This window comes from Mycolicibacterium sp. XJ1819 (genome assembly GCF_053483675.1).
On sequence record NZ_JBEFST010000027.1, the window covers coordinates 1 to 57,671 of the forward strand.

Here is a 57,671-nt window from a genome sequence, read left to right on the forward strand (position 1 = left end):
ATCAGGACCGATGACGATGCCGCCGTCGACCTTGGGCGCGTTCGCCAGAAGCGACCCCGCGCTGGCCAGCCCTGATCTGGAGTGGCATGTGCAGCCGTTGTCGCTGTCGAAGTTCGGCGAACCTCTGCACCCCTTCGGAGCCATCACTCCCTCGGTCTGCAATCTGCGGCCCACCTCGCGTGGCCATGTCCGAATCGCCGATGCGGATCCGCTGACCCACCCGAGGATCTTCTGCAATTACCTGTCCACCGACGCCGACCGCGAAATTGCCGTGCGCGGCCTCCGGATGACCCGGCAGATCATGTCCGCGCCGGCGCTGGCCCGCTACCGCCCGGAAGAAATGCTCCCCGGACCGCAACTGGTGAGCGATAACGACCTCCAGACGGCAGCCCGTGAACTGGGAACCACCATCTTCCACCCGGTAGGCACCTGCGCGATGGGTGCCTTCGACACCCGCGGTCTGCCGCGGTCGGCGGCCACGGTACTCGACACCGACTGCCGGGTATTCGGCGTTGCGGGCCTTCGAGTGGCGGATGCTTCGGCGATGCCCACCATCACTTCGGGCAACACCAACGCGCCGGTCATGCTGATCGCCGAGCGCGCAGCACGCGCAATCCTGGTCGACGGCGCCTAGGCGATTTGTAAATTCATCTCGCCGGCCAGTCGTCCTCGTCCTCGTCCTGGTCATCGTCGCGGTGCGCAGCCTCGATGACTTCAGGCGGTACTGGCCTCTGCAACCACGCCCGCATTCGCAACAGTCCACCGGCGACCGTACCGACGGCGAGCACGGCGACGATGATCCAGAGCGCGGTCGACATGTAGCAATTCTCCCCTTGTCCCAAGCGGCGTGAAGAACTTTCTCAGTTATCGTCTCCCCCACCCGCCGGCGTCAATGGTGCCTGCGCGAGCATCTAGACCGTTTAGCCGCCGTCCCTTCGCATGCACAGCGTGTCTGCTGGGCACAAACCACAACTGCCCACCAGCGCAGTCCAACATTGGCCCCGTGGGGATGTTCGTCGCTGTCGAATCGCGATATGTCACAACGAGCATGACTCCCCCTCGGGCGGCAGGGTCAGGTCGATCAAATAATCGGCAGCGATCTCGTTGACGCACGCGTTGGTGCCGGCCATCACGATGGTGTGGCCTTCACCCTCGACGGTGAGCAGCGCACTGCCGAGTGCCTTGGCCATGTTGACGCCGCCGGTATGTGGCGTGGTGGGATCGCCGGTGATCGACACGACCAGTGTCGCTGGCAGCGCGTCGATATCGGTGGCGTACGGGAAGCCCAACGTCGGTGCGGTCGGCCAGTGCTCGCATCCGTCGCGCGCACCGGTCAGGGGCACGCCGGGATCCATGAACGGTGCGGCCTCGAAGATCGCGGCGCGCAACGCATTTCCCTCGGGCTCGCTGAGCCGTTCTTCGTCCATGCAGTTGATGGCGTAGAGCGCTTCGGCGAAGTTGGTCCAACCACCCGCGGGATCGCGCAGTGAAAAGTCGTAATTCAGCTGCAGGAGTTCGTCACCGCGTCCCTGCTGCACCTGCGCAATTCCGGTGATGATGCGGGGCCAAGCTGCCTTGTGATAGAGGCCCGCGATGACCCCGCCGACGGCCTCGTCGAAGTCCAGATGGGTGGTCAGCGCCGGTAGCGGGGTGCGGTACACCGGGCGGATGATCTGCTGGAATGTCTCGGTGGCGCGAGCCGGGTCGCTGCCCAGGGGGCAGTCGGCCTGCGCGGCGCAGAAGGCGGCCATCTGCTCGAACGAACGCTGGAAGCCCGCGTACGCATCGACCCGGCGTTCGACGGTGCGCCGGTGTGGGTCGATGGCGCCGTCGAGCAGCAGCGCCCGCACGTTCTGCGGGAACTGCTCGGCATAGACGGCGCCCAGGCGTGTCCCGTAACTCTGCCCGAGAAATGTCAACTGCTGGTCGCCGAGCACCGCACGCAACACATCCACATCCCGGGCGGTGTCGCGAGTGCCCACACTGGCCAGCACCTCGGCCCCGCCCGAACCGGCGGCACACCGTTCGAAGATGTGCTTCGTATCCTCTGCTGTCCATTGCACCGTCGTGCCCTGCGTGCTCAGCAGGATGCCCCGGTCGGCCTCGGCGTCGGTGTAGCAGTCGATGGACGGCTCGGAAGCGCCCACTCCGCGGGGGTCGAAACCGACAAGATCGAAGCGCTCGGTCAACCGGCCGTCCTTCAGCGACACCGCCGTGGCTGCCGCGGCGAACAGCCCGGAACCGCCTGGCCCGCCGGGATTGAGGAGCAACGAGCCGACCGCGTCTCCTCGGGCCGGTATCCGCATCACCGCAAGATGGGCCGTCTTGCCCTGCGGTTCCTGATAGTTCAGCGGCACCTCCAGTCGCCCACACTCGGCGATCGGGGTTTGGGCGTAGACGGCGGTCTCGATCGAGTTGGTGGCATAACCCTGACAGGACTCCCAGACGATCCGCTGGCCATAGAACCGCTCGACTCCGGAGGAGGCTGATTCGACTGGCGTCGCTGCGCAAGCCGTCATCGCGACCGCCGACATCAGTGTCAGAAGTGCCGCAGACGTTCTCCGGATGCAATGCGTCATCGTGTCCGAGGTCTCCCGGCGGGGTTGGTTCGCAGTCAGCGATGTCGATGACAACCTACAGGTCCGCTGCTCGGTTGGATAAATCCTGTCCCCCTGGGCGTTTCCGAACTCAGACGGGTCATTTCCGGCCATGTCTTCGGGTCAAGCGGTCAAGAGGAGAAAAGCATGAGCATGGTCGACGTCTCACCATCCGGCGGTCCCGGACTCGACGAGTTGGTTCCCTCGCGCTACGCGGTGCAGGTCGGCGAGATCGACGTCTTGGTGATCAGCGACGGAGTATTACCGATTACGGCGCCGACACTGGCCACCAACGCCGACCCCGGCGACCTCACCGGATGGCTGGACGAGATGTTCCTGCCGCCCAACGTGCTGGACTGGCCGCTGAATGTGGTCGTCGTGCGCAGCGGCGGTCGGACCATCCTCGTCGACGCGGGACTCGGGCTGGAATTCCCGGACTTTCCGCGCGCCGGGCAGACGGTCCACCGGCTTGAGGCCGCCGGCATCGACCTCGCCTCGGTGACCGACGTGGTGCTCACCCACCTGCACATGGACCACATCGGCGGGCTGCTCACCGAGGGACTGAGCGCTCGGCTGCGGCCCGATCTGCAGGTTCACGTGGCGGCGGCCGAGGCCGAGTTCTGGGAGGCGCCCGACTTCTCCCGCACTTCCATGCCGCAGGGAGTGCCGGACGCATTGCGGTCGGCCGCTTCGCGGTTCCTGGCCGAATACCGTAACCGGTTGCGGCCGTTCGAAACCGAGTACGAGGTGGCGCCCGGAGTGCTCATCTCGCGCACTGGCGGCCACACCCCGGGGCACAGCGTGGTCCGGTTGGCTTCCGGCGGCGAGCGTTTGACGTTCGCCGGCGATGCCGTGTTCCAGGTCGGCTTCGAATACCCCGAGTGGCACAACGGATTTGAACACGATCCCGAGGAAGCCGCCCGTGTCCGCATCCGCCTGCTGCGGGAACTGGCGTCGACCGGTGAGTCGCTGGTGGCCACTCACCTACCGTTCCCCTCGGTGTGCCGGGTCGCGGCGGCCGGCAATGCGTTTCGTTGCGTGCCCACCGTCTGGGATTACTGACGCGGTCGGCTGTCGTCGCCGATGAAGGTGACGGTCTCGGCCAGCGGCGCCCGGCCGGTCCGGTGGTACGGCACAGTGACGTCCTCGTATCCGATCGACATGCCGCAGAACAGCACGAGGTCCTCGGGCGGCGCCACGGCGTCCGCGACGCTCTTGCGCACCTGCGACCACGCCATCTGCGGGCAACTGTGCAGCCCCTCGGCGCGCAACAACAGCATCACCGTCTGCAGGTACATGCCGAGGTCCGCCCACTGCGGTCGGCCCAAGTCGCGGTCGATGTAGCAGAACAGGGCGGCCGGTGCGCCGAAACAGTCCCAGTTGGCGATGGCGGCCCGCGCCCGCGCCTCCCAGTCCTCCCGTGCGATACCGAGTGCGCTGTATCGCTCCTTGCCGAAGGCGGATCGGTGCTCGCGGTACGGGGACTTGAGCGCCTGCGGATACATCACGAACTCCCGTTCGTCCCAAGGATCGCCGGATGCCACCCGTTCGGTGGCGACCTTCTTCAGTTGCGCGAGCGGTTCGCCGGTGACCACGTAGATGCGCCACGGCTGGATGTTGGATCCGGACGGTGACCAGGCTGCGGCCGCCAGGACGCGGCGCAGCACTTCTGGTGGTACGGGGTCGTCGGTGAACCCGCGAACCGCTCGTCGGGTTCTGACCGCTTCGTACACATTCACAGTGGGGAACCTCCAGTCGAGAAGCCGTTTCGGCCTGCCGAATTCAGTCTCGTCGTCACGGCCTCGACGCGAACCCTTGGTAGTCCGTAGTCCGCCGACTCGACGAAAATGTCTCTTGAGACAATGCGCTCATGGTCGAGCAGAGCATCTGGATGCAAAAGGTCGCGGCCGATCCCGGGCATTCGCACTGGTATGTAGAACGTTTCCGGTCCATGGCGCGCGACGGTGACGACCTGGTCGGCGAGGCACGCCTGGTGGACGCGATGGCACAGCGCGGTGCCCACATCCTCGACGCGGGTTGCGGCCCGGGCCGGCTGGGCGGGTATCTGTCGGCGGCCGGTCACCGCGTGGTCGGTGTCGACGTCGACCCGGTGCTGATCGAGGCGGCCGAACAGGATTACCCCGGACCGCGTTGGCTGGTCGGCGATCTCGCCGAACTCGACCTGCCCGCGCGCGGCATCACCGACCCGTTCGACGTCATCGTGTCGGCCGGCAACGTCATGACGTTCCTGGCCCCCAGCACCCGGGTCGAGGTGTTGGCACGACTGCGTGCCCACCTCGCGGATGACGGACGGGCAGCCATCGGGTTCGGTGCGGGCCGCGACTACGCGTTCTCCGATTTCTTCGACGACGCGACACAGGCCGGGCTCACCCCGGATCTGCTGCTGTCCACCTGGGATCTGCGGCCGTTCACCGAACAGTCCGACTTCCTGGTCGCGCTACTGCGGCCGGCCTAGACGTTTGTGTGCGTTCAGGAGCGCTCAGCGCAACAGAACGCACACAAATCGCTGAGGTAGCGTGACGGCTGTGAACTTCACCCGTGTGTCTACCCCCATCGCGTTCATGTCCGGTGCCGCCCTGCTGGCCGCAACACTCGCCGCGTGCGGTTCCGATGCAGAAACCGCCTCGTCGAGCCCCACCTCGGTGTCGGAGGTGGTGACCACCTCGGTCGACGAGACCCAGACGCAACCCGCCGCCAGCCCGTGCCCGACCGCGGCCCCGGAGACCGGTGGCACACCCGAGTGGACGCTTCCCGGCGCCACCGGCAGCGTGTCGGTGACCGGGTCGACGGACACCGCGGCGCCCGCCGTCGACGTGGAGGCGCCGTTCAGCGTCACCGAGACCCAGGTGCACACACTGCAGCCCGGCGACGGACCGGTGGTCTCGGATACCGCCACGGTCCTGGTCTGCTACATGGGGGTCAACGGGCGCGACGGGACGGTGTTCGACAGCAGCTACGAACGCGGCGCGCCGGTCGACTTCCCCCTCAACGGAGTGGTGCCCGGCTTCCAGAAGGCCATCGCAGGCCAGACGGTCGGGTCGACGGTCGCCGTCGCGATGGTGCCCGCCGACGGCTATCCCGAAGGTCAGCCCGCTGCCGGAATCCAGCCGGGTGACTCCCTGATCTTCGCGATCAAGATCCTCGACGCCACCGCCTGAGCGACCGCCCGGGAGCCGCCCGAAACTACAGTGCAGCCATGAGCCTGGTCACCTATGAGCTGCACGACCACATCGCCACCATCGCCCTCAACCGCCCCGAGGCCCGCAACGCGATCAACGGCGCGCTGCGTCAGGACCTCAACGCCGCCTGGGAGCGCTTCCGCGACGAGGAGGACGCCTGGGTCGGGATCCTGACGGCCAACGGTGACGTGTTCTGTGCCGGTGGCGATCTGAAGGACGGCGAGGGATCGGTCGGTACGTTCGCCGGCACGTTCTGGGAGAAGCCGACGATCAACTCCTTCGAATCCGGCATGGAGCTGTTCAAGCCGACCATCGCCGCCGTCCACGGTCCCTGCGTCGGATACGGCCTTACCGGAGTGTTGTTCTGCGACTTCGTGATCGCCAGCACCGCGGCCAGCTTCTCCTATCCCGAGGTGTCACTGGGCGTGCCGACCATCGTCGGAGCCATCCGCCTGCCCGAACGGGTGCGCTGGGCCAATGCGATGGAACTGCTGTTGACCGGGCGGCCGATCGATGCCGAACGGGCCAAGGAGATCGGCCTGGTGTGGAAGCTCGTCGAACCCGAGGCGCTGCAGGCCGAAGCCCGCGCATGGGCCGAGACGCTCACCGCGGCCGCTCCCCTGGCGCAACGTGCCACCAAGGAAGTCGCCTGGCGAACCGCCAACATGGGCTGGATCGAATCGGTGCGCTTCGGTGAGACCATGCGCAAGGTCGCCGCGGCGACCGAGGACGTGGCCGAGGGAATTGCGGCCTGGCGCCAGAAACGCAAACCCGACTGGACGGGACGCTGAGGCGCTTGTGTTCGGGCCCCACATACGATACTTCTAAACATTAAGATGATTTAGGCCAAGCTTCGTCGTGATGTGAAGGGTTGGTGCCGTGGACGACGCCGAGTTGCGCCTACGGGTCGGCGTCCGCGACCTGCTGGCGACCTATCAGTTCCTCGCCGACAGCGGCAAGACCCGCGAGCTGGCGCGACTGTTCCTGCCCGATGCGATGTTTGAGAACAACACCGCAAAGCTCGTCGGCCACGACGCGATCCTCGACTTTTTCGAACGCACCGGCGAAGCGTTCATCTCGACAGGCCTGATCCCCGCTCGGCACCACCTCAGTTCCGTCCACATCACACCGAAAGACGACGGCAGCGCGGCTACCTACGCCTGCTTCCAGCTCATCGGCGTCCGCGGATTGGACCACTGGGGTACCTACCGCGACGAGGTCGTCAGCACCGCGGACGGCTGGCGCTTCGCCCGCCGAAAAGCCAAGGTCGAGGGCCACGTCGAAGACTCCCCGACCGTCGATCTACTCGGTCTTCGATGAGGAGGAGAAAGCAGTGACAGGGTTGTCGGGTCGGGTGGCTGTGGTCACGGGCGCGGGACAGGGGCTGGGCAAGGGCATCGCCACGGCACTGGCCGACGAGGGCGTATCGGTTGCCCTGCTGGGCCGCACGCCGCACAAGGTCGAAGAGGTGGCCGCCGAGTTGACGGCCGGAGGCCGCGACGCGATTGCGATCGGATGTGACGTCGCCGACCGCGCAGCCGTGGACAGCGCCGTGGCCGAAACGCTGGACAAATTCGGCCGGATCGACATCCTGATCAACAACGCGCAAGGCGGTGCGCTCGGGAAGAGCATTCCCACAATCGATCTCACCGAGGAAGAGGCCCTCGAGTTCTTCCGCACCGGCCCGCTCGGCACACTGCATCTGATGCAGGCCACCTTCCCGGCACTACGCGAGTCGGCGAACCCGGTGGTGATCAATTTCGGCTCGGCGATCGGTGTGCGCGGCGCACCGCGGATGGCCGCCTACGCGATGGCCAAGGAGGCGATCAACGGGCTGACGAAATCGGCCGCGATCGAGTGGGGTAAGCACGGGATCCGGGTCAACCTGGTGTGTCCGGCGGCGTTGTCGCCCGGTGCGGAGAACTACCGCGACGAGAACCCCGCCCGATGGGAGCAACTCGAGCGCAGTATCCCGTTGCGGCGCTTCGGCGACGCCTACGATGACATCGGCCGTGCGGTGGTGGCACTCGTCGGCGATGACCTTCGCTACCTGACCGGCGCGACCATCATGCTCGACGGAGGGCAGGTGATGCTTCGGTGACCGACGCCATCGAGAAGTGGTGGTCGAAATATCCCGGATACCGAGTCGATCTCGCGCCGATCCATGGCCGCGTTCAGGTGACGCACGACGGCCAGGTGCTCGCCGAGACCGACGCCGCGGTGCGCGTCGAGGAGTCCAACCACGTCGACCAGATCTACGTTCCGCGGTCCGACGTGCGGTGGGAGTTGTTGACGCCCAGCGACACTCACACGGTCTGCCCGTTCAAGGGCGAGGCGTCCTACTGGCACCTCAACACGGTGGACCCTCCGCTGCTCGACGTCGCCTGGGCGTATCCCGAACCGTTCGACGAAGTCGCCGGACTTGCAGACCACGTCGCCTTCTATCCCGACCGGGTGCTCGTCGAACTCGATGACACCTGGCGGGGCGCCGAACCTGGATCGGGTCAGCGCCTGCGCTTGCCGGTGTGGGGCGATCAGTCAGATCTGCTGCGCATCATCGACGCGACACCTCAGGGTGACGGCAGATACCTTGCTCCGGTCTTGCGTGACCTGTATCCCGAGATGCCCGATCGACGGGGCCGGTTCCGCAACGTCGTCGAAGGTGGGCAGCTGCTCGGAACCGCCATCGGCGCCGCGTGGCAAGAACTTCCGGACCAGCGGGTCACGATGGCGACGATGAACTTCATCCGAGCCGCGACGTTCGACGAGCCACTTCAGGTCGACGTCGACGTGTTGCGCCGCGGCAGAACGTTTTCCACGTCGGAAGTGCGGATCACCCAGGGCGGTGTTCTGCGCAGCGCGGGGATGCTGCTCCACGACGTCGGCGCCGAGGACGTCATGCGGCATGTGGTGCCGGTGCCCGACGTGGCCGGGCCCGAGGAGTCCGAACCGCTGGACTTCGGGGTGTCCGGTCGTGAGATGCGCGTCGTCGACGGCGCATACCGCGCACCCGGGGATGCCGTGGGTCCCCCGGAGATCTATACGTGGTGCCGGTTCCGGGACAGCCCGTCGGAGCCGCGCCTGCACACCGCGTTGGCCGTTCAGTCCCTCGCGCACTGGACGATCTCGGCGTCGATGCGCCCGCATCCGGGAATCAGCGAGGAGTTGGCGCACGTCACGTTGGCGACGGGCCCGATGACGGTGACGGTGTGGCTTCTCGACGACCTCGACGTGACCGAGTGGCTGCTCTACGCCAACCCCTCACCGTGGGCGGGCCGCGGACTTTCGCAGGGCGAGGGGCGGGTGTTCACGCAGGACGGACGACTGGTGGCGACCTACGGCGTGCAGGCGATGGTGCGCGCGATGACGGTGTCCCCCGACGCGATCGGCGGTCCCAACCGGGCGATGTGACCGGGGTCGGGTCACTGCTGATCCGAGCGCTGCTCGTCCTCCGTTGTCGGACGGTCCTCTTCGCTTCCAGTGGCGGGCACATCGGTGGTCTCGGGTTCCTCCGACTCGCCCGGCGGGGTGGGTTCTAGCGCCAGGCTGCGTGAGCGCAGACCACCCAACCGGGTCCTGGACTGGTCTTCGGCCGGTCGCAGGCGGACCACCCGGCCGACGGCCCGGCGCAGCCCCGGTGGGCCCTCCTTCCGCAGGACGGAGCCGATCCGGCCCGCGCGGTACCGCAGCGGCGAGCCCAGGAACTCACCCAGCACCACGCCGCTGCCCAGGGCGAGCGCGATGGCGATGGCGGCCAGCATCTGGCGCAGGCCGTTGTCGAAATTGCCGTCGACGGCGAACGAGAACACCGCCCGGAACACGGCGAGCCCGGGCAGCATCGGCATGATGCCCGCGGTCGCGGTCACCAAGGCCGGCGCCTGGCGCCGGATGGAGATCAGAGTGGCGATGACACCGGCGCCGACCGCGGCGAATCCGCTCGCGACCACCTGTCCGAATCCCGCATTCCCGAGCGCGATCAGCACGGTCTCGGCGATTCCGGCCACCAACCCTGCGGTCAGGACGGCCCGCAGCCCTGCGTAACTCGCCACGGTCAGACACGCGCCGGCCAGCGCCGCGCCGAACACGGCAAGGAAAATCGGCAGCGCCGCTCGCGGCGCGACGAACGATTCGGTGGCGTCCACGTGCAGCGAGATCGATATGCCCGCAAGCTCGGCGACCTGCAGTCCCGCGAGAATGCCCACGACGATTCCGGCGGTCAACAGCACCGCCTCGCCCAGCCGCGCGATCGCGGTGAGCATGTAGCCGGTCACCGCGTCCTGCATCGCGCCGACGAAGGTCAGCCCGGACAGCAGCATCACGATTCCGGTGGCGACCAGAGCGGTCGGCCCCTGGCCGGCGAAGTAGTACGCCGCGACGGCGACCAAGGTCGCGATCGTCGCGCCGGTGACGTGCTGAAAGAAGAACGGCGTCCCGATCCGGTTCATCAGCCGCCCTGAACGGTCGATGACCGCCGAGGTCAGCGCGGCCAGCACACAGGTAAGCCAGCTGCCGCCGAGCAGCATCGCGATGCCGAGCGCGAAGCCGGCCCACCCCGCGGTCGCGACCCAACTCGAGTACGGGTGCGGTCGCTCGGTCAGCTCGTCCATGTCTTCGTGTGCCTGGTCGACGCTGACCCCGCCGGAGGTGACGCGCTGCACCAGCCGGTCGAGTTCGCCCAACCGGGTGTAGTCGGTGGACCGGGTATGCACGGATCGGACGATGGTGACCGGCGGACTGTCCGCGGTCGGAGGGGCCGACACGATCACGGTGGTGACGAAGATGTCCACTACGCAGTCGGTCAGTTGGTACGCCTGAGCGACGTCCTGAGCGGTGGCCACGACGTCGGCGGTGCCCGTGCCCGACGACAACATCACCTCGGCGAGGCGGATGGTCAGGTCCAGAACCTTGCGGGTGTGTACGTCGCCGACGCCCGTCGACGTGCGCCTGCGCTGGCCCGCCACGGGTGCCGGATCACGACGCCCGAGCAGCGCATTCCGGAGCCCGCGCCGGACGCGGTCGGAGCCGCGAATTGGATAATGCTCCATCGAGGTGCAGGATACGTCGACTTCGTCGAGTGCTGCCCTCAGCGTCAACGGGTTTCACCGTGACGCCGTAGGGCCGCCGCCGTCTGGCGGTCACAGGTCGCCGACCATGCCTTGCGCAGCGCGAACACCAGACCGGGACCGAACAGCGCGAGGCCCGCGACGGCATGCCAGCCGTTGTAGTCCATCCCGAGCACCTGCGCGGTCGGCGCATCGGGTCCGATCGCGAAACTCGGCTCGACGATGAAGCCGAGCACCGCCTGCACCACGTGGAACGCGGAGATGATCAGCAAACCAATCTGGGCGAAGCTCCACTTCACGACCTACTCCTGAGGTGGTTCGGTCGGACTCATCGAATACTACGGTCCGTAGTAGATTGGGCGCAAGACGTGTCCTGCGGGCTGGCAGACGGCCGGTATTGTAGGAGGCGTCAAATTACCGGTCGGGTGCAGGCGACGTCGCATCCCCTTCCGGAAATTGTCTTGCTTTGAAGTGCGAAGCCCATCGGCGGGCGTCGTTGCCCTGCGTCTTGGAGGTGTCCAGCTTTATGGCCCCGGCCCGTGTCCTGAGTGCCGTCGTCACCGCGGTGGCGTTCGCCGCGCCCACTGTTGCGTTCGCCGCCCCCGCAGCGGCCGACGAGAGCGAGTACCTGCGCAAGTTGCAGCCCAAGTACGAGTTCCTCAGTGCCGACCAGCTGCTTGCCGCGGGTGCGGCGGCCTGTGACGCCGCCCGACGCGGTGTCCCCGGCTCGGATGCGGCGGTGTCGGTGCAGCACCAGCTGGGCGTCTCCGGCTCCGCGGCGAGCACGATCGTCGCCACCGCCGTCGTTGAACTCGGCTGCTGACGCTGCGGCGCTACTCGTTCGCGGTGGTGCGCCGGCGGGTGGCGCCCCAGAGCCCGACGCCGATGCCGACGACGGCACCGCCCAACCCGATGATCTGCTGAGCGCGCGCCAACTTGTCGTGGGTGCTCAATCCGCCCAACAGGTCGGCGACATCGGCTCCGCCGGACGCCAGAAACCACCCCCGGGTGTCGCGACCGCGCGCGGCCGCGGCAAACAGCAATCCGCCGATCAGGGCGTCGCGGTAGCCCATGGACCGCAGCAGCAGTTGCGCGGTCGCCGTGGGCTCCTCGGAGTCTCCCCACAGCCGGTTCGCACGAAGCGGATCGACGAGAAACGAGATTCCGGATGCCAGGCGGATACCGCCCGCGACGAGGCCTGCACGATCCACGGACATGGCTGGCAGCTTAAGGGGTTAGAGGCCGAATTGGTCGTCGATGATGCCGAGCCAGATCTGCGCCGCGTCGATCGCGACCTTCTCGCTGATGAAGGCGTGCTGTGTGCCGGTGTACATATCGCGGAACGCCCGTTCGAGCCGACTGCCTTCCCGGATCGACGTGGTTCCGGCCGCCAGGTGTGCCCACTCGGCGCATTCGCGTGCGACATCGGTGGTGTACACCGCGGCCGCGCGCATGTCGGCGCGCATGGCCGGGGTCAACGGTTGTCCGGATGCGACGGCGGCCTCGGCGGTGGTGAACGCATCGAGCACCAACAGTCGCGCCGCGCGCCACGCCGCCACATGATGCGCGAGCCCCTTCTGGAAGGTCGGCCTGCTGGCCAGTGAGGCCATGTCGCTCATCCGGTACTTCGTGGCCGCCAGGTCGGCGACGTCGTCGAGCATGCTCTTGGCGACGCCGAGTGCCCAGGAGGCATGGCCTGCGGCGGTGACCGCCATCAGCCCCATGCGGGTGGCCGGCGATGTGCCCCTGCGTGGTTCGCGGGTGAACAGGGGAAAGGTCCGGCACTCGGGGACGAACACGTCCTCGGCGCTGTAGTCATAGGACCCGGTGCCCTTCAGTCCCTGCACGAACCAACCGTCGTTGAAGCTGATCTGTTCTCGAGGCACCACTGCCACCTGCATGTCCGGGATACCCTCACCGATCCAGCGCATCTGTCCGTCGTCCATCGGAAAAAAGCCTGCGGCAACGTATTCCGAGTGGCCGGTCCCTGATCCGAAGCTCCACGCCCCGGTGAGCCGGTAGCCGCCTGTGACGGCCGCACCCTGGCCGTTGGGAAAGAACTGCCCGCCCATGGTCACCCGGTTGTGGTGCGCGGTGAAGACCTCGGTGAAGCCTCCCTCGGGCAGATACGTCGCGGCGGCGAATGACGACGGCAGGTTGGCGATCCCGACCCAGCCGAAAGAGCCGTCTTGCCAAGCCATTTCGATCCACGTTTCGATCATCTCGGCGAACGACGGCTCTTGCCCGCCCGCCGCGACGGGGTTGAACGCCGACATCAGGCCGGTCGCCCACATCCGGTCGACGATGGCCGGGGTCAGGGTGCGCATCCGCTCGGACTCGCCGGCTTCGCTCATCACCAGTTCGCGCATGCCGCGCACCGATTCGACTAGCACGCAGTCGACCCTAGTGGGGATGGCCGGTCGACGCGGTCGAGACTAGCCGATGACCCGACTCAGATACGGCGCCATGTTCGAGGTGCGCACCGGCGACACCGTGACGCCGGCGTCGGAGGCTTCGATCATCTGCCCGTTGCCGATGAACAGCGCGACGCTCTGGGTGCCGTCGGGACCGAAGAAGAGCATGTCGCCGGGAAGCGCCATCTGGGGGGTGACCTTGCGCCCGACCTTGTACTGCTCCCCCGACGAGCGCGGCAACTTGATGCCGACACCGGCGAACGCGTAGACCATCAGACCCGACGCGTCGAATCCCACCACGCTGGCGGCCGGGTCCAACCCGACGACGTTGCCCTCGCGATCCAACCCGACGGCGTTGGCCGCGGGGCCACTGCCACGGGTCGGGCCGTTGGCGTCGCCGCCGCCGTAGGAGAACGGAACGCCGCGTTGGGCGAGCGCGCGGGCGATCACATAGCTGACGGCCTGCTGGGCGCTGGCCTGTGGGGCATACGGCTGAGCCGTCGCCAGACCGGGCGTGACAACCAAAAGTGCCACGCTGATCGCAAGGGCGTACATACGTCTCATGGCGCTTCCACTTTCTCAGAACAGCGATGCCAGCGGTGCCGAAAATCCGGCAATTCTACTTTTACCGCTAACCACGTCCCCAACTCCAATTACCGCATGGCACAACGCCAATGAGATGCCATACCGTGACCGAACGGTGACCGCGCAGGATAGGATTGCTCGATGAGTGATCGCGTCGCCGTTGTCGGAGGCGGAATCGTCGGTGCGGCGGTGGCGCGGGAACTGCTACGTCGTCGACCGGATGCCGACGTGACGTTGTTCGAGAAGGAGGACCGCCTCGCCGCGCATCAAACCGGGCGCAACAGCGGCGTGGTGCACGCCGGCCTGTACTACCAACCGGGTTCGGCCAAGGCGCTGCTCTGCCGCCGGGGCGTGAACCTGCTCGAAGAGTTCTGTGCACAACGCGACATCCGCCGGATCGTCTGCGGCAAGGTCCTCGTCGCGCTCGACGACGACGAGCGGGCACGTCTGCGAGACATCGAGGAGCGCGCGGTGGCCAACGGTGTGCCGGGCGTCCGCATCATCGGGCCCGGCGAGTTGCGCGACCTCGAACCGCATGTGCGCGGGGTGGCGGCACTGCACTCGCCGTCCACCTCGATCGTCGATTTCGCCGAGGTGACCGCGGCCCTGGCCGCCGACGCCACCGATGCCGGTGCGAAAATCCTTCTGCGCCAAGAGGTCACCGGGCTGGCGACGGCCGGTTCGGAAGTGGTCGTGACCGTGACCGGTCCCGACGGGGTCGAGGCCCGCGCCTTCGATCAGGTGATCGCCTGCGGTGGTTTGCACAGCGACCGGCTCGCCCGGCTGGCCGGCGACGGTCCCTTTCCGGCGATCATGCCGTTTCGCGGTGAGTACTACGCGTTGAAGCCGGCGCGCCGCGGCCTCGTCAACGGGTTGGTCTATCCCGTGCCCGATCCGCGCTACCCGTTCCTCGGCGTGCATCTGACACCGCGGGTCGACGGCGAAGTGCTCGTCGGGCCCAACGCCGTGCTGGCGCTGGCGCGCGAGGGCTACTCCTGGCGGACGGTCTCGGTCGCCGACCTGGCACAGGTCGCGGGCAGCCCCGCGTTCTGGCGGTTCGCGCGCAGGCACTGGCGCACCGGGATCCGGGAGATGTCCGGCTCGCTGAGCAAGCGGCGGTTCCTCGCCGCGGCGGGGGCCTACGTCCCGGACCTCGACGACGACGATGTCGTGCCGGGCCCCGCCGGGGTGCGCGCCCAGGCCCTCGACGCCGACGGTGCGTTGGTCGACGACTTCCGCATCAGCTTCGCCGACCGTGTCGTGATCGTCCGCAACGCGCCGTCGCCCGCCGCGACGTCGGCGATGGCGATCGCCGAACACGTGCTGTCGGTCACGGGTGCGCCGTAGTCTGAATTCATGGCCATCATCGAAGCGGACGCATCACCTCAGACCCCCTTCGAGCGGGAGGTCGCCGAGACCCAGAAGTACATCGACAGCCCGCGCTTTGAGGGGATCACTCGTCTCTACACCGCCCGGCAGGTCGCCGAGCAGCGCGGCACGATCGCCACGGACTACACCGTGGCACGCGAGGCGGCGGAGGCCTTCTACCCCCGGCTGCGCGAACTGTTCGCCGAGAAGAAGAGCATCACCACCTTCGGCCCGTATTCGCCGGGGCAGGCGGTGGTGATGAAACGGATGGGCATCGAAGGCATCTACCTCGGCGGTTGGGCCACCTCGGCCAAGGGCTCACTCAGCGAGGACCCGGGGCCCGACCTCGCCAGCTACCCGCTGAGCCAGGTTCCCGACGAAGCCGCCGGCCTGGTGCGCGCCCTGCTCACCGCCGACCGCAACCAGCAGTATCTGCGGCTGCGCATGACCGACGAGCAACGCGAATCCACCCCGGCCTACGATTACCGGCCGTTCATCATCGCCGACGCCGACACCGGCCACGGTGGCGATCCCCACGTGCGCAACCTGATTCGGCGCTTCGTCGAGTCCGGCGTGCCCGGCTACCACATCGAAGACCAGCGGCCCGGCACGAAGAAGTGCGGCCACCAGGGCGGCAAGGTGCTGGTCCCGTCCGACGAGCAGATCAAGCGCCTCAACACTGCCCGATTCCAACTCGACATCATGCGGGTGCCCGGCATCATCGTGGCCCGCACCGACGCCGAGGCGGCCAACCTGATCGACAGCCGCGCCGACGAACGCGATCAACCGTTCCTGCTCGGGGTCACGAACGTCAAGATCCCTGGCTACAAACCGTGCTATCTCGCGATGATGCGGCGCTTCTACGAGGCCGGTGTCACTGAGATCAACGGTCACCTGCTCTATGCCATCCCCGACGGCGAGTACGCCGCCGCCGACGCCTGGCTGGAGCGCCACGGCATCCACACCGCCATCAACGAGGCCGCAAAGGCGTGGCGGGACGGCACGGAACCGTCGATCGATGCGCTCTTCGACAAGGTGGAGTCGGAGTTCGTCGACACCTGGCAGGTCGATGCCGGACTGGAGACCTACGGTGAGGCCGTCGGGGACCTGCTGGACTTCCGCGAGCGCGAAGGTGAACCCGCCGAGATGAGCGCCGCCGACTGGCGGAAGTTCGCGGCGCGGGCATCGCTGTACACCGCCCGCGAGAAGGCCAAGGAACTCGGCGCCGACGTGGCGTGGGACTGTGAGCGGGCCAAGACGCCGGAGGGCTACTACCAGGTTCGCGGAGGTATCCCCTACGCGATCGCCAAGTCGCTTGCCGCCGCGCCCTTCGCCGACATCCTCTGGATGGAGACCAAAACCGCCGACCTGGCCGACGCGCGTCAGTTCGCCGATGCCATCCACGCGGAGTTCCCGGACAAGATGCTGGCCTACAACCTCTCGCCCTCGTTCAACTGGGACACCACCGGGATGACCGACGACGAGATGCGGGCGTTCCCTGAGGAACTCGGGAAGCTCGGGTTCGTGTTCAACTTCATCACCTACGGCGGGCATCAGGTCGACGGCGTGGCGTGCGAGGAGTTCGCCACCTCGCTTCGGCAGGAGGGCATGCTCGCCCTGGCTCGCCTGCAGCGCAAGATGCGGCTGGTCGAATCGCCCTACCGCACACCGCAAACGCTGGTCGGTGGGCCGCGCAGCGATGCGGCGCTGGCCGCGTCGTCGGGTCGCACGGCGACGACGAAGGCGATGGGCGAGGGCTCTACCCAGCACCAGCACCTGGTGCAGACCGAGGTGCCCAAGAAGCTGCTCGAGGAGTGGCTGGCGATGTGGAGCGAGCACTATCAACTCGGCGAGCAGTTGCGGGTGCAGCTACGTCCACGCCGCGCCGGCTCCGATGTGCTGGATCTGGGCATCTACGGCGACGACGAGGAGCCGTTGGCCAACGTCGTCGTGGACCCGATCAAGGACCGGCACGGCCGCAGTATCCTGACCGTGCGCGACCAGAACACGTTCGCGGAGAAGCTGCGCCAGAAGCGGTTGATGACCTTGATCCACCTGTGGCTGATCCACCGCTTCAAGGCCGACGCCGTGTACTACGTGACGCCGACCGAGGACAACGTCTACCAGACCGACAAGATGAAGTCGCACGGCATTTTCCTCGACGTGTACAAGGAAGTCGGCGAGATCATCGTCGCCGAGGTCAACCAGCCGCGCATCGAGGCCCTGTTGGCCCCCGACCGCGAGGCATTGTGGCGGTTGATCCGCAAGGAGGACTGAGCCCGTCCCGCGAGCGCTCACTCACGTTACGGTTTCGGGCGCAAGACTGTACGCCGGTGAGCGCTCGGCCCTCAGGGACTTGCTGAGGAGTCCGCGCTGGAGGCAGAGTCCCCAGAGTCCTCGGAGCCGGTGGCGTCGGTGCTGGTCCCCGTCGAGGTGGTGTTGTCGACGACGGGATCGCTTGTCGCCGAGGGCTCGTCGGTGGCTGTGGGCTCGTCGGTCGGCGTCGGAGCATCGGTGGTGTCCGCCGCCGTGATCTGGGCGCCGGCGTCCTCGGTGGCCTCGGCCGTGGGCTCGGCCATCATCGTCGGTTCGGCGGACGGACTGCTGGGCGGCGGCGTGGTCGCCGACGGTGTGCCGGTCGGCGTCGATGGCGCCGAGGTGGGCGGTGCCGTGGTCGTCGGGAACGTTCCGGGTTGATCGGCTTCGACGACGGCCTTGATCCGTTCGGTATACGCGTTCAGTTGGGCGACGATCGTGTCGACGGGGACTTTGCCCGCTTCGATCTTTCGTTCGTATCGCTGGATTTCGGCCCAGATCGTGTCGAGTTCGGCGATCGCCCCGTCGGACAACGGCTCGTCGAGCGTCACGAACAACTGCCGGGCGATGGCGTAGGTGAGGCAGTTGACACAGTCGTAGTTCAGGGCGCCTGCCAGATTCTGCGGTATCGCCACGTTGTCGTTGGCGTCGTCGTTGTCGATGACGAAGACCACCTGATAGGCCACCGCCACCGCCGCGCAGCCGTCGCATGACGCATACGCGTGTGCCTCGTTGACGTTCAACGCATAGTGTTCGTCGGTCGCCCAGACGAGCGCGAACGCGGCCTCGTATTCCACGGTGCCGTCGACGGTGTTGACCGCCAACGCCTGGTTGTCCCCCGGTTCCGGCGCCAGGGGCTTGTCCACCGGAAACACCCAGCCCTGGTCTGCCGGTGCTGCCGAGGCGGGAACGAACCCGCCGTTGGCCAGCGTCGCCGGCGGCGTCTTGGGCACCAGGATGACGGCAAGCTGCGGTGCGGTGACCCGAGGAGGCGGTGTCCCGGTGTCCCACAGCGCCCGCATGACGCCTTGTTGTCCCGCGGCCAGGGACCGATCCGCGGCGACGGGTTGGGCCTCGGTGCTGACGGTTCGCGGGGTGGCCATCCGCTCGACGCCCAGCGCGAACACGATGTCGCTGAGCGTGCCGCGCTCGGCGGCCTGGATCGGCCGGTAGTTGTCGCTGTCGAGCCATGCATAGCCCACCGCGCCGAGCACCGCCGCGCCGAAGACCACCGCCAGGGCGCGGCGCGCCGGCCTGCCCGCGGTGCCGCGCCAGAGCGCCGACGTGCCGGACCGGACGACCCGGATCAGCAGGTAGATGACGGCGCCTGTGGGAATGACGATCGCAATCATCGCCAGCACTCGCGCGGTGGCCTGGACCAAATCACCGTCGGCCCAGGCGGTTACCAAGACATCCTGTTGTCTGGTCAAACTCGCCCACGCGGTGCCGATCAGTCGGGGCAGGGTGACCACGGCCAGCGCGAGCATGCCGATCAGCAGTGGTACCACCAGCACGACCCACACGGTGACCACGATGCGGGCCCAGGGTTTGAGCGCACGGACCTCCGCGTCGTGCCACCGCCACGGCAACATTCCGAGCAGAATGGGCTTGATTCGGCCGTAAAGGTCTGGCACTCCGGTCAAGTCGGCCAGTACGTGATAGCCGTCGAACCTGACCAGCGGCGTGAGCTGACGCACCATCTGGATGATCTGTGTGGCCACCACCAGCAGCAGGGCGTCGTAGCGCAGCCCCCACCACAGCGCGGTGATCGCCACCGCGACAACCGCGTTGAAGTAGAGGCCGCCGAGGTCGGTGCGCAATCGGCCGGCCCGGCCCAGCCGGTAGGAATCGGTGACGTCGGTATAGAAGGCCGGCCACAGCAGGTACAGACCGAAGCCCATGACGCCGGGCGTCGCCCCGCCGTATCGGGCGGCCGCGGCGTGGCCGAACTCATGGAACCCGGCCGACACCACGGTGACCGCGAACACCAGGATGAGCAGGCCGGGGCGTTCGAACGCATCGTAGGCGGCCGCCGCCAGGCCTTTGCGGAAGAACACCCACCAGCACACCGCGGCGAACGCCACCAGCATGGGGATGGCCAACCATGCCCGGAACAGCACACGGAACGGGTCGGTGAGCCGCCGCGTCTGGTCGGGGTCGGTGATCGCATATCGAAATCGTAGGGCCAGCAACGGGTTTCGCTTTGTCACCTCTGGCTCAGTGCCGTCGGGGCGAGCCATCAGGCCCAGGGGTCGCAGCTTGGTGTCGATGAGTTGGCGGACATTGTCCTCGCTGACCGGGCGCTCGGTTGATTCGCGAACGGTGTCGGCAACTTCCGCGGTGTTGCGTTGTCCATCGACGGCCGCCAGGACGTGGTACAGCAACGGGCTGAGTTGGATGGTCTGGCCGTCGGCGCGCCGGACCAGCGACGGCGGCACCCGGTAGCCGGACCCGGCCATCTCTCCGATCAGCACCACGCCGTCGGCCCGGCGCATGACGGCCTGCGCCGGGCCGGCGTGGTCTAGGGTCGCGGTCACCGATGGCCTCGATTCAGCTGCGTAGGGCGACGATGTCAGTCCGCAGCCCCGCTGGTGCTCGCCTCACCGGTGCTGTCACTGCCGTCGTCACCATCGGGCTGCGAGGTGCCCTGATCGATGGATGAGTCCTGCGTGGTGGTGGCACTGGCGACGCCCTCCAACCTCTGGGTGATCACGGCTTCCTGCTGGGTGTAGGCGATCGCGTCGGAGTCGACGGTGCCCACGTTGGCCGCCACACTGGCGCTGATCGGCGCGGCGACGTTGGCGTTGGCGGCTACCGCGCCCGCGATCGGGGCTGCCAGATCGGCGTTGAGGTCGACGTTGACATCCACGTTGAGCAGCGGACCCTCGAGCGTCGCGAGGTCGCCGACCTCCACGGTGCCGTCGTCTTCGGGCGGCTCGGGAGCAGGATCGCCGTCGGCCTCGTCGGCCTGGATGATGTCGCTCTCCTGGTTGGAGATTGCATAGGCATCGGCCAGCAGCACCTGGTCGACAGAGGCGGTCTGGAAGTTCTCGGCCTGAGCTCCCGATCCGCTCGACAGCACGTTGGCCGCGGCGGAGGCGTCGATCGGGGCCGCGACATTGAGCTGTGCGGCCGCAGCCAGATCGATGGGTGAGGCGGCGTCGATGAAGACGTCGACGTCCACGTTGAGGTCGAGAATCGACACGACCTCCTTGTCGGGAAGCGCTGTCGCGAACTCGGCATCCAGCTCTTCGGCAGTCAATCCTCGCTCAGTCATTTCTCCTGCTCCCATCGGCGATTCACCTCCCGGAAGTTGCTGGCCGGAAGTAAACGGCGTCGTCAATTACGTGCCGCAGGAGTACCCAGCGCAGGTCATGATCAATAGATTTTTATCGAGAAATCTCTGCGGTAGGTCCATATCAGCAGGTAAAGGCTCGATACCCTAATAAGCTCGCCGACGCGACCTTTCAGGCACGCCCCCAGCTCACGGTGAGAAAAGCCGCCACTAAGCAATGGCTTATGACTTTGCTGATTTCAGCTGATTTAGCTGGGCGCCGGTAACCGCAGAATCAATCGCGCTCCCCCGAGCGGACTGGACTCCATCGCCGCGGTGCCGCCGTGCAATTCGGCCTGCTGTGCGACCAGCGCCAGGCCCAGCCCCGAACCGGCCCGCGCGGCGGTCGAACCGCGGGAGAACCGGGCGAACACCGTGGATCGCTCGTCCTCGGGCACACCGGTGCCGTTGTCGTCCACGGTGATCTCGACGCCTTCGGCGGAACTGACTGCGCCGAGCCGGATTTCGGTGGCACCGCCGTGTTTGACCGCATTGGCGATGGCGTTGTCGATGACCAACCGCAGACCTGCGGGCAGGCCCAGCATGAGCACCGTCGTCGAGGACGCCAGCGACACCTGCAGGTCCGGGTAGTTGCGCATCGCGTCGTGTGCCGCGCGGTCGAGCAGGTCGGTGATGTCGACCGGGACGAAGTCGTCGACGGTGGTCAACTCGCCCTGCGCGAGGCGCTCCAGCGCACTGAGCGTCGCCTCGATGCGGCTCTGCGTGCGCATCACATCGGCGATCACCTCGCGGCGCTGCTCGTCGGGCATCTCGAGGGTGGACAGAACTTCGAGGTTGGTGCGCATCGCGGTCAGCGGTGTGCGCAACTCATGGGACGCCACCGCCGCGAAGTCACGGGCCGACTCCAACGCCGCCTTGGTGCGCTGCTGTTCGTCGCCGATGCGCGCGATCATCCCCTCGACCGCCTCGGCGATCTCCACGGCTTCCTGTACACCACGCACCTTGACCTCGTCGGGGTTGGACTGCGCGTTGATGGCCCGGGCCTGCTGGGCGAGCAACCGGAACGGGTTGATCATGATCAGCCACATCACCCAGCCGACCAGAACGGTGCCGACGATGACGCCGCCGCAGATCAGCAGCACCCGCCGGTGCAGTTCGTCGATGCGCTGCTCGGTGTCGGCCAGCGGCGCGCCGATGGCGATCAACGCATCCCCGGCGGCGAAGGTGCGCACCCGGTATTCCACCCCGTCGATCGTGGTGTTCGCGTAGCCGATGTCCAGTTGTGGCAACACGATTTCGCGGGGCACCGACACGGTGGTCTGGTTGACGCGGGCGGTGCGGACCAGACCGCCGTCGGGCGACGGCTGATCGGCGCCCGCCTGCTCCGCGGTGCGCAGCAGTGTGCTGATGTCGCCGAGGCTGCTCAGCGAGTCCAGGCGCCGGTCGAGCTGGCTGTACTGGTCGTTGGTCACGCCGAACCACACCCAGGCCCCGAGGGTGATCACGAGCGCCACCACCGACAGCGCCGCGACGATCACGATCACTCGCAGCGACAGCACCCGCGCCAACAGTCCGTAGGCGCGCTTGGCCAGCAGCCTGATCACCGCGACGGCCTCACAACCGGGCGGGTAGCCGGGCACCGATCAGCGGTGCGATCTTGTCGGCCAGGTACGCGTGTCCGGCATCGGTGGGGTGCACACCATCGGAGCCGATCAGGTTGGGCTGCCCCACGAACCAGCCCGCGGCGATCGGGTCGAAGAACACCGCGCCGGCCAGCCCCGCCTGGTATTGCAGGGTGTCGCGGATCCGAAGCACCGCCTCGGGCGGGTCAGCGGTGGGCCACGGCGGGCCGATCACCAAAAAGGTTGCCGACGGCGCGATGCGGCGCGCCAATTGCAATGTGCCGTAAGTCAATATCGACAGCTGCGCGGGATTGACCGGCTGGTCGTTGCGGGAACCGAAGAACACCACCAGCGCGTCGTCGGGCCGCACCGTCCTGGCGGTCAGGTCCTCGAAGAGACTGCCGCGCTCACCGCGTGTGCCGTAGCCCGCTCCGCCCTCGGCGCCGACGTCGGCCGTGATCGGAATGCCCTGCTGGGCCAGTGCCTGCCAGGCACGGGCGGTCCAATTGCTCGAGCCGACACCGCCAAGGTCGCCGCCGGTGGTGTAAGAGTCGCCGATGACCGCGACCCGGTTCACCACGAACTCCAGCGCCACGATCTCCTTGTGGCTGACCTGTGTTGGGCGCTCGCAGCCCACACCGACGAGAAGGGCCAGCGCGACCATGGCCGTGAACAATCGCCGCACCGCCTAAGCCTATGTGTCGACTGGTCGAAGAGGTGTCGGCGACGCGCTCAACCGGCCCGCGGGGCGGCCATCGCCGGCTCGTCGTGGGCGACGCCGATGCGTTGCAGTCGGCCGCGCGTGGCGTCGGCGGGTGGGGTGCCGCTCATCATGCTGCGCATCCAGCGACGGGCAGGTTCTTCCACCAGGTGATACAGCAGCACCGCCGCGGCCACCGCGAAACCGAGCAGGCCGGCGACCACCAGCTTTCCCGTCGTGTCCGGCTCGATGCGCAGGTCGAACTGCTGGGTCGTCCAGTCCCAGGCGGTGTGCACCAATTCGTGAACCATGTACAACGCGAACGAGATGTGCCCGCAGTACACGACCGGCCGCAGCGACAGCAGCGCGGGCAAAGTGCCCGCACCGATCGCCAGGGCCAGCACCAACGTAACGAACAGCACGTCGACCAGGCCGGCAGCATCGTGGATCCGCGACGGTGGGTGCGCGTCGAGCAGGTACAGGCTGCCGACGATGACACCGGCCAGCGCGACCGCGAGCCAGCCGGCGCCGCGACGAGCGCGCTCGGTGGGCGCTAGCCTGCGGACCGCCGCGCACGCCAGCGCGCCCGCGGTGAACTGCATCACGATGCGCGGCAGCCAACTCCACGGCGTGTAGAACTGCCCCGTCGCCATCAGCAGCAGCACCGGCGGCAGCGACGCGGCGACGGCCAGACACATCAAGCCGCGCGCCCTCGTCGACCGGGCCACCCGGAACACCGCCAGCACCAGCGCACCGAACAACAGATAAGCCAGCCATTCGGCGCTGATCGACCACGCCGGGCCGTCCCAGCTCGACCCGTCGAAGAACGGCTGCGACCACAGCTGCACCATGAGGAACTGGCGCACGTAGTTCACCGCGGTGAGCTGTTCGGCCTGTTCAGAGGGCACATGGCCGATGTTGAGGGTGAAGATGATCCACAGCGCCGCCAGATGCATGGTCACCAGGTACACCGGCCACACCCGGGCCAGCCGCAGCCACAGGAAATGCACGGTCGTGCGCCAGCACCACGCCTCGCCCATGCGGTCCAGATAGTTCCAGGTCAGCACGAAGCCGCTGAGAATGAAGAACAGATCGACCCCCTGAGCGCCGCAGTCGAGAACGGGCCCGAGGCCGAGCGGAATCCCGGCGCGGCCTCGGCCAGCAGGGGGCCGAAATGAAACAACACCACCCACATGGCGGCGACGATGCGCAGTCCGGACAGGGCCTTGATCTCGCCGGTGCGCACAACACTGCCTTCGAGGATTAGCGGTTTGTTCGGGACGGGGCCTGTGCACTCGTCATTCCCCCGCGACAAGCACCCGGCAGCTTCCGCACGGTACCAGCGCTGCCGGGTCTCGGACACCTCCGGAAAATGACGCGCCGTCGCCTGCGATCACGAAAACACTTGGTAACCAGGCATTCTCGCGTTATCAGCAATCTGAGGTTCGACAGGCCGAAAAGCAGTCTTGACTGATTCCAGAAAAGACGGCATATTGGCAGCGTGCCCTCAACGCCCGATTATGCGGGCCAGCTGCGCGCGGCTGACCTTCGTGTCACGCGCCCGCGGCTCGCGGTACTCGCTGCGGTGTACGGCAATCCGCACGCCGACACCGAGACGATCTTCGGCGCGGTACGGGCCATTCTTCCCGATGTCTCGCGGCAGGCCGTCTACGACGTGCTCGCCGCCTTGACGGCCGCTCGTCTGGTCCGTCGGATCCAGCCGTCGGGCTCGGTGGCGCGTTACGAATCGCGCGTCGGCGACAACCACCACCACATCGTGTGCCGGTCCTGCGGTGTCATCGGAGATGTCGACTGCGCCGTCGGCGACGCGCCGTGTCTCACGCCCGCGGATGCAGGTGAGACCCTCGACGGCTTCGTCGTCGACGAGGCCGAAGTCGTTTATTGGGGCCTGTGCCCCGACTGCTCCCCCACTCAATTCACCGGGTCACAACCGTGATCACAGCCCGATTCACCCAACCCCGGAAGGAATTGCACAGTGTCACCTGATACATCCGACGCCCGCCCACCACACTCGGCGGACAAGACCCGCAGCACCAGCGAGAGTGAAAACCCTGTAATTCCCTCGCCTACCCCGAAAGCCCATGCGCCACTGAGGAATCAGGACTGGTGGCCCAACCAGGTAGATGTCTCGGTGCTGCACGCCCAAGACGTCAAGGGCAATCCGCTGGGCGCGGACTTCAACTACCGCGAGGAGGTCAAGAAGCTCGACTTCGACGCACTCAAGCGCGACCTCGCCGAGTTGATGAAGACATCGCAGGACTGGTGGCCAGCCGACTATGGCCACTACGGCGGCCTGTTCATCCGGATGAGCTGGCATTCCGCGGGCACCTACCGCATCCACGACGGCCGCGGCGGTGGCGGCCAGGGCGCCCAGCGCTTCGCGCCGATCAACAGCTGGCCCGACAACAACGGTCTCGACAAGGCGCGCCGGCTGCTGTGGCCGATCAAGCAGAAGTACGGTCGCAAGCTGTCCTGGGCGGACCTGTTGGTGCTGGCCGGCAACGTGGCTCTGGAGGACATGGGCTTCAAGACCGCCGGCTTCGCGTTCGGTCGCGAGGACATCTGGGAGCCCGAGGAGGCGCTGTGGGGCTTCGAGGACACCTGGCTGGGCACCGACAAGCGCTACTCCGGTGAGCGGGAGCTGGCCGAGCCGTACGGCGCGACCACCATGGGCCTGATCTACGTCAACCCGGAGGGTCCGGAGGGCGAACCGGATCCGATCAAGGCGGCCTTCGACATCCGCGAGACGTTCGGCCGCATGGCGATGAACGACGAGGAGACCGCCGCGCTGATCGTCGGCGGCCACACGTTCGGCAAGACCCACGGTGCCGGCGACGCCGACCTGGTCGGTCCCGAACCCGAGGCCGCGCCGATCGAGCAGCAGCAGCTCGGGTGGAAGAGCGCCTACGGCTCGGGTAAGGGTGCCGACGCGGTGGTCAGTGGCCTCGAGGTGGTGTGGACGCCGACGCCGACCAAGTGGGACAACAGCTTCCTCGAGACGCTGTACGGCTATGAGTGGGAGCTGACCAAGAGCCCCGCGGGCGCCTGGCAGTACGTGGCCAAGGATGCCGAGGACGTCATCCCGGAGCCGCACGACCCGACCAAGAAGCGCAAGCCCTACATGCTGGTCACCGACCTGTCGATGCGGCTCAGCCCGATCTACGCCGACATCACCCGGCGCTGGCTCGACCATCCCGAGGAACTGGCCGACGCGTTCGCCAAGGCGTGGTTCAAGCTGCTGCACCGCGACATGGGTCCGGTGTCGCGCTACGTGGGTCCGTGGGTGCCCACCGAGACCTACGTCTGGCAGGACCCGGTGCCGGCCGTCGACCATGCACTCGTCGACGACGCCGACGTCACGGCGTTGAAGGCCAAGGTCCTCGAGTCGGGCCTGTCGGGCACGCAGCTGATCAAGACAGCCTGGGCAGCGGCGGCGAGCTTCCGCGGCACCGACAAGCGCGGCGGCGCCAACGGGGCCCGCATCCGCCTGGAGCCGCAGAAGAACTGGGAGGTCAACGAGCCTGCCGAGCTTTCGAAGGTGCTGCCGGTGCTCGAGAAGATCCAGCAGGACTTCAACGGCTCGGCGTCCGGCGGCAAGAAGATCTCGCTGGCCGACCTGATCGTGCTGGCCGGCTCGGCGGCGGTCGAGGAGGCGGCCAAGGACGCCGGGTTCGACGTCACGGTGCCGTTCGCACCTGGACGCACCGACGCCTCGCAGGAACAGACCGACGTCGAGTCGTTCGCCGTCATCGAGCCGCGGGCCGACGGGTTCCGCAACTACATCCGGCCCAACGAGAAGACCCAGATCGAGCGTCTGCTGGTGGACCGGGCGTACATGCTCAACCTGACCGCGCCGGAGATGACGGTGCTGGTCGGCGGGCTGCGTGCGCTGGGCGCCAACTACGGCGGCACCAAGCACGGGGTGCTGACCGACCAGCCGGGCAAGCTGACGAACGACTTCTTCGTCAACCTGCTCGACATGCGCACGGAGTGGAAGGGCTCGACGGCCGAGAACGTCTACGAGGGGGTGGACCGAGCCACCGGCCAGCCCAGGTGGACCGCCACCGCCAATGACCTGGTGTTCGGTTCCCACTCGCAACTGCGGGCGCTGGCCGAGGTCTACGCGCAGGAGGACACCAAGCAGAAGTTCGTCGAGGACTTCGTGGCCGCCTGGGTGAAGGTGATGAACAACGATCGGTTCGACCTGCACCAATAACCCCGGTGCCTGACCGACAATAGATGCGTGCGACACCCCGCGGGCTCACCCGGCTCGCGGGGTGTTGTGCATTCCGACCGGCCGTTTCTGCTGCTGTCGATCCGCGGTGAAGACGAAGCCGCCGACGACGAGTACCGGGCGATGATGCGCTTCGGTGGCCTCGACGCCGACGGCCTGCACCGCGTCCGACTCACCCACGGTCCGCTGGGTCCGATCGACCTCGACGATTGGTCCGGCATCGTGCTGGGCGGTGGGCCCTACAACGTCAGCGACGATCCCGCCGCCAAGTCCGCGGCCCAGCGGCGCGTCGAATCCGAGTTGCTGCCGCTCGTCCGGCGCATCGTCGCCGACGACTTCCCGTTTCTGGGGTGCTGCTACGGCATCGGCACGCTGGGGTCAGTGATCGGCGCGACCGTCGACCGCACCTACAGCGAACCGGTCGGCGGTGTGCGGGTCGAGATGTGCGACGCCGGCCGCGACGATCCGCTGTTCGAAGGCCTGCCGGAGTCGTTCGATGCCTACGGCGGACACAAGGAGGCGGCGTCGGCGCTGCCCCCCGACACCGTCTGCCTGGCCTCCTCGGCCGACTGCCCGGTCCAGGCGTTCCGGGTGGGCGGCAATGTCTATGCCACCCAGTTTCATCCCGAACTCGACCTCAGCGGTCTGTTCACCCGCATCGACGTGTACAAGAATTACGGGTATTTCGCACCCGAATCGGCCGAAGCCTTGAAAGTCGAAGCGCGGCAATGGAATGTCGAGTACCCGGGGGTGATACTGCGCCGGTTCGTCGAGAGGTACACTCGACGGGCATGAACAGGTACTGGGTCGCCCAGTGGTGAACAGTCTCGCACAATCTCTCGAATTGCCCTGTGGTGCAGCGCTGCCCAACCGTCTGGCCAAGGCGGCGATGAGCGAACAGTTGGCGACCCTGGCAGGCAAACCCACCGCGGCGCATGTACGGCTGTACGACGCGTGGGCGCGCAGCGGGTGTGGGCTGGTGATCACCGGTAACGTGATTGTCGCGCGCGGCGCTGTATCCGAACCGCGCCAGGTCGTCGTCGAGGACGCGCGGGACATCGAGATGCTGCGGACGTGGGCGACGGCCGCTCGGGCGGGCGGCGCACAGTGCTGGATGCAGCTCAACCATGCCGGTCGGCAGATTCCGCGCACGTTGTCCGGCCGTCCGGTCGCGCCGTCCGCGCAGGAGATGACCGGTCTGCGCGGCGCATTCGCCCCGCCGCGGGCCCTGACGGCCGCCGAAATCGAGGAATTGACAGGCCGTTTCGCACGCAGCGCGGCCATCGCAGTGCAGGCCGGATTCGACGGTGTGCAGATCCACGCCGCGCACGGCTATCTGATCTCGCAGTTCCTGTCTCCGCTGACCAACCGGCGAGACGACGAGTGGGGCGGGGACCCCGTGCGGCGCAGGCGCTTTTTGCTGGCGGTCGTCGACGCGGTCCGCGATGCGGTCGGCCCCACGGTGCCCGTCGCGGTCAAGCTCAACAGTTCCGATTTTCAGCGCGGCGGCTTCGACGAGGACGAGTCGATGGCCGTTGTCGACAGCCTCGGCGACGCGGGTGTGGACCTGCTCGAGATCTCGGGCGGCACCTTCGAGGCGACGGCGATGATGACCGGTGCATCGGAGTCGACCCAGGCGCGCGAGGCGTACTTCCTCGACTACGCCGAACGAGTTCGCGCACGGGCACGGATGCCGCTGATGTTGACCGGCGGCCTGCGCAGCGTCGCGGCGATGAAGGAGGCACTGCGATCGGGCGCCGTCGACGTGTGCGGCGTGGCCAGGCCGCTGGCGCTCGAACCCGACATCGGACGGCGACTCCTCACCAGTGACGAAGCGGTCAGCGCCGCCCTACCGCGGCGGGGTCGCGTGCCCAAGCTGGCCGGGGCCGCCGAAACGGTGTGGTACACCGACCAGATTCACCGCATCGGCAAAGGCCGGCGACCCAGGCCCGGGCGCAACGTGGAGGCCGCGATGGCCAAGTACCTGGTCACCAGCACGCGGGACGCGCTGGTGCGCCGGATCGTGGTGCGCTGACCCGCTCACTCGAGCGTGTCGATGCGGTGGGCCCACCGTAGCGATCCGCCGCCCATGTCGGCGCACATGAACGCCACACCGTCGGATCCCTGCGCCGAGGTGCCCTCCGTCGTGCACGGCATCGCCACGTTATGAATGCCGATCAGCGGGCCCGCCGCGGTCCACACGCCGGTCTTGTTGCACACGAATGTATTGCCCTCGGCGTCGAGTCCGTAGTTGAAGTACTTGCCCGGCTGGCACGGCGCGTTCGCCATGACGTTCCGCGTGACGTTGGGTACGCAGTTCGCCTCGTAGCAGACCGCCGATGCAGGCCCGGCGACGGACATGGCCGCGACCATCAGACCGGATGCCAGAACCGGTGCCAGGACATGCATTCGCACAGCTGATGACGATAGCGGCTCGGCGCCGCGCATAAGTTGCATTCGGGCCGGGAACCCTCGCCGGATGAACACGGTCGAATATGCCTCCGGACGGCTCGCTGACGTCTTCGGCGACGCGGCGCAACCGACGGTCCTGATGTGGCACGGTGCCCAGACCGATGCGCGCGCGACCATGCGACCACTCGCCGAACGGGTGGCGCAGCGTGGTTTTTCCGTCGTGGTCGCCGACTGGAATTCGAACGCCGAGGACCGCGGCCGCGCCGATCTGCTGTCGTCGCTCGAGTTCGCCCGCGGGCGCAGCGCTGACCCCGACGGCCTGGTGCTGGTGGGCTGGTCGATGGGCGGGTTGGCCGCTGCCGGTGCGACGATCCATGCCAAAGATCTAGAACTCCGGTTCGCGCACACCGTGTGTCTGGCCGGCGCGTTCGTCGTGCCTGACCCGGTGTCGGGCGAACCACTGCCCGCTGACCTGACGGGCCACGACCCGTCACCGATCACGCTGCTGCACGGGGTCGGCGACCACGTCGTCCCGGTGACCGTCAGCCGGGACTTCGCCGAGACGTTGCGAAGCAACCAGTGGCCCGTCGAACTGGTCGAACTCGACACCGACCACGCCGCGATCGCCGGTGCGGCATACGATCCCGTAACCGACCGTTACATACCTGCCGAGGACCCCCAGGTGCTGTCGCTCGCCGACGAGGTGGCGGCGCGAATCTCCTCTTAGTGGTCGGGTGCCGTGGCGGCCGCGGTCACGACACCGTCGATCGCGGCCAGCGCGTCCGACTCCACGATGTCGATGCCGATTCTGATCGCGGCGCCACGGTAGGAAGACGAGCCGAAGACCTCGGCCACCGCCGCCCGAATCCTGCGGCTCGTAGGCGCCGCGGTGCGCAGGTCCACGCCGACGCCGGTGTAGGCAACTCGGGCAGCCACCTCTGCTTTGTCCGACGACTCGCCGGCCACGATCAACGGTATACCGTGCCGAAGAGCATGCTGCACGCCGCCGTATCCGCCGTTGGTGATCATCACGTCGACCTGCGGCAGCAGCACGGAGTACGGAATCCAGTTGGTGACGAACGCATTCGGTGGCAGGTCGACGAACTGGCGCTCATCCGGTGGCAGCCCGGTGGTGGCGACGACGACGGCATCGGTGCCGTCCAGCGCTCGCAGAGTGGGCCAGATCAATTGGTCGAGGTTGCGGTTGTCGAAGGTGCCCTGGGTGACATGGACGACCTTCGGCGCCGCAACCACGGCATCCCACCAGGACGGCGGCTCGAAGTCATCCAGGAGGTCCGGCAGCACCGGTCCGACGAACTGCACGGTGGCGGGCAGGTCGCGTCTCGGGTACTCGAACGCGGGTACGGTCAGCTGAAACATCCTGTCCGCCAACCGCGGCCAGTCCACCAGCGATACCGGCAGCCCTCTGGTGGCGTTGCCGATCAGCGCGTCGTCGAGCCTGCCGTGGACATGACCCATCAGGAACCGTCGAACCACCTCGTTCATCACGGCGTAGTCGGCATGGGGCCGCGGTTGCCAGGCCATCCCGAAATGTGGGGCGTCGCTGCTGGTTATGGTCAACGGCCCGACTCCGACGGCGAACACGCGTGGGCGGGGTTGCTCTCCGAGCACCAGCGGCAGCACTCCGGTGAACGCGACGTCGGCAAGGACCGCGTCGACCGGACCGGCGGCCATGACCCGGCGCAGCGCCTGCCACTGTGCCGTCAGGGGCGCGACGAACGTCGCGTGGATCTCCGCCATTCCGAACAGATAGCGGCGCAGCAACCCGGGCATCGGGAGGCAGGACTGCGGCGGTGTCTGGATGCGTGCGGCGGGTCCGAGCGGTTCCAGGCGCAGTTGGGCGCGGTCGACATCGTCGCGGTACTCGGGAGCGGTGATGAAGACGACGTCGTGGCCGACGTCTCTGAGATGCGCCCCGATGCGCAGCATCGGCACGACGTGTCCAGCAAGTGGGCTGGCGGCGACCACGATTCGACCCAAGTTCAGCACCTTTCGACTGGGTTCGGATTGCCGAGTGCCGACGGCATCAAACGTGATGCCGATCATGCCTTGACCTCAACAGTGGTTGAGGAAGCAGAGTGGGGTCATGGCTATCTCGACACACACCCTCACCCAGGTCCGTGAAGATCTCTTTCAAACTCGCATGGACTCGCCGTTTCCCGGCCTGACCACCCACGCCTACCTGTGGCGGCGGCCGACCGGCAACGTCTTGTTCTACAACCCCGCCACCGACGCCGACTTCGACGCGATCGACGCGCTGGGCGGGGTCAGCGCCCAGTACCTTTCGCACCAGGACGAGGCGGGACCCAACCTGGCGCGGATCGCCGAACGGTTCGGCCGCCGACTGCACGCACCCGCGGCCGAACTGGAAGCCATTTCTGCGCACGGACGAGTCGACGTGGCGCTCGGTGACGACCGGCATGTCGACGCCAACGATGTGGAAGTCCTGCCCACGCCGGGACATTCGCCCGGCAGCACCTGCTATTTGGTGACGGGCGCCGACGGCGTGAGGTACCTGTTCACCGGCGACACCATGTTCCCCACTGAAGACGGCACCTGGTCGACGTTCGTGGTGCCCGGTCGCGGCGACGCATCGGCCATGCGCGACAGTTTGACGCTGCTGGGCACCGTCGCACCTGATCTGGTGATATCCAGTGCCTTCGGCGGCGACACCGCTTTCGAAGCCGTCGACTCGACACGCTGGGCGCAGTGCATCGCCCAGGCGACGGCCAGCGTGCCGTCCTAATCCTCCACCCGCGAGCGACTGCGAAATGCCGTCATTCAAAGGGAATCGACGTGCAAACGCGGTCGCTCGCGGCGGTCTTGCTATGTCGCCGTCAGGTCATCGGCCCGTCCGGCGTGTAGCCGAGGCCACTGAGCGATCGGGCGACCGTCGCTGCGCATCTGGTCGCTGTCATTGGCGACCGGGCGCACCGGCCACTCGTACGGCGAGTCTTCCCACGCCTCCTGGCGGCCGTAGACGGTGAGATCCATCAGAGCGAAGACGTAGTCCATGGTTTCCACACCGCGGTAGTTGGTCCAATACGTCTCGAAGACGCGGTCGCTGTCGCGCAGGTAGCACACGAGGTGCATGAGGTTCTTCTGGCGCCCGACGAGCAGCGTGTCGAGCGAGTCCTGCGCCGAATACCAGGGCATCTGCCAGCCCATGAAGTCGCGGTAGCGGCGGCTTTCGCCGTAGGGCCCCTGGCAGAACACCGCGTAGGTGATGTCACGAGTGTGAAGGTAGGACAGCTCTGCCACCTGCGTGTTGCACCATGTGCAGCCCTCGCACTGCTCGGGTGCCGCGCGGCCCGGATACCACATGAAGTAGTACGCGATCAGCTGGCTGCGTCCCTCGAATGCATCGAGCAGCGTGACCGTACCATCCGGGCCGACCAGCGGTGTGGCGGCGTCGATTTCGACCATCGGCAGCCGTCGGCGGGCTGCGGCAATCGCATCGCCTTCGCGGGTGTGCGCCTTCTCGCGGACGCGTAGCGCGTCGATCTGCGCCTGCCAAGTGGCTCGGTCGACGACCGATGGCAGGGCGTTCATGACGCCTCCAATCCACTCTTGAGGTTGGCCAGCTTCCACGGCCAGCCACCCGAGATCAGTTTGCGGACAGTGCTTTCCAGTGGGAACTCATCGTGGATCACCGTCAGTTTCACCTGGTCGTCCTCGACAGGCTCGATGTCGAAGGACACCCGCGATCGCCGTTCGGCTGCGGCCTTGGCGATCGTCTCCTCGTCGAGACCCACCGCGGTGAGTTCGGGCCCGAAGGTGTGGAAGGTGAACGCCAGCCTGCGGTACGGGTCCGATTCGAGGATGACCTGATCGGAGTGGGCGATCTCGAGTCCCGCCTGGTCCGTCCAGACGTAGGTCGAGCCCTTCTTCCAGTCGGACACCACGGCGTGGCCCATGTATCGGGTGGAGAAGGCGGGGTCGGTGATCGCCTGCCAGAGTCGCTCGGGGGTGGTTCGGATGTAGGTGGTGTAGACGAACGCGGTGCTGCTCATCGGCTGTGTCTCCAATGCTGTCTTGAGGTCCGCGAGCGTCTGCACTCGCGCGCGGTCGTACTGGTTGATCCAGCGGTCGGCGATGGCGTTGATGGGCTCGGCATTGAGATAGTGCAACTTCTCCCTGCCGCGTCGCACGGTGGTGATGAGGTTGGCGTCTTCGAGCACCGCCAGGTGCTTGCTGACCGATTGCCGAGCCATCGACAACTCGGCGCACAACTCCCGCAAGCTCTGGCCGTTCTTGCTGTTCAGGCGGTCGAGCAGCATGCGCCGACTCGGGTCGGCCAGTGCCTTGAAAACCTTGTCCATCCCGACCCGCCTTCACAATATGCAGCTAATTGGCTGCATATTTTCACGCTAGGCCGCCGGTCGGTGGCATGTCAAGGTCGAGTAGTCCGCGTCATCCGGTGATTTCGCGGAAGCGGGTCAGCGCCTGATCGCGCTGGTCGAACTCGAAGTTCTCGACGTGGGTCACTCGCTTGCCGTCGAAGAGGAAGAGGGCGACAACCGGGAGTTCGGCCGCAAAGCCGTCGTCGGGCGAGCCCGTCAGAAACACCTGGGCTACCAGACCCGCCGCGCAATGGGCCAGTATCTCGGCGAGTTCGATGCGATGCGCAGACAACTGGCGGTGGTTGACGAACGTGGCATCGGTGTGGCGTGCGGCGAAGGCCTCCCAGCCGATGTCGTTGATGGTCGCGTTAATCCTCTGCGACCTCGCCGGTGGCGACCCAGCGTGCGTTGAGTTCGGCCATAGCCTCGTCGATGTCGTCAGGATCGAAACGTAGCGAGGTGCGCACGAGGTTGTCGTCATCGATCTCGGTCAGGGTCAGGTGCTCCCCCGTGATGGGCCGGCCGGACTCCGCGACATCGAGGTATGTATCGCGAGTCAGCGAGAGGTGAGCTCCCCGAATAGCGACGGTCACGGTTTCCAGCCGCATTCCCTGTGTGATCTCGAACAGGGCGCGGACCACGTCGGGCCGGGCTGTTCCTTCGTCGCGCAGGCCCTTTCGGCGATCCTCGTAGTGGCACTCCGCGGCGGCGACCGCCAGAAAGCCGTCGACGTCCCGGTTGTTGGTGGCGTCGACGACCCGTGCCCAGGCCTGCGTGGCGGCGTTGACCAGTTGCGGAACGACCTGACGGAGTGCGTCGAATCCGGTGAGCGCTGCGGCGATGTCGGCCTCGTCGAAGACTTCGAGGCGGTTGAGCCGGTCACCTTCGAAGGTCAGCGACGCGATCTGTCGCCACTCGGCGTCGAAGCCCGTTCGCGAGATCCCCCGCGCCGCCGTGGTGACAACTCCTCCGAGGTCGGTCAGCCGATGGACAGCCTCGATGTCGACTCTGAACTCCTCGCCCAGATCCCACCCGGCACAAATGTATGGCGCGAGGTCGCCAGGGGCGAACGCGGTCACAGCGCGGTGGTCGACACTGGTCCAATCCGGTGTCGTGCGGGGTAATTCGCGACGGTTGAGCGCGGCGTATGCGTCGGTGATCCGTGACCATGTGCCCGCGTGGACGGCCGCCTCGCCCGCGAGGTAGCGCGCGTCGAGCTCGGCGAACGCGGTGTCGACCGCCTCGGCATCGAAAAGCACCGAACGGCAGATCAAGCCGTCTTCGTCGGATTCAGTGAGCGTCATGTGCTCGGCGGTGATTGGCCGGTCGGACTCGGTGGTGTCGCGGAAGACGTCACGTGTGAGCGCTACGCGCGATCCCCTGATGGCAAGTGGTATCACTTCTAGCGCCCAACCTGTCGGTATCGGACTCAATCCGTATGCCACTCGGCGCAACTCGGTTCCGCGGGCCTCATGACGCAAACCCTTGCGCCGATCCTCATAGCATCCTTGCGCAGCGCTGAGTGCGACCAAGCCGTCGAAGTCGCGGCGGTTCAACGCATCGGCGACGTGAAGCCGCCGCCGGGTGGCGGTATTGACGGGGTGTGTCGCACCGGCGAGGTAGCGGGCGTCGAGTTCCTCGACCGCCGAGGCGAGGTCGTCGGGATCGAAGGTGATCAAGTCATGCATCAGATCGTCGTGACCGACTTCCATCACCCGCAGGAGTTCCACGGCGACAGGTCGATTGGCATCAGCCGTGTCGCGGTAACACTCCCGAGTCAGTGACAGGCGCGCTCCTCTGACGGCGATGGGCTTCACCTCCATCTGCCAATCGCTGGGCGCAGTCTCGAACACCGCGTGGATGACCTTCTGGCGCGCTGGCCCTTCGAGCGAGTCCCCCAGGCCCTTGCGCCGATCCTCATAGCGTCCGTCGGCGGTGGTGAGCCCGAGAAACCCTGCGAGATCGCGGCGATTGAAGGCCTCGGCCAACCGTTGCCAGGTTTCGGTCGCGGTATTGCGAAGCTGTGGCACCCTCATTGTGAGTTCGTCAAACCTGGCGATCGCGGTGTCGAGATCTGCTTCGTCGAATAGCTCTACCCGACTGAGCAATTCGGCTTCGAACATCACCAGGCAGACGAGCCGCCATTCAGCGTTGAAGCCGCCTCGAGTCGTTCCCCTTGCGACCCTGGTGAGCAGCGCTCCTCGATCGGTCAGCCGGTGCACCACCTCGATGTGGTTGTAAATGTTCGGTGCGAGCGCCCACGAGGTCGGCACATAGGTGAACAGCTCACCCGGTGCGATCGGGGTGATGCGCCGGTGGTCGATATTCACCCAGTCGGGGGTGGTCGCGGGTAGCTGGTGCTGATTGAACGCGGCATACGCGCGGGCGATGCTGGTCCACATGGCCGCGTGCGGCAACGCCTCGCCGGCGGCGTAGCGCGCGTCGAGCTCCTCGATGGCGGCGTCCATGTCGTCGAGGTCAAACGTGACGCCCTCGGTGATGCGGCCGTCGGCCTCGATCTCGATAACGGTCAGCATTTCGAGGCCGAACGATTCGGCCTGGTCGCCTCCGGATACGCGAGTACGGGTGAGCGCCAGCGACTGCCCGCGCGTCGCCACTACGGTCGACTCGTGGTGCCTGGCCCCGACCGCCACGATCTGCCGTAGGTCTGCGAGCAGAGCGTCCCTGCCCCGTTGGACGCCGGCGTTCACCACTCGACGACGGTCGTCGTTGCACGCGTCGTCGGTCATCAGCGCCGACATGGCATCCCAATTGCGGGCCATGAGGTGCGCGTTGAATCGTTCGTAGACTCGAGTTGCCGCATTCTCCGGCCGTGGCGCCGGCCGCGCGATTTCGTCGAACCGCGCAATCGCCGTTGCGAGGTCGGCTTCGTCGAATATTTCGAGGCGGCTGATCCTGTCGTCCTCGAATGTCAACAGGTCGATCTCGCGCCATTCGGCGTCGAAGCCGTCCATGGAGGTGGCATCGATGGCTCGGGTGACCACTGCTCCCGCGTCGCTGAGCCGATGCACGGCCTCGATGTAGATGGCGCCCCACAGGCTCTGGGCGTCGCGAACGTACGCCGCCAGGTATCCCGTTTCGACCGGCGCGAGCCGGCGATGGTCGATGTCGACCCAGTCGGGTGTCGTCGCCGGCAGCTCTCGCCGCATGAGTGCGGCGTACGCCTCTGCGACCCGCGACCACATCTGCGCGTGCGGCGCCGCCTCCCCCGCGAGGAATCGCGCGTCGAGTTCGGTGAGCGCGGCCTCGAGGTCGTCGGGATCAAACGTGACGATCGCGGTGATGCGCTCGTCGGCTCCGATCTCCAACAATTGCAGGAGATCGACTTGAAAGGCGTCAGGCTGCTCGTAATCCATCGAGTAGCGGACCCGGGTGAGAACCAAGCGCTCGGCCCGGGTCGCGACCACCGTCGACGATGCCGATGGAATCCCGAATTGAGCTCCTGCCCGGAAACTGTCGACCACGGCTTCCGGACCGTGAAGATCGACGTCCACTAGCGACCGACGGTCATAGCCGTGGAAGTCAGCAGCCAGCAGATCCGCCATGGCAGCCCAGTCCCGGATCGCGAACGTTTCGAACAGCCGCTCACATACTTGGCTTGCCATGTTCTCCGGGTGCTCCGCCGATTGGGACCCTTCGTCAAAGCGTCTTATCGCAGCCACGAGATCGGTGTCGTCGAAAAGCTCGCAGCCACTGATGACTTCGCCGTTGACTGTCAGCAGACAGATCTCTCTCCATCCGACCTCGGCGACCTGAAGTGTCATCCTCCTCGCGACCTGGGTGACGACCGCTCCGGAATGAGTCAGCCTGTGCACCGTCTCGATGTACCCAATGGTGTCGCGAGCGGCTTCTGACGTCAAGGATGTGCCTCGGCGGTGGTCGAGAATGGCTGTCGTCGAGGGTATTTCACGACGATCGAACGCCGCATAGTTGCGCGCGATCACGGACCACGTGTGCGCGTAGGGGGCCGCTTCGCCGGCAAGGTAGCGGGCTTCGAGTTCCGCAACCGCGGCGTCGATGTCGTCAAGATCGAAGCTGATGCGGGCCACCATCCGATCCTCGGTGTCGATCTCGACGACACCGAGAAACTCGATGCGGAATTCCCCGGGGCGCTGGTCTTCACCGGAGATACAGGCTCGACAGAGGGCGAGGCGCTCGCCGCGGGTCGCGATGATGTCCACCGCCATCTTCTGGGCGCCAAGGTCGGCGACGACGCGTGACTTCGCCACCTCGGTGTCCCGACCTCGTTCCACTCCGGCGTTGACCACGTGGCGACGGTCGTCGCCCAAGAAGTCCTCGGACACCATCTCTGCCATGGCGTCCCAATCCCGCTCGGCGAAGTACGCGGTGAAACGCTCGACCACTCGGCCCATCGCGGTTTCCCGACGCGGCAACGGTCGGCTCAGCCGATCGAAGCGAACCAGCGCGGTGTCGAGGTCTGCTTCGTCGAAAAGTTCGGCGCGGTCGATCAGATCGCCCTGGAGCATGACCAATTCGACGCCCCGCCACTCTGCGTCGGAGCCCACCTGCGAGGCGCCCCGTCCTGTCCAGGTGAATACGGCGCCGAGGTCGTTCACTCGATGTAGAGCCTCGATGTAGACGTGGACGGTTTGGTCGAGATCCCACCCGGCGCGGATGTAGTCGATACCCTCCCCCGGCGCGAACGCCGCTACCCGGCGGTGGTCGACGCTGATCGGATTCGGAGTCGTCGCCGGTACTTCGCGCCGATTGTGCGCGACGAACATATCCGTGATCACTGACCACATGTCGGCGTACGGTGCCGCTTCCCCGGCGATGTATCGGGCGTCGAGTTCGGCGAACGCAGCGTCGACGTCGTCGCTGTCGAATTCAACCTTGCCGACGATCGATCCGTCGGAGTCGACCTCGGTGATCTCCAAGGCTTCAACGCAGAATGCCGCGGGCCCCGCGCTCCGTTGGTCAAATCGCACATGGCTCAGGCAGAGGCTGTCGCCGCGAAGAGCAAGAGTCCGCTTCGTGATGGCCGTGCCGAGGCCCGCGATGGCGCGGATATTCTCGACCATTGGTCGGCGACCGTTGGTCTCGCGACGAAGACCTCGGCGCCTGTCATCGAGTCGGGAGTTCTCGGTGAACAGCGAACCGACTTCGATTAAGCGTTTCTCGGCATAAAGCTTGAGCAAGTGGTCATCGGCCCTGGTCGCCGTGTTTTCCAACGGTGCGTGCCGATCTAGGCTCCCGAGCCGCGCACACGTGGCATCGAGTTCGGCGACCGCGGCGTCCATGTCATCGGCGTCGAACCAGACCTGCAGTGCGATTCGACCGTTCTCGTCGAGGCCGTATAGCTGGAGCAGCTCGTCTCGCGGCGCGCCCGGAGTGTCGTCCGCCGTGCCGATTTCCAATCGGGTGAGTGCTAGGCGGTCCCCGCGCACGTCGACGACGACGTGGCTGTGCCGCACCGCGCCGGTCGCCGGATAAGACTTTGCGCGGCGTAACCATTCGTCGGACGGCAGCTCTTCGCGAGTGATGCCGACGATTTTTCGCCGACTCTCCATGGTCACCCGGGGCGCTACCTGACCTTCGAGCTCATCCCAAGCCTCGCGATCGAAAGCGGCATCTAGCCGACGGAGTGCCCGCACGCAGGCGTTGTCGAGCACGACGGCCGGTTCTTGTGATGGTGCGTCTGCGGTCGGCAGGCCACCTGAGCCGAGAAGCCCACGCGTCTTGTCCGCCAGTGCCACAGCGCCTTTGCGTTCGTAGAGCTCCAATGCGCGTTCGCAGGCCACCCGCGCCGCCGTCGAATCACCGGCCTCGCTCAATACCGTGGCCAACGCAAGGCAGGCATCACCGTGTTCGACCAATGCATCGGTACGCTCGGCCATCGCCACAGCTTCCTGCGCTACCCTGCGAGCTTCATCGTGCGCGCCACTGCGCGCCAGCAGCTGTGCGCGTACCGTCCGCCAGGCGATCGAGGCCTTCAGCGCGTGGCCCGCCAGACGCTCGCTTTCCGTACATAACTCGTCTGCCTCGCTCGTTCTGCCGAGTGCCAGGCAGGCCCTCGCCAACAGCGCCGCGGTCTCGGCGGTGTCGGCGTCGAGGCGCATTCGCCGGAAGCCATCGTAGGCTCGCCGCAGATGCGGCTCGGCGGCCGCGGGATCGTCGGCGACCAACTCGACGATGCCGGCGAACTGGGCGACCTCGAGCAGGGCATGCCTCATACCGAGTTCGGCCAGCGTGCGTCGCGCCGAGTCGATGAGTTGGCGGCCTGCCGTCGCGCGACCGCGAAACGCGTCCAGCACGCCCTGGCACCTGGTCGAGGTGGCCTCCACCACCGGCGAACCCGTCGTGATGCGTAGCAGTCGAACCACATCCAGACACCGGCCGCCCGCACGCGGCACCGGGTTAGGCCCCCACAGCGCCGCCAGCGGGGCGCCCGCCAGCACGGCGTTCACCCGGCGGTGTTCACGCGCTCGTCGGGCCGCGGTCAACGCCTGGTCCAACGCGGTTTCACAATCGGCGATGCGCCCGAGACGGGCCAGACATCCGGCGCGTACGGTGTGGGCGTTGGCCTCGCCCGCGGCGTCCTTCAAGCCGGCCAGGGTCTGGGCGGCCGCGGCCACCGCGGACTCGATCTCGTCCAACCGCTCCGGATCGGTGAGCATCGAGAGCTGACCGTCAAAACACGTCCCCCAGGCCGCCAGGCGCGCGGAATCGCCCGCCGCATCCTGTAATTGCGAGACCGCGCCCTTCGCCGACACCACATCACCCGCCGCCAGCAGCGCTTCACATCGCGCCAGCAGCAGTTCGGCTTGCTGGTGGTCACGGTCGGGCAGTTCGTCGTCGAGCTCGTCGAGCGCGTGCAGCGCCATGTCGTAGAGGTCCGCCGCGCCTTCGTAGGCCAGCCGGGCCATTGCCTGGTCAGCCGCCCGCCGACAGTATTCGACGGCTTTGGCCGCGTTGCCGGCCCAGGCGCATTCGAAATAGTGGTGGGCCAGGTCGGCGAGCAGTTCGTCGTCGGCGCCCGGCTCGGTCTCCAGCGTCGCGGCGATCCGCTGATGCAGGCGCATGCGCCGTACGGAGGGCAGCTCGGCGAGCAGCGATTGCCGGACCAGGGCGTGGTTGAACCGGTAGCGTCCGCCGGGTTCTTCGATGACGATCCCCGCCTTGCACGCGTCGTCGAGGGCGTCGACGAGGTCGTCGCCAACCACACTCTCGACCAGGGTGAGTGCGAAACGACTTCCGACGACCGCCGCGGCGGCAAGTGCCTTGTTGGTCTCTGCCGGTAGCCGGGAAAGCCTGCGGCTCACCGCTTCTCGAACCCCCTGCGGCAGCGTGCTCGGATCCCAATGACCACCGCTCTCATCCACGTGGCGCAGCGCCTCGATCAGGAAGAACGGATTGCCGCCCGTGACCGACGAGAGGGCTCGAGCCAACTCGTCGTCGTCGTAGCCCGCCGCGGCGACGTAGGCGGTGACGTCCTCGTCGTCGAGGCCACCGAGCGCGAGCCGATCAGCCGAGCCGTCACGATGAAGATCGGCCAGCATCGCGGCAAGCGGATGAGAGCGGTCGAGATCGGTGCTGCGGTAAGTGCCCACCACCTGGACGCGGGCCTGTTCGCCGAACCGCAGAAGATGGCGCAACAGCAGCAGCGTCGGCTTGGCCGCCCAGTGCAGATCGTCGAGCACCAGGACCACGGGCGCGGAAGTGGCCGCGATCGACAACAGCGCGACCACGGCGTCGAAGAGTGCGTAGCGTTCGGTGTCCGGGTCGGCGTGGTGGGGCGCGGCCAGGTCGGGCAGCGCGTCGGCCAGCAGCGGGACCATCGGGAGCAGTGCCTCGATGCCGCGCAGACCGCGCAACCGGTCCGCACCCAGGCTGGACACCAGCGACCGAAGTGCCTCGGCGAACGGCTGATACGGCGCCCCCAGGTCTTCGTCGCAGCGGCCGTAGAGGACGACGGCGCCGGCGTCGAACGCCCGGCGGGACCATTCACCGGCCAGCCGTGTCTTGCCCACGCCCGGCTCGCCGGCGATCAGCACCGCGCGCGTGCCTGCGGCGAGCGTCGACTGCCATACGGCCAGCAGCCGCTCCAGTTCGTCGTCGCGCCCGACGAACGGGCCCGATCCCGCCAGCACCGCGGGCAGCGGCGGGCGGGCCAGGGGTTCGTCGGTGGTGGGCGCGCGGGTTTGAGAAATTTCCTGCAACCGAAGTTCGAAGACATGCTCCGGACGCGCCAGGTTGCGCAGCTGACGCGTGCCCAGATCGGCCAGCACGACGTCCTCGGGAAGCGAATCGATGACCAGTTCGGCTGTCGCGCCGGAGCACAGGATCTGGCCACCGACGGCCAGCGACCGCAATCGTGCGGCGCGGTTGACGGCGCGACCGAAGTAGTCGCCGTCGCGGAGTTCCACCTCACCGGTATGCAGGGCGACACGCACACACATGGGCGTCGTGAGCGTCCACGGCTCGTGCCGGATCGCCTCCTGCAGCTCGATCGCGGCGAGCGCGGCCGACGAGGGCCGGTCGAAGACCGAGAACGTCGCATCCCCCTCGCCGCGAGTCTTGATCAGCCGTCCGCCCCGCGACGTCACGACCTGCTCGACGATCTCGTCGTGCCGCGCCAACGCCACCGCCATCGCCGCGGCGTCCGCTTCCCAGGCCGCGGTCGAGCCTTCGATGTCGGTGAGCAGGAAGGTCACCGCTCGCGTCATCACCGAAAGCTGCGGTGACACCGGCACTTCCAACGCGTCGTCCTGGGCGACGATCGCGGCCTCGAGCCGGCGCAGCTCCGGACCCGGATCGACGCCGAGTTCGTCGGCGAGCAGCGACCGGGCCCGCTGATAGGCCCCCAGGGCCTCACCCTGTCGGCCGGCCCGGTACAGGGCGAGCATCAACTGACCCCAACGTCTTTCGCGCAGCGGCGCGTCGGCGACGGCCGCCTCCAGTTCTCCGATGATCTCCGCGGCCCGACCCGACGCGAGCAGCGCGTCGGCCCGGTCCTCCACCAACGCGGCGTGGCCCTCGAGCCAGCGGGTCCGCTCGGACACACCGCGTGGCTCGTCGGGCAGTTCGGGAACGCCGCGCCACAGCGCCAGCGCCTCGTCGAACCGAGCCACCGCCTGGCTGGTGTCACCGGCTGCGACCGCTTCGCGTCCCGCCTTGATGGCCGCCTTGTACCGGCTGGCGTCGATCTCCGTCGTGGCCAGCGTCCACCCGGTCCCCTCCGTCACCACGAAACCGTCCCCGAGGGCGCGCCGCAACGCCGAGATGTGGGTCTGCAGAGCCTTCGCGGCGGTACGCGGCCGGCCGTCGCCCCAGAGCAACTCGAGAAGAAGATCCGCCGACACGATCGACCCGCCGTGCAGGCCGAGCATCGTGAGAATCGCCCGGGGTTTGGCACCGGGGATGGCGACCGGCAGGCCGTACTGCCGGACGTGCAGAGGCCCCAGAACCCCCAGCTCCACCTGAGAAAGCGTAATCACGCAACCAGCGTCAAATCGTGGATTCAACACACAGTCAAGGTCGAGTAAAGCCTGGTCATTGCGTTGTCAAAGGCGCCTTGGCGGCGGGGCGGTGTGGCAGGCTCGGGCCGTGGACACCCCGCAACCGGATCTCGACGCCCCCCACCTGGCCGACGTGGTGCCCTCGGTGCTGTCGGCGATGGGCGTCGCGCACTTCGACGGCCGTATCGCGCTTCCCGCAGAGGTCTCGGGCGCCTGTGTGCTGTTGATCGACGGTCTGGGCGCCGAACTGTTGGACACCTACGCCGCGGATGCCCCCGCGCTGGCGGACCTGCGTGGCCAGACGCTACAAGTCGGCTTTCCTTCTGCTACGGTCGCCGGACTGGCCGCGGTGGGAACCGGCTGCCGCTCCGGAGAACACGGTCTGGTCGGCTACTCGTTCCGGTTGCCCGACGTCGGCGTGATCAACCCGCTGCGGTGGCGCTATCACCCCTGGGGCGAGGACCTTCGGGACGCGCTTCCGCCCGAGCAGGTCCAGCCGATGCCCACCACGTTCGAACGAGCTTCCGCGGCCGGCGTGCAGGTCAGCGTCGTGTCCGGCGCGGAGTTCACCAATTCGGGGCTCACCCGCGCGGTGCTTCGCGGCGGTCGCTACGTCGGCGTGCACGCGCTCGGCGATCTGGCCGCAAGAGTTCACGAGGTCGTCGTCGACGGCGGGTTCTGCTACGGCTACCACAGCGAACTCGACCTGCTCGGCCACCTGTACGGGCCGGGATCGCCGGCGTGGCGGATGCAGTTACGCCAGGTAGACCGGCTGGTGGAGTCCGTGGTCGAGGGACTGCCGCCGGGCGGACTTCTCGCGGTAGTGGCCGACCACGGGATGGTGTCGGTGGCGGCCGACGCCACCGTGGACCTCGATGCCCGGCCGGCACTGCTCGACGGCGTCGAGGACATCGGCGGTGAGCCGCGAGCGCGCCACGTCTATGTCGTGCCGGGCGCCATCGAAGACGTGCTGGCCGGCTGGCGCGACGCGCTCGCCGGGCTGGCCTGGGTGGTGTCGCGCGACGAGGCGATCGCCAACGGCTGGTTCGGCGCCACCGTCGACGACGAGGTTCGGCGGCGCATCGGCGACGTCGTCGTGGCCGCATACGGCCCGGCCGCGGTGGTGCGACGCAGGGTAGAACCGCTCGAATCTTCGCTCATCGGCCACCACGGCTCACTGACCGATGCCGAGCAGCGCGTTCCGTTGCTTCTCGCTCACGGCTGACGGTCGACCCGTCGCATTCGGTATCTCCGGCGAAATCCCTTAATTTCCAGTAGCTTTCATTGCCAGCGTATTGGCGAGTTGTTTCATTGACGACCGAATACCGGCTCTTCTAAGTGGACTCGTTATGGGTGCCTATCCATAACATTTCGATACCGCTGAAATCTCTGAAAGCACAAGTAGATCCGGTGAACTAAGGCATAGACCATTTCATCTGTGAAGCGCATCACACCTATTTGCGTGAATGTAGTCACACATTTTGGTCCGTTACAAATCGCTCTGTTAACGTCCGGCCGCATGTTTGCTATCGCGACGCTGCTGACGCTCGTGAACTCGGTGTCGGGCACGCCGTACGTCACCGGTGGGGACTCCCCCGCCGGTACGGACTGCTCCGGCCTGGTCTCATGGGTCACCAACGCGGCGACCGGACGTCCCGTATACGGGGACCGGTTCCACACCGGAAACATCGAACAGGCCCTTCTCGCGCGCGGCTTCCAGTACGGCACGCAGCCCGGCGCACTGGTGGTCGGCTGGAACAGCGGCCACACCGCGGTCACCCTGCCCGACGGCACCCCGGTGTCCTCGGGGGAGGGCGGTGGCGTGAAGGTCGGCGGCGGCGGTGCCTACCAGAAGCAGTTCACCAAGCACATGTTCCTTCCGCTGCCGCCCGAACAGCCGATGCCGCCGATGGGTCCCGGCGTTCCGGTCACGCTGGCCGCGGGCGAGGCACCTCCGCCGCCACCCCCGTTCATGGCGCCTCCGCCCCCGCCGCCGGTCGACCCGTTCGCACCGCCCCCGCCGCCGGTCGACCCGTTCGCACCGCCCCCGCCGCCGGCTCCGCCCGCACCCGGGGCGCCCCCGGCACCCGTGCCTCCGCCCGCTTGATCTTGAACGGCAGATAGCGTCTGCGGCGTGATTGTGCTGCTGCCGCCGTCGGAGACCAAGCGCGCGGGCGGTGCGGGCCCACCGCTGCATTTGGAGACGTTGAGCTCGCCGGGCCTGACGCCGATGCGCACCGCGCTGCTCGACGAGCTCGTCGCGCTCGCCGGCGACCGTCCGGCGTCTCGGCGTGCATTGGGCCTGTCCGAAGCACAGGACGCCGAGATCGAGCGCAACGCGGCGCTTCGCAGCGCGCCGACACTGCCCGCGATCGCCCGCTACACCGGCGTGCTCTACGACGCGCTCGACGTCGGGTCGCTCACCGGTGCGGCGGCCGGCCGCGCGCGAGCCCGCCTGACGATCGGCTCGGCCCTGTTCGGGCTGTTGCGCGCCGACGATCCGATTCCGGCCTATCGGCTGTCGGCGACGTCGAAGTTGCCGGGGCGCCCGGCGCTCGCGACTCGGTGGCGACCGGTGCTGGAACCCGTGCTCGACGAGATCGCCGGGCGCGACCTGGTCGTCGACCTGCGGTCGGGGTCCTACGCCGCGCTGGGGCGGATGCCGCACGCCGTGCAGGTCGAGGTGGTCGCCGAACACCCTGACGGCAGGCGCACCGTCGTCAGCCACTTCAACAAGGCCCACAAGGGCCGCCTCGCCCGCCTTCTCGCCGCCACCCGAGCCGAGCCCGACGACGCGGCGGGAGTCGCCGCGGTCGCGCGGCGCGCGGGTATGCGAGTGGAGCGGCGGGACAGCCGGTTGACCGTGGTCGTCGAGGCCTAGACCGGGACGATGAAATCGGACGTGTAAAACTCGGCGGGGTTCTGCGAGAACGCATCCGGGCGACTGATGAACACCCACACTCCGGTCGCGCTCGGTTCGACGGCCCCCTGCACGGTGGTGCTCGCAGCGCCCACCCCGTCCGTGTTCAACGCCCCCGCCGTGACGCCGGGATCGCCTGCGTGACACGTCGCCGACGACGGCCTGGGCACCTGGATCAACCGGACGTCGTAGTGGGTGTTGGGGATCGCGGTGGCGATCTGGAGATCGGCCGTCACGGTGGATCCGTCGGTCCGCACGGTGCCGAGGGTCCTTGCGAATCCCGTCGGTCCGTTGAAGTCGGTCTCGCTGAAGTCACACCTTCTGAGCATCTGCGAGAACGCGATCGTGGTGCCGCCGTTGGATGCCCCCGCGGTGCCCGCGCCGTCTCCGATCACCGGCGCCAATGGCGCGGCGAGGCCCACGGCCGCCGCCAGGATCACAAACCGTCTCGTCTGTGCCATCGTCTTGTCCCTGTCACTCGGATCACCTCGCAGGTAGGAGTAAACCATCGATGCGCGGGGCGCCGCGCCGGTTCGCCCACTCCCCGAGATGCACGTTAGCGAGGGAAAGTGCGAGTCGCGGCCTCGCTAACGTACGTTTCGCGGTCGCCGACGGTGGGCCAAAGCGGCCCCTCGCCCGTAGGTGTTCACCTAACGTTGCAACCGTGGAGATTCACCCCGCCAAAGCCCCCGACCTGGTACCGGTCGAGGCACTGCGCTCAGGGGACCCAATCACCGACGTCAACGGTGGCGGTCAGCACTACATCGTCTTGGAATCCAAGAGCGTCGGCGCGGATTGTGTCGTGCTGGAACTGGAGTCCAAGGCCAACGATCAACTGCGGGTGATCGAGATGTCCTTTCCACCCGACTACATCATGGGCGTGACTCCCCGCCGCAATATTCTCTGACCCCCGACGCGGGCACCCACGGTCCGGCAGACGGCCGCGGGTCGGCCCGCGTCGACCACGTCCGAATCGACGTATCCGTCAACGCAACCGAAGGGACCGTCCATGCTGCGCGACATTCGCGAACTGACCGATTCGCCGGAGGAGTATGCCGCCGAGCTACGCCGGCGCTGGGGCGGGTTGTTGAGCTACCGCTACATCGGTCGCAGCTATGCGCAGATGGACCTCGGACCCGAGGACAACACCGTCACGGTTCGCCGCGACATGCGCAACACCAGCGGCGGGTTGCTGTTCGCGGTGCTGGGCATCTCGGCACCGGAAAGCGGTCACATGTCCGATCTGGAGGCGGTGCCCAACCCGGTCATCCACTCGTGTCAGATCCTCGACCCGGGCCACGGCGTCAACCGCTTCGAGGTGATCTCCCGGGAACTCAAGGTCGGACGGCAGATGGGCTACAGCCGCGCCAAGATCGTCGACGCCGACCGGCCCGACCGGGTGCTGGCCCTGATCGAGGGCCAGGGCGTGACCATCGGTACACCGCCGGACGGGCTGGAGCGGATGGAGGCCAATCCGCTCGAGGTCGTCGACTCCCCCGACCTACCGCCGCTGTGGCAGGTGTTCGGCGGATACCGCAGGCCCGACGGGTACTGGGGTCTGCCGGAACTCGCGGTGGAGGTCGCCTCCCCGGATGCGGCGCTGCACATCGGTCCGCAGTTCGTGATCCTGGAAACCGCCGCCGTCGACACCGCCGCCGAATCGGCGGGCACCGATCAGCTCCAGGGCGTGTCCTGTCACGTGATGTTCATGGCCCGCGGTAAGGCGGGCCCCTTCCGGGTGGAGACCGAACCGATGAAGGGTCCCGACGGCACCGTGGCGGTGCGTGTCCTCATGTACGACGAGGGCGTCGACAACCGCCTGACCACGGTGGCGTCCTACCTGTTCCGCCGGGCCTAGCGGAGGAAATCCGCGGGCGTCGTGAGACAATTCGGGCATGGCTGTCGCAATCGCCCGCCCGAAACTGGAAGGCAATATCGCCGTCGGCGAGAACCGTCAGATCGGGTTCGCCGAGTTCGGCGACCCGCGCGGACGTACCGTCTTCTGGCTGCACGGCACTCCCGGCGCACGCCGGCAGATCCCGATGGAGGCCAGGGTCTACGCCGAGAAAGAGGGTGTCCGCCTGATCGGCCTGGACCGGCCGGGCATCGGTTCGTCGACACCGCACCAGTACGACACCGTGTCGGCGTTCGCCGACGACCTGCGCACGATCGCCGACACGCTCGGCATCGACAAGATGACCGTGGTCGGCCTCTCCGGCGGCGGCCCCTACACCCTGGCCTGCGCGGCGGCGATGCCCGACCGCGTCGTGGGCGCCGGTGTCATCGGCGGGGTGGCCCCGACCCTGGGCGCCGACGCCATCACCGGTGGTCTGATGGGCAATGTCGGTACGCGGGTGGCGCCGCTGCTTCAGGTGGCCGGCACCCAGGTCGGCTTGGTGGCGACGGCGCTGATCCGGCTGATCCGCCCGGTGGCCTCCCCGGTCGCCGACCTCTACGGTCGGGTGTCTCCGGAGGCCGACCGCGCGCTGCTGGCCCGCCCCGAGATCAAGGCGATGTTCCTCGACGACATCCTCAACGGCAGCCGCAAGCAGATGGCGGCCCCGTTCTCCGATGTCGTGGTCTTCGCCCGCGACTGGGGTTTCCGGCTCGAGGACATCACGGTGCCCGTGCGGTGGTGGCACGGGGACGCCGACCATATCGTTCCGTATGGCCATGGCCGGCATGTGGTTTCGCGCCTGTCCGACGCCGAGCTGTATCCGATGCCAGGGGAAAGCCACCTGGCCGGGTTGGGGCGCGCCGAGGAGATCCTGCGCACCATGGTCAAGCTCTGGGACGAGTACGCCGATCGACCGGCGCGGTGATCAGCGCTTGAGCCAGCCGCGCACGGTCGACAGATCCCTGGTGTAGGCCATCAGGACGTCGTCGTGGTACAGCGCGCCCCCGCTGATCGCCTGGTTGCCCTGCCAGATCACGTGCACACGCACCGGACTGCGGGAGTAGTAGTCGGTGCGATCTGCGTCTCGGCGATGCCAACCCGCCTGCACGGCGAGCTCGGACAGTTCGTTTCGCTCGTCAGTGGCAGTCATTGGGGTACTCCTCCTGTGTCGACCGCGTACGTTAGCGGATCGACGTCGGGTGGCCGCGAGAGGATGTGTCGATGATCGATTTGGAAGTGGTCCAGGCCGACGTGACCAAGCTCGAGGTCGATGCCATCGCCAACGCCGCCAACACCCACCTGCGCCACGCCGGCGGCGTGGCCGCCGCCATCGCCCGGGCGGGCGGGCCCGAGGTGCAGCGGGAGTCGGCCGAGAAGGCACCGATCGGGCTGGGTGAGGCGGTCGAGACGACCGCGGGCGCCATGCCGGCGCGCTACGTCATCCATGCGGCGACGATGGAACTGGGCGGCCCGACGTCGGCGGAGACCATCGAGCGCGCGACACGGTCCACCCTGGCCCGCGCCGACGAACTCGGCTGCGCCTCGCTGGCTCTGGTGGCGTTCGGAACAGGGGTCGGCGGCTTTCCCGTCGACGATGCCGCGCGCCTGATGGTCGGTGCGGTGCGGGCACACTCGCCGCGGACCCTGCGGCGGGTGGTGTTCGCGGTGCACGGCGACCACGCCGAACAGGCCTTCCGCGCCGCGGTCGAGGCGTAAGCGCGCCGCCGCTAGCTGTCCATCAGTGCACGGCGCAGCAGATGCATCGCGACCGTCGTCGAGCGCTCGCGGACGTCGGACCGACTGCCGGGCAGGCGCATGGTGCGAATATCGCTTTGGCCGTTGGCAAGTCGCACACCGAAGCACACCGTGCCCACGGGTTTCTCGGCGGTCCCGCCGCCCGGTCCGGCGATACCGGTGATCGCGACCGCGGTGTCCGCGCCGAAGCGGGCCAGCGCCCCGCGGGCCATCGCGTCGGCCACCGGCTCAGAGACCGCCCCGTGGGTTTCGATCAGCGCCGGGTCCACCCCGAGCAGTTCGGCCTTGGCCTCGTTCGAATAGGTGACCGCTCCCCCGGCCACGTATGCCGACGATCCGGCGAGGTCGGTCAACCGCGCGGCGAGCAGCCCCGAGGTGCAGGATTCCGCGGTCGCGATCCATCGCCCGCTCAGCAATCGGGCCACCTGTTCGTCGACGGTGGCGCCGTCCTCGGAGAACAGTTCGCTTCCGTGCCGCTCCCGCAGCAGTGCGGTGAGGGCGGCATAGGAGTCCGCGGCGTCGGGTTCGTAGCGGGTGACCATCTCGATCTCACCGCGCCGCAGGCACGTGGTGATCTCGAGCCGGTCGAAACCGCCGACCCGATTTTCGGCCTCGCGCAAGGTGTCGGCCAGCCCGGACTCCGGCAACCCGAACATCCGTAGCGTGCGCTGCCGGTAGATGGTGCGCCCGGCGATGGCCTCCTGCACCGCAGGCGTTTCCAGCGCCGTCGACCACATCGGCTGCAGCTCGCGTGGCGGCCCGGGCAGCACGACCACCGTCGGAGACCCCGCCACCACGACTCCCGGTGCGGTGCCCACCGGCTGGAGGGGCTGCGCCCCCGCCGGAATGAGCGCCTGCTTGCGGTTGGACGCGCGGATCGCCTCGGCGTCCACATGGGGGAAGCGCGCCATCAGCCGTTGCACGATGTCGTTGATCGTGGCCTCGAGACCGCTGTCCAGAATCAGCTCCCGGCCGCAGAACTCGGCGACGGTCGCCACCGTCATGTCGTCGGCGGTCGGGCCGAGTCCGCCGCTGGTGATGATGAGGTCCACGCCCTCGGCGGCCAGGAACCGCAGTTGCGCGAGGATGTCTTGCGGTCGGTCCCCGCACATCGTGATGTGCGCCAACTCGACACCGAGTTCCAGAAGTCGGTCGGCCAGCCAGGGCCCGTTCTCATCCCGTACCCGGCCCGTGAGGACCTCGGTTCCCGTCACGACGATGCCGGCACGCGCGCTCACGCCGTAGAACACTACGCAAGCCCGGTTGCGGGCAACCCGGGGTCAGCCCTTGGGCAGTGCCTTGTGTGGCACGTCGGCCACCAGTCCGCCGTCCATCACGAACTCGGCGCCGGTGGCGAACGACGACTCCTCGCTGGCCAGGAAGACCACGAACGTGGCGACCTCGTCGGGCGTGCCCGCGCGGCCGAGCGGCGCCTGCACCATGTCGTCGGGCAGGTGCTTGGTCATCGGGGTGCGGATGAAGCCGGGGTGAATCGAGTTGACCCGAATCTTGGCGTGCGCCAACTCGAGCGCCGCCGATTTCGTCAGCCCGCGCACCGCCCACTTGGAGGCGACGTAGCTGTGCACCCACGCCGCCCCGCGCAGACCCTCGATCGAGGAGACGTTGATGATCGAACCGCCACCGGCGTCGGTCATCGGCTCGATGCAGGCCTTGATGCCCAGCATCGTGCCGGTGAGGTTGACGTCGAGGACGTTCTGCCACTTCTTGACGTCGAGGGACTTCAGCGGCCCGAGCGCCACGATGCCGGCGTTGTTGACCAGCACGTTGAGGGTGCCGAAATCCGTTGTCGCGGTCGCGACCGCCGCCTGCCACTGCTCGTAATCGGTGACGTCGAGATGGACGTAGCGGGCGGCGGCACCGATTTCCTCGGCGAGCGCCTTGCCTTCGTCATCGAGAATGTCGCCGATCACGACCTTGGCGCCCTCGGCCACCAACATCCGGGCGTGCGCGGCACCCATCCCCCGGGCCCCGCCACTGATGAGTGCAACTTTTCCGTCCACGCGTCCCATGACGCGACAGGCTACCCTGCGCGCGTGCTACAAGTAGAACCTGTTCCAGTCTTTTGAAGGGAATCCGAATGGCGATCCGCGTCGCGCTCATCGGCACCGGGAACTGCGGCAGCCTGGCTCTGAAGCAACTCATCGACGACGCCCGCTTCGAGCTGACCGACGTGTGGGTGCACTCGGACGACAAGGTGGGCAGGGACGCCGGCGAACTGGCGGGCCTCGAGGTGAGCACCGGCGTCGTCGCGACCGACGACCTCGACGCGGTCATCGCCGCCCGACCGGACTGCGTGGTCTACTGCGCGATGGGCGACACCCGCCTGCCCGAGGCCATGGCCGACATCCGGCGCATCCTGGCTGCGGGCATCGACGTGGTGGGCTCGGCGCCCGGCGTGCTGCAGTATCCGTGGCAGGTGATTCCCGACAAGTACATCGAACGTGTGGAAGACGCTGCGCGACAAGGGGATTCAACGGTCTTCATCACCGGCGTCGACCCCGGGTTCGCGACGGATCTGCTGCCGTTCGCGCTGGCAGGGACCTGTCAGAGCATCGAGCAGATCCGGACGATGGAGATCGCCGACTACGCCTCCTACGACGGGGCGACGGTGATGTTCGACGTCATGGGCTTCGGCAACCAGATCGGCGACCTGCCCATCCTGTTTCAACCCGGCGTGCTGAGCATCGCGTGGGGCACCGCGATCCGCCAATTGGCCGCGGGCCTGGGTGTCGAGGTCGACGAGATCAGAGACTCCGTCGAGCAGGAACCCGCACCCGAGGATTTCGACGTGGCCGTCGGCACCATCAAGAAGGGCACGGTCGCGGCGCTGCGGTTCCAGATCGAGGGCATGGTCAACGGAAAGCCGGTGATCGTCGTTGAGCACGTCACCCGGCTACGCGGCGATCTGCGGCCGGATTGGGCCCAGCCCGCCCAGCCGGGCGGCTCGTATCGCGTCGAGATCGTCGGAGAACCGTCCTATGCCATGGACATCTGCCCGAGCAGTCGCAACGGGGACCACAACTACGCGGCCATCCTCGCGGCCGCGGGCCGGATCGTGAACGCGATTCCCGACGTGGTGGCCGCCCCCGCGGGCATTCGCACCACGCTCGACATGCCGCTCGCGACCGGGAAGGGTCTTTACGTCGGCTAATAGGCTGGAGCACGTCATGAGCGTGCAGCAGGCGGTGCCGGACCCGATCGCCGAGATCGAGGCGAGCCCGACGGGTGCCCGCGTCGGCGCGTTCTTCGATCTGGACGGCACGTTGGTGGACGGGTTCACCGCGGCCGCACACGCCAGCGACCGCATCCGGCGCAGGCAGGCGCGCCTCGGCGAGGTGCTCGGGGTGATGGAGGCGTCGCTGCGCTACCGGCTCGGCCGGATGCGCTTCGAGCACCTGCTGACCAGGGCGGCGGGCTACCTGCGGGGCGAGTCGCTGGCCGACCTCGACGAACTCGGTGAGCGACTGTTCGTCGAACGGGTCGCCTCTCGGGTCTTCCCGTACATGCACGAGATCGTCCAGGCCCATCAACGCCGGGGCCACACCGTGGTGCTCAGCTCGTCGGCGCTGACCATCCACGCCGATCCGGTGGCCCGCTTCCTCGGGATCGACCACGTGCTGTGCAACCGCTTCGAGGTCGACGAGCGCGGCCGTCTCACCGGCCGAATCGCCAAACCGGTGGTGTGGGGACGCAACAAGGCCACCGTGGTTCAACGGTTCTGTGAGACCAATGACGTTGAGTTGCAACGTAGTTACTTCTACGCCGATGGCGACGAGGATGCCGCGTTGATGATGCTGGTCGGCCACCCCCGGCCGGTGAACCCGCGCTCGGGGCTGGCCGCGGCCGCCGCCACGAACGGTTGGCCGGTGCTCAAAGTCGTCGCGTCGGGGCGCCGACGCTCGGCGCTGCGCAGGTTCATCGGCTACGACTGAGCGCGGGCGCTACGCTAAACTAGAACACGTTTCAATTTGTGGCGGCCCACCAAGGAGCAGGCATGCGCACCCCGATCTGTAACGACCTCGGCATCGAGTATCCGATCTTCGCGTTCACCCACTGCCGCGATGTGGTGGTCGCCGTGAGCAAGGCCGGCGGCTTCGGCGTGCTCGGCGCCGTGGGCTACACCCCCGATCAGCTCGAGATCGAACTGAACTGGATCGACGAGAACATCGGCGATCACCCCTACGGCGTGGACATCGTCATCCCGAACAAGTACGAGGGCATGGACGCCGACATGTCCGCCGACGAACTGGCCAAGACGCTGCAGGACATGGTGCCCCAGGAGCACGTCGACTTCGCCCGCAAGATCCTCTCCGAGCACGGTGTGCCCGTCGAGGACAGCGGCGCCGACGCATTCCAGCTTCTGGGCTGGACCGAGGCGACCGCGACGCCGCAGGTCGAGGTGGCCCTGCAGCACCCCAAGTGCACGCTGATCGCCAACGCGCTGGGCACCCCGCCCGCCGAGATGATCAAGCACATTCACGACGCCGGCCGCAAGGTCGCGGCGCTGTGCGGATCGCCGTCGCAGGCCCGCAAGCACGCCGACGCCGGTGTGGACATCATCATCGCCCAGGGCGGCGAGGCCGGTGGCCACTGCGGCGAGATCGGCTCGATCGTGCTGTGGCCGCAGGTGGTCAAGGAGGTCGCGCCGGTCCCGGTGCTCGCCGCGGGCGGTATCGGCAGCGGTGAGCAGATCGCCGCCGCGCTCGCTTTGGGCACACAGGGCGCGTGGACCGGTTCGCAGTGGGTGATGGTCGAGGAGTCGGAGAACACCCCCGTCCAGCACGCCGCCTATGCGAAGGCGACCAGCAAGGACACCGTGCGCAGCCGGTCGTTCACCGGTAAGCCGGCCCGGATGCTGCGCAACGAGTGGACGGAGGCCTGGGAGAAGCCGGAGAACCCCAAACCTCTCGGAATGCCGCTGCAGTACATGGTTTCCGGCATGGCCGTGGCCGCCACCCACAAGTACCCCAACGAGACCGTCGACGTGGCGTTCAACCCGATCGGTCAGGTCGTCGGACAGTTCACCAAGGTCGAAAAGACCGCGACGGTCATCGAACGCTGGGTCCGCGAGTATCTGGAGGCCACCGGCAGGCTCGAGGAGATCAACGAGGCCGCGTCCGCCTGATTGGCGTGTCGGCCGCGGGCATACAGTTTTGTATGTTTCGTTCCGGAGCCGTCGACACCGCTGAGCACACCGCGCAACCCTGGCGAATACACCAGATTGCCGACGACTTTCAGGTCCTCGACGTGTGGGCGCTACCGACCCCGGGCGGGCCCGAGGACTTCCCCCGGCTCGTCGATCTGCTGAGCACGTTCGAACCCCGGCAGGTGCCGGTGTTGGTGCGCGCGTTGCTCGGCGCCCGGACACTGCTCGGCAAGGTCTTCAGACTCGACCAGGCCGATACCGGTCTCGGGGCACGCGTTCCGACCCTGCGTGACCGGCTGCCGGCCGACCTGCGCGACGCCTCGACCTCCCCCGGCGCGCACACCACGACATTCGTCCCGTTGTACCGAACCGACGACGAAGCCGCGCTCGAGATTGCGAATCGCACCATGCACGGCGTGGTCCATCTCGGTTGGGTTGCCGAGGCAGACGAGGTGTTTCGCGGGCAGTTGGCCATTCTGGTGCGCCCCAACGGGACGCTCGGAATCGCCTATCTCAAGGCGATCGCGCCGTTCCGCCATCTCATCGTGTATCCGATGATGATGCGCGCCATCGCAAAGGCCTGGCGCGAGTAATCACGTTTGTGTGCGTTCAGGAGCGCTCAGTGCAACAGAACGCACACAAATCGCAATCAGGGCAACCAGGGCATCAAGGGAGCGGGCGCCGGAGGTGGCGGTGGCGGTGGCGGTGCGGGCAGCGGACCCGACTGGGTGGCCACCGGCGCAGGCGCCGGAGGCGGCGCTGCGGGAGCTGCCGGCTGAGGCGGGGTCGGGTTGGGGGCCAGTCCGGGTGGCGGTGTGGCGTTGGCGTTCAGCGGCCGCTGGGTCAGCAGCAGCAGGGCGTCCTTACCGCTGACCTCCTGGGTCTGCACCGCGTACCACAGCTCTCGCAGATACGTCAGACCGTTGCCCTCCCGCTGTGCCGGGGTCATGGAGGTGTCGGGCGGAAGGTTGTCCGGGCTCGGCAGGTGCGGAACGCCCTCGCCAGGTGCTGCGGGCGGTGCGAGCAGCGGTTCGGCGGGGGGCGGAGGCGGCGGCGCGGGGGCGACCGGATCGGCAAGTGCCGACGGGGCGCCCAATATCGCGGCGGCCAGGCCGCCGATACCTGCAATGGCCACCGAAGCCACCGTTGCCTTGAGATCGAACCTCACCCGTGCCCCCTTTCCGGCGCCAACGCTGCTACAGACTGCTTCTGTCCGGACGTCGAAATTGTTACACCTGTGCCCGTTGTGACCAAGAGGTCAATTAGTTGACGCGGGTGAACACGTTCCACTTCCGAGTTTCTCCCAAGCCGCTGCCTAGTCCTGGACTGTGGTGTAGCAATGCAACAAGAGCACTAGACGACGTCATCGGAGGAACGCATCGATGCCTGCCCCGAACCTTCCACCCGGTTTCGATTTCACGGACCCCGACATCTACGCCGAACGTCTGCCCGTCGAGGAGCTTGCGGAGATGCGCCGGGTCGCGCCGATCTGGTGGAACGAACAGCCCCTCGGCGCCGGCGGCTTCGACGACGGCGGTTTCTGGGTGGTGACCAAGCACAAGGACGTCAAGGAGGTGTCGCTGCGCAGCGACGTCTTCTCCAGCCTGGCCAAGACCGCCCTGCCCCGGTACCGCGACGGCACCGTCGGTGAGCAGATCGAACGCGGTAAGTACGTGCTGCTCAACATGGACGCCCCGCACCACACCCACCTGCGCAAGATCATCTCGCGCGCCTTCACCCCGCGGGCCGTGGAGAGGTTGCGCGAAGAATTGGGCCAACGTGCCCACGCCATCGCCGAGGCCGCCGCTGCCGAAGGCCGCGGGGACTTCGTCGAGCAGGTGTCCTGCGAACTGCCGCTGCAGGCCATCGCCGGCCTGATGGGTGTGCCGCAGGAAGAGCGGATGAAGCTGTTCCACTGGTCCAATCAGCTGGTCGGTGATCAAGATCCGGAGTTCGCCGACAACGATGCGATCACCGCGTCCACCGAACTCATCATGTACGGGATGAAGCTGGCCGCCGAGCGTGCCGACACCCCGGGTGAGGACCTGGTCACCAAGCTCGTGCAGGCCGACGTCGAGGGCCACAAGCTCTCCGACGATGAACTGGGATTCTTCGTGATCCTGCTGGCCGTCGCGGGCAACGAGACCACCCGAAACTCGATCACCCAGGGCATGATGGCGTTCACCGATTTTCCCGACCAGTGGGAGCTGTTCAAACGGGAGCGGCCGGCGACTGCCGCCG

At 67.4% G+C, this 57,671-nt stretch carries 52 protein-coding genes and 1 pseudogene (1 of these 53 running past the window's edge); 29 read left to right on the top strand and 24 right to left on the bottom strand.

Annotation, left to right across the window (positions count from 1 at the left end; all coding sequences use genetic code 11):
• Positions 1-634, top strand: a 634-nt coding sequence (locus ABQE89_RS24190) for a GMC family oxidoreductase (protein ID WP_448421400.1), incomplete at its 5' end; no start/stop codon positions are given.
• Between the two features lie 13 nt (positions 635-647).
• Here the strand turns inward: ABQE89_RS24190 and ABQE89_RS24195 are convergent.
• Both ABQE89_RS24195 and ABQE89_RS24200 read right to left on the bottom strand, forming a co-directional pair.
• Entirely contained in the window at positions 648-818 is a 171-nt protein-coding gene (locus tag ABQE89_RS24195) for a hypothetical protein (RefSeq protein ID WP_448421402.1), read from the bottom strand.
• A 219-nt stretch (positions 819-1,037) separates the two neighbouring features.
• Positions 1,038-2,519, bottom strand: coding sequence for an alpha/beta hydrolase (locus ABQE89_RS24200; protein ID WP_448421404.1), 1,482 nt, complete (start codon positions 2,517-2,519; stop codon positions 1,038-1,040).
• 225 nt (positions 2,520-2,744) lie between these two features.
• Between ABQE89_RS24200 and ABQE89_RS24205 the strand changes: the two genes are divergently transcribed.
• A complete protein-coding gene (locus tag ABQE89_RS24205) occupies positions 2,745-3,659 on the top strand; it encodes an MBL fold metallo-hydrolase (protein WP_448421406.1) in 915 nt (304 codons plus the stop codon).
• Here ABQE89_RS24205 and ABQE89_RS24210 read toward each other — a convergent pair.
• Positions 3,653-4,336, bottom strand: coding sequence for a nitroreductase (locus tag ABQE89_RS24210; RefSeq protein WP_448421408.1), 684 nt, complete (start codon positions 4,334-4,336; stop codon positions 3,653-3,655). The two genes, ABQE89_RS24205 and ABQE89_RS24210, sit on opposite strands and share 7 nt — an antisense overlap.
• Positions 4,337-4,467: 131 nt before the next feature.
• Here ABQE89_RS24210 and ABQE89_RS24215 point away from each other — a divergent pair, with 131 nt between their 5' ends.
• From ABQE89_RS24215 to ABQE89_RS24240, 6 genes are all read left to right on the top strand, one after another.
• Entirely contained in the window at positions 4,468-5,073 is a 606-nt protein-coding gene (locus ABQE89_RS24215; RefSeq protein ID WP_448421410.1) for a class I SAM-dependent methyltransferase, read from the top strand.
• Positions 5,074-5,179: 106 nt separating this feature from the next.
• Positions 5,180-5,776 carry an FKBP-type peptidyl-prolyl cis-trans isomerase gene (locus tag ABQE89_RS24220; RefSeq protein WP_448421540.1) on the top strand — a complete coding sequence of 199 codons (597 nt, stop codon included), beginning with the start codon at positions 5,180-5,182 and terminating at the stop codon, positions 5,774-5,776.
• 38 nt (positions 5,777-5,814) lie between these two features.
• The gene (locus ABQE89_RS24225) at positions 5,815-6,588 is read left to right on the top strand and encodes an enoyl-CoA hydratase/isomerase family protein (protein ID WP_448421412.1); all 774 of its coding nucleotides are present in this window, start codon (positions 5,815-5,817) and stop codon (positions 6,586-6,588) included.
• 88 nt (positions 6,589-6,676) lie between these two features.
• On the top strand, positions 6,677-7,117 hold the full coding sequence (locus tag ABQE89_RS24230) for a nuclear transport factor 2 family protein (RefSeq protein ID WP_448421414.1): 441 nt from the start codon (positions 6,677-6,679) through the stop codon (positions 7,115-7,117).
• Between the two features lie 34 nt (positions 7,118-7,151).
• Positions 7,152-7,898, top strand: coding sequence for an SDR family NAD(P)-dependent oxidoreductase (locus ABQE89_RS24235; protein ID WP_448421416.1), 747 nt, complete (start codon positions 7,152-7,154; stop codon positions 7,896-7,898).
• On the top strand, positions 7,895-9,208 hold the full coding sequence (locus ABQE89_RS24240) for a DUF427 domain-containing protein (protein ID WP_448421418.1): 1,314 nt from the start codon (positions 7,895-7,897) through the stop codon (positions 9,206-9,208). Before ABQE89_RS24235 ends, ABQE89_RS24240 begins: the two co-directional genes overlap by 4 nt.
• Before the next feature lie 11 nt (positions 9,209-9,219).
• Here ABQE89_RS24240 and ABQE89_RS24245 read toward each other — a convergent pair whose 3' ends face one another.
• The gene (locus ABQE89_RS24245; RefSeq protein WP_448421420.1) at positions 9,220-10,842 is read right to left on the bottom strand and encodes a threonine/serine exporter family protein; all 1,623 of its coding nucleotides are present in this window, start codon (positions 10,840-10,842) and stop codon (positions 9,220-9,222) included.
• A 44-nt stretch (positions 10,843-10,886) separates the two neighbouring features.
• Positions 10,887-11,159: a DUF4383 domain-containing protein gene (locus ABQE89_RS24250; RefSeq protein WP_448421422.1), complete on the bottom strand. Its 273-nt coding sequence runs from the start codon at positions 11,157-11,159 to the stop codon at positions 10,887-10,889.
• Positions 11,160-11,386: 227 nt separating this feature from the next.
• Between ABQE89_RS24250 and ABQE89_RS24255 the strand changes: the two genes are divergently transcribed.
• A complete protein-coding gene (locus tag ABQE89_RS24255) occupies positions 11,387-11,683 on the top strand; it encodes a DUF732 domain-containing protein (RefSeq protein ID WP_448421424.1) in 297 nt (98 codons plus the stop codon).
• Between the two features lie 10 nt (positions 11,684-11,693).
• On the opposite strand, the gene ABQE89_RS24260 is transcribed toward ABQE89_RS24255, so the two are convergent.
• The 3 genes from ABQE89_RS24260 to ripD all read right to left on the bottom strand — a co-directional run bounded on the left by ABQE89_RS24260 (position 11,694) and on the right by ripD (position 13,838).
• Entirely contained in the window at positions 11,694-12,077 is a 384-nt protein-coding gene (locus tag ABQE89_RS24260; RefSeq protein ID WP_448421426.1) for a DUF4267 domain-containing protein, read from the bottom strand.
• An 18-nt stretch (positions 12,078-12,095) separates the two neighbouring features.
• Entirely contained in the window at positions 12,096-13,229 is a 1,134-nt protein-coding gene (locus ABQE89_RS24265; RefSeq protein WP_448421542.1) for an acyl-CoA dehydrogenase family protein, read from the bottom strand.
• 66 nt (positions 13,230-13,295) lie between these two features.
• On the bottom strand, positions 13,296-13,838 hold the full coding sequence (ripD, locus tag ABQE89_RS24270) for an NlpC/P60 family peptidoglycan-binding protein RipD (protein WP_448421428.1): 543 nt from the start codon (positions 13,836-13,838) through the stop codon (positions 13,296-13,298).
• A gap of 162 nt (positions 13,839-14,000) precedes the next feature.
• Between ripD and lhgO the strand changes: the two genes are divergently transcribed.
• Together lhgO and aceA are read left to right on the top strand one after the other, a co-directional pair.
• Positions 14,001-15,206 carry an L-2-hydroxyglutarate dehydrogenase gene (lhgO, locus tag ABQE89_RS24275; RefSeq protein WP_448421430.1) on the top strand — a complete coding sequence of 402 codons (1,206 nt, stop codon included), beginning with the start codon at positions 14,001-14,003 and terminating at the stop codon, positions 15,204-15,206.
• A 9-nt stretch (positions 15,207-15,215) separates the two neighbouring features.
• On the top strand, positions 15,216-17,504 hold the full coding sequence (gene aceA / locus ABQE89_RS24280) for an isocitrate lyase ICL2 (protein WP_448421432.1): 2,289 nt from the start codon (positions 15,216-15,218) through the stop codon (positions 17,502-17,504).
• A 71-nt stretch (positions 17,505-17,575) separates the two neighbouring features.
• On the opposite strand, the gene ABQE89_RS24285 is transcribed toward aceA, so the two are convergent.
• The 5 genes and pseudogenes from ABQE89_RS24285 to ABQE89_RS24305 all read right to left on the bottom strand — a co-directional run bounded on the left by ABQE89_RS24285 (position 17,576) and on the right by ABQE89_RS24305 (position 24,406).
• Positions 17,576-20,080, bottom strand: coding sequence for a M50 family metallopeptidase (locus ABQE89_RS24285; protein WP_448421434.1), 2,505 nt, complete (start codon positions 20,078-20,080; stop codon positions 17,576-17,578).
• Positions 20,081-20,115: 35 nt separating this feature from the next.
• A complete protein-coding gene (locus tag ABQE89_RS24290) occupies positions 20,116-20,820 on the bottom strand; it encodes a peptidoglycan-binding protein (RefSeq protein ID WP_448421436.1) in 705 nt (234 codons plus the stop codon).
• A gap of 266 nt (positions 20,821-21,086) precedes the next feature.
• Positions 21,087-22,439, bottom strand: coding sequence for a sensor histidine kinase (locus tag ABQE89_RS24295; protein WP_448421544.1), 1,353 nt, complete (start codon positions 22,437-22,439; stop codon positions 21,087-21,089).
• Positions 22,440-22,452: 13 nt separating this feature from the next.
• Entirely contained in the window at positions 22,453-23,145 is a 693-nt protein-coding gene (locus ABQE89_RS24300) for an Rv0518 family GDSL lipase (protein ID WP_448421438.1), read from the bottom strand.
• Between the two features lie 47 nt (positions 23,146-23,192).
• Positions 23,193-24,406: pseudogene (locus ABQE89_RS24305) on the bottom strand (acyltransferase family protein).
• Positions 24,407-24,661: 255 nt separating this feature from the next.
• On the opposite strand from ABQE89_RS24305, the gene ABQE89_RS24310 reads away from it, so the two are divergent.
• Genes ABQE89_RS24310 through ABQE89_RS24325 form a run of 4 tightly spaced genes read left to right on the top strand, consistent with a single transcriptional unit; the run spans position 24,662 to position 29,450 of the window.
• The gene (locus ABQE89_RS24310; RefSeq protein WP_448421440.1) at positions 24,662-25,117 is read left to right on the top strand and encodes a Fur family transcriptional regulator; all 456 of its coding nucleotides are present in this window, start codon (positions 24,662-24,664) and stop codon (positions 25,115-25,117) included.
• A gap of 39 nt (positions 25,118-25,156) precedes the next feature.
• Complete coding sequence (gene katG, locus ABQE89_RS24315; protein WP_448421442.1) at positions 25,157-27,397, top strand: catalase/peroxidase HPI; 2,241 nt, start codon at positions 25,157-25,159, stop codon at positions 27,395-27,397.
• Positions 27,398-27,424: 27 nt separating this feature from the next.
• Positions 27,425-28,210, top strand: coding sequence for a glutamine amidotransferase (locus tag ABQE89_RS24320; RefSeq protein ID WP_448421444.1), 786 nt, complete (start codon positions 27,425-27,427; stop codon positions 28,208-28,210).
• Between the two features lie 49 nt (positions 28,211-28,259).
• Positions 28,260-29,450 (top strand): NADH:flavin oxidoreductase/NADH oxidase family protein, encoded by a 1,191-nt coding sequence (locus tag ABQE89_RS24325; protein WP_448421446.1) that lies wholly within the window; start codon positions 28,260-28,262, stop codon positions 29,448-29,450.
• Positions 29,451-29,455: 5 nt separating this feature from the next.
• On the opposite strand, the gene ABQE89_RS24330 is transcribed toward ABQE89_RS24325, so the two are convergent.
• Complete coding sequence (locus ABQE89_RS24330; protein WP_448421546.1) at positions 29,456-29,824, bottom strand: hypothetical protein; 369 nt, start codon at positions 29,822-29,824, stop codon at positions 29,456-29,458.
• A 70-nt stretch (positions 29,825-29,894) separates the two neighbouring features.
• Between ABQE89_RS24330 and ABQE89_RS24335 the strand changes: the two genes are divergently transcribed.
• The gene (locus tag ABQE89_RS24335) at positions 29,895-30,554 is read left to right on the top strand and encodes an alpha/beta hydrolase family protein (protein ID WP_448421448.1); all 660 of its coding nucleotides are present in this window, start codon (positions 29,895-29,897) and stop codon (positions 30,552-30,554) included.
• Here ABQE89_RS24335 and ABQE89_RS24340 read toward each other — a convergent pair.
• Complete coding sequence (locus tag ABQE89_RS24340) at positions 30,551-31,837, bottom strand: nucleotide disphospho-sugar-binding domain-containing protein (RefSeq protein ID WP_448421548.1); 1,287 nt, start codon at positions 31,835-31,837, stop codon at positions 30,551-30,553. The two genes, ABQE89_RS24335 and ABQE89_RS24340, sit on opposite strands and share 4 nt — an antisense overlap.
• A gap of 97 nt (positions 31,838-31,934) precedes the next feature.
• Between ABQE89_RS24340 and ABQE89_RS24345 the strand changes: the two genes are divergently transcribed.
• Positions 31,935-32,594, top strand: a complete 660-nt coding sequence (locus ABQE89_RS24345) for an MBL fold metallo-hydrolase (protein ID WP_448421450.1) — start codon at positions 31,935-31,937, stop codon at positions 32,592-32,594.
• Between the two features lie 80 nt (positions 32,595-32,674).
• On the opposite strand, the gene ABQE89_RS24350 is transcribed toward ABQE89_RS24345, so the two are convergent.
• From ABQE89_RS24350 to ABQE89_RS24365, 4 genes are all read right to left on the bottom strand, one after another.
• Positions 32,675-33,400, bottom strand: coding sequence for a DUF899 family protein (locus tag ABQE89_RS24350; RefSeq protein ID WP_448421452.1), 726 nt, complete (start codon positions 33,398-33,400; stop codon positions 32,675-32,677).
• Positions 33,397-34,170: an ArsR/SmtB family transcription factor gene (locus ABQE89_RS24355; RefSeq protein ID WP_448421454.1), complete on the bottom strand. Its 774-nt coding sequence runs from the start codon at positions 34,168-34,170 to the stop codon at positions 33,397-33,399. The genes ABQE89_RS24350 and ABQE89_RS24355 overlap by 4 nt, the downstream gene beginning before the upstream one ends.
• A gap of 91 nt (positions 34,171-34,261) precedes the next feature.
• Positions 34,262-34,483, bottom strand: coding sequence for a hypothetical protein (locus tag ABQE89_RS24360; protein WP_448421456.1), 222 nt, complete (start codon positions 34,481-34,483; stop codon positions 34,262-34,264).
• A 76-nt stretch (positions 34,484-34,559) separates the two neighbouring features.
• Complete coding sequence (locus tag ABQE89_RS24365; protein WP_448421458.1) at positions 34,560-43,652, bottom strand: ATP-binding protein; 9,093 nt, start codon at positions 43,650-43,652, stop codon at positions 34,560-34,562.
• Between the two features lie 127 nt (positions 43,653-43,779).
• Here ABQE89_RS24365 and ABQE89_RS24370 point away from each other — a divergent pair, with 127 nt between their 5' ends.
• From ABQE89_RS24370 to yaaA, 3 genes are all read left to right on the top strand, one after another.
• On the top strand, positions 43,780-44,916 hold the full coding sequence (locus ABQE89_RS24370) for an alkaline phosphatase family protein (RefSeq protein WP_448421460.1): 1,137 nt from the start codon (positions 43,780-43,782) through the stop codon (positions 44,914-44,916).
• Positions 44,917-45,210: 294 nt separating this feature from the next.
• Complete coding sequence (locus ABQE89_RS24375) at positions 45,211-45,798, top strand: NlpC/P60 family protein (RefSeq protein WP_448421462.1); 588 nt, start codon at positions 45,211-45,213, stop codon at positions 45,796-45,798.
• A 27-nt stretch (positions 45,799-45,825) separates the two neighbouring features.
• Complete coding sequence (yaaA, locus tag ABQE89_RS24380; protein ID WP_448421464.1) at positions 45,826-46,572, top strand: peroxide stress protein YaaA; 747 nt, start codon at positions 45,826-45,828, stop codon at positions 46,570-46,572.
• Here the strand turns inward: yaaA and ABQE89_RS24385 are convergent.
• Entirely contained in the window at positions 46,569-47,072 is a 504-nt protein-coding gene (locus tag ABQE89_RS24385; protein WP_448421466.1) for a hypothetical protein, read from the bottom strand. The two genes, yaaA and ABQE89_RS24385, sit on opposite strands and share 4 nt — an antisense overlap.
• A 209-nt stretch (positions 47,073-47,281) precedes the next feature.
• Between ABQE89_RS24385 and ABQE89_RS24390 the strand changes: the two genes are divergently transcribed.
• From ABQE89_RS24390 to ABQE89_RS24400, 3 genes are all read left to right on the top strand, one after another.
• Positions 47,282-47,518, top strand: coding sequence for a hypothetical protein (locus tag ABQE89_RS24390; protein ID WP_448421550.1), 237 nt, complete (start codon positions 47,282-47,284; stop codon positions 47,516-47,518).
• A gap of 102 nt (positions 47,519-47,620) precedes the next feature.
• Positions 47,621-48,469, top strand: coding sequence for a hypothetical protein (locus ABQE89_RS24395; protein WP_448421468.1), 849 nt, complete (start codon positions 47,621-47,623; stop codon positions 48,467-48,469).
• A gap of 37 nt (positions 48,470-48,506) precedes the next feature.
• On the top strand, positions 48,507-49,433 hold the full coding sequence (locus tag ABQE89_RS24400; protein WP_448421470.1) for an alpha/beta fold hydrolase: 927 nt from the start codon (positions 48,507-48,509) through the stop codon (positions 49,431-49,433).
• Here the strand turns inward: ABQE89_RS24400 and ABQE89_RS24405 are convergent, their stop codons facing one another.
• Positions 49,434-49,658: a hypothetical protein gene (locus ABQE89_RS24405; protein WP_448421472.1), complete on the bottom strand. Its 225-nt coding sequence runs from the start codon at positions 49,656-49,658 to the stop codon at positions 49,434-49,436.
• Between the two features lie 71 nt (positions 49,659-49,729).
• Here ABQE89_RS24405 and ABQE89_RS24410 point away from each other — a divergent pair, with 71 nt between their 5' ends.
• A complete protein-coding gene (locus ABQE89_RS24410) occupies positions 49,730-50,224 on the top strand; it encodes a macro domain-containing protein (RefSeq protein ID WP_448421474.1) in 495 nt (164 codons plus the stop codon).
• Positions 50,225-50,235: 11 nt separating this feature from the next.
• Here the strand turns inward: ABQE89_RS24410 and ABQE89_RS24415 are convergent, their stop codons facing one another.
• Positions 50,236-51,501: a competence/damage-inducible protein A gene (locus ABQE89_RS24415; protein ID WP_448421476.1), complete on the bottom strand. Its 1,266-nt coding sequence runs from the start codon at positions 51,499-51,501 to the stop codon at positions 50,236-50,238.
• Positions 51,502-51,543: 42 nt separating this feature from the next.
• Positions 51,544-52,293, bottom strand: a complete 750-nt coding sequence (locus ABQE89_RS24420) for a glucose 1-dehydrogenase (RefSeq protein WP_448421478.1) — start codon at positions 52,291-52,293, stop codon at positions 51,544-51,546.
• Between the two features lie 68 nt (positions 52,294-52,361).
• Here ABQE89_RS24420 and ABQE89_RS24425 point away from each other — a divergent pair, with 68 nt between their 5' ends.
• The 4 genes from ABQE89_RS24425 to ABQE89_RS24440 all read left to right on the top strand — a co-directional run bounded on the left by ABQE89_RS24425 (position 52,362) and on the right by ABQE89_RS24440 (position 56,023).
• Entirely contained in the window at positions 52,362-53,435 is a 1,074-nt protein-coding gene (locus ABQE89_RS24425; RefSeq protein WP_448421480.1) for an NAD(P)H-dependent amine dehydrogenase family protein, read from the top strand.
• Positions 53,436-53,451: 16 nt separating this feature from the next.
• On the top strand, positions 53,452-54,216 hold the full coding sequence (locus tag ABQE89_RS24430) for an HAD family hydrolase (RefSeq protein WP_448421482.1): 765 nt from the start codon (positions 53,452-53,454) through the stop codon (positions 54,214-54,216).
• 62 nt (positions 54,217-54,278) lie between these two features.
• Positions 54,279-55,409 (top strand): nitronate monooxygenase, encoded by a 1,131-nt coding sequence (locus ABQE89_RS24435; RefSeq protein WP_448421484.1) that lies wholly within the window; start codon positions 54,279-54,281, stop codon positions 55,407-55,409.
• A gap of 32 nt (positions 55,410-55,441) precedes the next feature.
• Positions 55,442-56,023 (top strand): DUF2867 domain-containing protein, encoded by a 582-nt coding sequence (locus ABQE89_RS24440; protein WP_448421486.1) that lies wholly within the window; start codon positions 55,442-55,444, stop codon positions 56,021-56,023.
• 56 nt (positions 56,024-56,079) lie between these two features.
• Here ABQE89_RS24440 and ABQE89_RS24445 read toward each other — a convergent pair whose 3' ends face one another.
• A complete protein-coding gene (locus tag ABQE89_RS24445; protein ID WP_448421488.1) occupies positions 56,080-56,598 on the bottom strand; it encodes a hypothetical protein in 519 nt (172 codons plus the stop codon).
• Between the two features lie 214 nt (positions 56,599-56,812).
• On the opposite strand from ABQE89_RS24445, the gene ABQE89_RS24450 reads away from it, so the two are divergent.
• Positions 56,813-57,671, top strand: the 5' portion of a protein-coding gene (locus ABQE89_RS24450) for a cytochrome P450 (RefSeq protein WP_448421490.1). It continues 392 nt past the right edge of the window; the window shows 859 of its 1,251 coding nt (coding positions 1-859); the start codon lies at positions 56,813-56,815; its stop codon lies beyond the right edge, outside the window.

Bases quoted from the DNA above. Each gene is read 5' to 3' on its own strand.
- ABQE89_RS24195 (WP_448421402.1), bottom strand. From the start codon at position 818: ATGTCGACCGCGCTCTGGATCATCGTCGCCGTGCTCGCCGTCGGTACG.
- ABQE89_RS24200 (WP_448421404.1), bottom strand. From the start codon at position 2,519: ATGACGGCTTGCGCAGCGACGCCAGTCGAATCAGCCTCCTCCGGAGTC.
- ABQE89_RS24205 (WP_448421406.1), top strand. From the start codon at position 2,745: ATGAGCATGGTCGACGTCTCACCATCCGGCGGTCCCGGACTCGACGAG.
- ABQE89_RS24215 (WP_448421410.1), top strand. From the start codon at position 4,468: ATGGTCGAGCAGAGCATCTGGATGCAAAAGGTCGCGGCCGATCCCGGG.
- ABQE89_RS24220 (WP_448421540.1), top strand. From the start codon at position 5,180: ATGTCCGGTGCCGCCCTGCTGGCCGCAACACTCGCCGCGTGCGGTTCC.
- ABQE89_RS24225 (WP_448421412.1), top strand. From the start codon at position 5,815: ATGAGCCTGGTCACCTATGAGCTGCACGACCACATCGCCACCATCGCC.
- ABQE89_RS24245 (WP_448421420.1), bottom strand. From the start codon at position 10,842: ATGGAGCATTATCCAATTCGCGGCTCCGACCGCGTCCGGCGCGGGCTC.
- ABQE89_RS24255 (WP_448421424.1), top strand. From the start codon at position 11,387: ATGGCCCCGGCCCGTGTCCTGAGTGCCGTCGTCACCGCGGTGGCGTTC.
- ABQE89_RS24260 (WP_448421426.1), bottom strand. From the start codon at position 12,077: ATGTCCGTGGATCGTGCAGGCCTCGTCGCGGGCGGTATCCGCCTGGCA.
- ABQE89_RS24265 (WP_448421542.1), bottom strand. From the start codon at position 13,229: ATGCGCGAACTGGTGATGAGCGAAGCCGGCGAGTCCGAGCGGATGCGC.
- ripD (WP_448421428.1), bottom strand. From the start codon at position 13,838: ATGAGACGTATGTACGCCCTTGCGATCAGCGTGGCACTTTTGGTTGTC.
- lhgO (WP_448421430.1), top strand. From the start codon at position 14,001: ATGAGTGATCGCGTCGCCGTTGTCGGAGGCGGAATCGTCGGTGCGGCG.
- aceA (WP_448421432.1), top strand. From the start codon at position 15,216: ATGGCCATCATCGAAGCGGACGCATCACCTCAGACCCCCTTCGAGCGG.
- ABQE89_RS24290 (WP_448421436.1), bottom strand. From the start codon at position 20,820: ATGACTGAGCGAGGATTGACTGCCGAAGAGCTGGATGCCGAGTTCGCG.
- ABQE89_RS24330 (WP_448421546.1), bottom strand. From the start codon at position 29,824: ATGCATGTCCTGGCACCGGTTCTGGCATCCGGTCTGATGGTCGCGGCC.
- ABQE89_RS24335 (WP_448421448.1), top strand. From the start codon at position 29,895: ATGAACACGGTCGAATATGCCTCCGGACGGCTCGCTGACGTCTTCGGC.
- ABQE89_RS24345 (WP_448421450.1), top strand. From the start codon at position 31,935: ATGGCTATCTCGACACACACCCTCACCCAGGTCCGTGAAGATCTCTTT.
- ABQE89_RS24350 (WP_448421452.1), bottom strand. From the start codon at position 33,400: ATGAACGCCCTGCCATCGGTCGTCGACCGAGCCACTTGGCAGGCGCAG.
- ABQE89_RS24355 (WP_448421454.1), bottom strand. From the start codon at position 34,170: ATGGACAAGGTTTTCAAGGCACTGGCCGACCCGAGTCGGCGCATGCTG.
- ABQE89_RS24375 (WP_448421462.1), top strand. From the start codon at position 45,211: ATGTTTGCTATCGCGACGCTGCTGACGCTCGTGAACTCGGTGTCGGGC.
- ABQE89_RS24385 (WP_448421466.1), bottom strand. From the start codon at position 47,072: ATGGCACAGACGAGACGGTTTGTGATCCTGGCGGCGGCCGTGGGCCTC.
- ABQE89_RS24395 (WP_448421468.1), top strand. From the start codon at position 47,621: ATGCTGCGCGACATTCGCGAACTGACCGATTCGCCGGAGGAGTATGCC.
- ABQE89_RS24400 (WP_448421470.1), top strand. From the start codon at position 48,507: ATGGCTGTCGCAATCGCCCGCCCGAAACTGGAAGGCAATATCGCCGTC.
- ABQE89_RS24405 (WP_448421472.1), bottom strand. From the start codon at position 49,658: ATGACTGCCACTGACGAGCGAAACGAACTGTCCGAGCTCGCCGTGCAG.
- ABQE89_RS24410 (WP_448421474.1), top strand. From the start codon at position 49,730: ATGATCGATTTGGAAGTGGTCCAGGCCGACGTGACCAAGCTCGAGGTC.
- ABQE89_RS24420 (WP_448421478.1), bottom strand. From the start codon at position 52,293: ATGGGACGCGTGGACGGAAAAGTTGCACTCATCAGTGGCGGGGCCCGG.
- ABQE89_RS24425 (WP_448421480.1), top strand. From the start codon at position 52,362: ATGGCGATCCGCGTCGCGCTCATCGGCACCGGGAACTGCGGCAGCCTG.
- ABQE89_RS24430 (WP_448421482.1), top strand. From the start codon at position 53,452: ATGAGCGTGCAGCAGGCGGTGCCGGACCCGATCGCCGAGATCGAGGCG.
- ABQE89_RS24435 (WP_448421484.1), top strand. From the start codon at position 54,279: ATGCGCACCCCGATCTGTAACGACCTCGGCATCGAGTATCCGATCTTC.
- ABQE89_RS24440 (WP_448421486.1), top strand. From the start codon at position 55,442: ATGTTTCGTTCCGGAGCCGTCGACACCGCTGAGCACACCGCGCAACCC.